Source organism: Saccharothrix syringae, assembly GCF_009498035.1.
GTDB lineage: Bacteria > Actinomycetota > Actinomycetes > Mycobacteriales > Pseudonocardiaceae > Actinosynnema > Actinosynnema syringae.
Genome location: NZ_CP034550.1, coordinates 10,258,875 through 10,316,545 on the forward strand (window position 1 = coordinate 10,258,875; position 57,671 = coordinate 10,316,545).

Annotated in this window: 45 protein-coding genes and 1 pseudogene (2 of these 46 cut by a window edge); 21 read left to right on the forward strand and 25 right to left on the reverse strand. The window is 74.0% G+C overall.

From position 1 onward, the window contains the following. A protein-coding gene (locus EKG83_RS43410) for an inositol monophosphatase family protein (RefSeq protein WP_033433918.1) crosses the window boundary here: on the reverse strand, positions 1 to 684 show its 5' portion. It extends 126 nt beyond the left edge of the window; the window shows 684 of its 810 coding nt (coding positions 1-684); its start codon is at positions 682 to 684; its stop codon lies off the left edge, out of view. Positions 685 to 740: 56 nt separating this feature from the next. Continuing rightward, positions 741 to 1,730, reverse strand: a complete 990-nt coding sequence (locus EKG83_RS43415; RefSeq protein ID WP_033433917.1) for a malate dehydrogenase — start codon at positions 1,728 to 1,730, stop codon at positions 741 to 743. A 156-nt stretch (positions 1,731 to 1,886) separates the two neighbouring features. On the opposite strand from EKG83_RS43415, the gene EKG83_RS43420 reads away from it, so the two are divergent. Next, positions 1,887 to 2,474: a pentapeptide repeat-containing protein gene (locus EKG83_RS43420; protein ID WP_033433916.1), complete on the forward strand. Its 588-nt coding sequence runs from the start codon at positions 1,887 to 1,889 to the stop codon at positions 2,472 to 2,474. A gap of 241 nt (positions 2,475 to 2,715) precedes the next feature. On the opposite strand, the gene EKG83_RS43425 is transcribed toward EKG83_RS43420, so the two are convergent. The 7 genes and pseudogenes from EKG83_RS43425 to EKG83_RS43455 all read right to left on the reverse strand — a co-directional run bounded on the left by EKG83_RS43425 (position 2,716) and on the right by EKG83_RS43455 (position 14,157). Beyond that, complete coding sequence (locus EKG83_RS43425) at positions 2,716 to 5,439, reverse strand: TNT domain-containing protein (RefSeq protein WP_033433915.1); 2,724 nt, start codon at positions 5,437 to 5,439, stop codon at positions 2,716 to 2,718. A 77-nt stretch (positions 5,440 to 5,516) separates the two neighbouring features. After that, the gene (locus EKG83_RS43430) at positions 5,517 to 7,058 is read right to left on the reverse strand and encodes a TNT domain-containing protein (RefSeq protein ID WP_033433914.1); all 1,542 of its coding nucleotides are present in this window, start codon (positions 7,056 to 7,058) and stop codon (positions 5,517 to 5,519) included. Continuing rightward, the gene (locus tag EKG83_RS43435; RefSeq protein ID WP_033433913.1) at positions 7,055 to 7,525 is read right to left on the reverse strand and encodes a hypothetical protein; all 471 of its coding nucleotides are present in this window, start codon (positions 7,523 to 7,525) and stop codon (positions 7,055 to 7,057) included. The genes EKG83_RS43430 and EKG83_RS43435 overlap by 4 nt, the downstream gene beginning before the upstream one ends. Beyond that, on the reverse strand, positions 7,488 to 10,742 hold the full coding sequence (locus tag EKG83_RS43440) for a TNT domain-containing protein (RefSeq protein ID WP_153278794.1): 3,255 nt from the start codon (positions 10,740 to 10,742) through the stop codon (positions 7,488 to 7,490). The genes EKG83_RS43435 and EKG83_RS43440 overlap by 38 nt, the downstream gene beginning before the upstream one ends. A 2,205-nt stretch (positions 10,743 to 12,947) precedes the next feature. After that, positions 12,948 to 13,337 (reverse strand): annotated as a pseudogene (locus tag EKG83_RS50080) (WXG100-like domain-containing protein); the annotation flags it as partial. An 11-nt stretch (positions 13,338 to 13,348) separates the two neighbouring features. After that, on the reverse strand, positions 13,349 to 13,660 hold the full coding sequence (locus EKG83_RS43450; RefSeq protein ID WP_051766600.1) for a WXG100 family type VII secretion target: 312 nt from the start codon (positions 13,658 to 13,660) through the stop codon (positions 13,349 to 13,351). Beyond that, positions 13,657 to 14,157, reverse strand: coding sequence for a YbaB/EbfC family nucleoid-associated protein (locus tag EKG83_RS43455; protein WP_153278795.1), 501 nt, complete (start codon positions 14,155 to 14,157; stop codon positions 13,657 to 13,659). Before EKG83_RS43455 ends, EKG83_RS43450 begins: the two co-directional genes overlap by 4 nt. Positions 14,158 to 14,267: 110 nt before the next feature. Between EKG83_RS43455 and EKG83_RS43460 the strand changes: the two genes are divergently transcribed. The 4 genes from EKG83_RS43460 to EKG83_RS43475 are packed head-to-tail and all read left to right on the forward strand — an operon-like array spanning position 14,268 to position 17,591. Then, positions 14,268 to 15,479 (forward strand): MFS transporter, encoded by a 1,212-nt coding sequence (locus EKG83_RS43460; protein ID WP_033433910.1) that lies wholly within the window; start codon positions 14,268 to 14,270, stop codon positions 15,477 to 15,479. Next, the gene (locus EKG83_RS43465) at positions 15,472 to 16,404 is read left to right on the forward strand and encodes a DMT family transporter (RefSeq protein ID WP_084716917.1); all 933 of its coding nucleotides are present in this window, start codon (positions 15,472 to 15,474) and stop codon (positions 16,402 to 16,404) included. Before EKG83_RS43460 ends, EKG83_RS43465 begins: the two co-directional genes overlap by 8 nt. Before the next feature lie 13 nt (positions 16,405 to 16,417). Next, entirely contained in the window at positions 16,418 to 17,275 is an 858-nt protein-coding gene (locus EKG83_RS43470; protein WP_033433908.1) for a bifunctional methylenetetrahydrofolate dehydrogenase/methenyltetrahydrofolate cyclohydrolase, read from the forward strand. A gap of 19 nt (positions 17,276 to 17,294) precedes the next feature. Further along, on the forward strand, positions 17,295 to 17,591 hold the full coding sequence (locus EKG83_RS43475; RefSeq protein ID WP_084716923.1) for a DUF3017 domain-containing protein: 297 nt from the start codon (positions 17,295 to 17,297) through the stop codon (positions 17,589 to 17,591). 221 nt (positions 17,592 to 17,812) lie between these two features. Here EKG83_RS43475 and EKG83_RS43480 read toward each other — a convergent pair whose 3' ends face one another. Next, a complete protein-coding gene (locus tag EKG83_RS43480; protein ID WP_033428659.1) occupies positions 17,813 to 18,415 on the reverse strand; it encodes a TetR/AcrR family transcriptional regulator in 603 nt (200 codons plus the stop codon). Between the two features lie 94 nt (positions 18,416 to 18,509). On the opposite strand from EKG83_RS43480, the gene EKG83_RS43485 reads away from it, so the two are divergent. After that, the gene (locus EKG83_RS43485; RefSeq protein ID WP_033428658.1) at positions 18,510 to 19,076 is read left to right on the forward strand and encodes a dihydrofolate reductase family protein; all 567 of its coding nucleotides are present in this window, start codon (positions 18,510 to 18,512) and stop codon (positions 19,074 to 19,076) included. A 270-nt stretch (positions 19,077 to 19,346) separates the two neighbouring features. Here EKG83_RS43485 and EKG83_RS43490 read toward each other — a convergent pair whose 3' ends face one another. Further along, positions 19,347 to 22,643: an error-prone DNA polymerase gene (locus EKG83_RS43490; RefSeq protein ID WP_033428657.1), complete on the reverse strand. Its 3,297-nt coding sequence runs from the start codon at positions 22,641 to 22,643 to the stop codon at positions 19,347 to 19,349. Between the two features lie 772 nt (positions 22,644 to 23,415). Next, positions 23,416 to 24,990, reverse strand: coding sequence for a DNA polymerase Y family protein (locus tag EKG83_RS43495; protein WP_153278796.1), 1,575 nt, complete (start codon positions 24,988 to 24,990; stop codon positions 23,416 to 23,418). A gap of 1,498 nt (positions 24,991 to 26,488) precedes the next feature. Between EKG83_RS43495 and EKG83_RS43500 the strand changes: the two genes are divergently transcribed. After that, positions 26,489 to 27,259 carry a hypothetical protein gene (locus EKG83_RS43500; RefSeq protein WP_153278797.1) on the forward strand — a complete coding sequence of 257 codons (771 nt, stop codon included), beginning with the start codon at positions 26,489 to 26,491 and terminating at the stop codon, positions 27,257 to 27,259. Between the two features lie 41 nt (positions 27,260 to 27,300). Here EKG83_RS43500 and purH read toward each other — a convergent pair whose 3' ends face one another. From purH to EKG83_RS43535, 7 genes are all read right to left on the reverse strand, one after another. Further along, on the reverse strand, positions 27,301 to 28,884 hold the full coding sequence (gene purH, locus EKG83_RS43505) for a bifunctional phosphoribosylaminoimidazolecarboxamide formyltransferase/IMP cyclohydrolase (protein ID WP_033428655.1): 1,584 nt from the start codon (positions 28,882 to 28,884) through the stop codon (positions 27,301 to 27,303). After that, positions 28,881 to 29,543 carry a phosphoribosylglycinamide formyltransferase gene (purN, locus tag EKG83_RS43510; RefSeq protein WP_228122423.1) on the reverse strand — a complete coding sequence of 221 codons (663 nt, stop codon included), beginning with the start codon at positions 29,541 to 29,543 and terminating at the stop codon, positions 28,881 to 28,883. The genes purH and purN overlap by 4 nt, the downstream gene beginning before the upstream one ends. 28 nt (positions 29,544 to 29,571) lie before the next feature. Continuing rightward, on the reverse strand, positions 29,572 to 31,110 hold the full coding sequence (locus EKG83_RS43515) for a cell division protein PerM (protein ID WP_033428654.1): 1,539 nt from the start codon (positions 31,108 to 31,110) through the stop codon (positions 29,572 to 29,574). Positions 31,111 to 31,259: 149 nt separating this feature from the next. Next, entirely contained in the window at positions 31,260 to 31,916 is a 657-nt protein-coding gene (locus EKG83_RS43520; RefSeq protein WP_033428653.1) for a DUF5336 domain-containing protein, read from the reverse strand. A gap of 228 nt (positions 31,917 to 32,144) precedes the next feature. After that, entirely contained in the window at positions 32,145 to 33,035 is an 891-nt protein-coding gene (gene sucD, locus EKG83_RS43525) for a succinate--CoA ligase subunit alpha (protein ID WP_033428652.1), read from the reverse strand. Between the two features lie 2 nt (positions 33,036 to 33,037). After that, positions 33,038 to 34,207, reverse strand: coding sequence for an ADP-forming succinate--CoA ligase subunit beta (sucC, locus tag EKG83_RS43530; protein WP_033428651.1), 1,170 nt, complete (start codon positions 34,205 to 34,207; stop codon positions 33,038 to 33,040). Between the two features lie 460 nt (positions 34,208 to 34,667). Continuing rightward, positions 34,668 to 36,326: a hypothetical protein gene (locus EKG83_RS43535; RefSeq protein ID WP_153278798.1), complete on the reverse strand. Its 1,659-nt coding sequence runs from the start codon at positions 36,324 to 36,326 to the stop codon at positions 34,668 to 34,670. 432 nt (positions 36,327 to 36,758) lie between these two features. Between EKG83_RS43535 and EKG83_RS43540 the strand changes: the two genes are divergently transcribed. Both EKG83_RS43540 and EKG83_RS43545 read left to right on the forward strand, forming a co-directional pair. Next, complete coding sequence (locus tag EKG83_RS43540; RefSeq protein WP_228122424.1) at positions 36,759 to 37,460, forward strand: esterase/lipase family protein; 702 nt, start codon at positions 36,759 to 36,761, stop codon at positions 37,458 to 37,460. Positions 37,461 to 37,649: 189 nt separating this feature from the next. Continuing rightward, positions 37,650 to 38,450 carry a M23 family metallopeptidase gene (locus EKG83_RS43545; protein WP_228122425.1) on the forward strand — a complete coding sequence of 267 codons (801 nt, stop codon included), beginning with the start codon at positions 37,650 to 37,652 and terminating at the stop codon, positions 38,448 to 38,450. On the opposite strand, the gene EKG83_RS43550 is transcribed toward EKG83_RS43545, so the two are convergent. Both EKG83_RS43550 and pcrA read right to left on the reverse strand, forming a co-directional pair. After that, positions 38,440 to 38,787 carry a hypothetical protein gene (locus EKG83_RS43550; protein WP_033428649.1) on the reverse strand — a complete coding sequence of 116 codons (348 nt, stop codon included), beginning with the start codon at positions 38,785 to 38,787 and terminating at the stop codon, positions 38,440 to 38,442. The genes EKG83_RS43545 and EKG83_RS43550 overlap by 11 nt on opposite strands. Before the next feature lie 406 nt (positions 38,788 to 39,193). Next, positions 39,194 to 41,503, reverse strand: a complete 2,310-nt coding sequence (gene pcrA / locus EKG83_RS43555; RefSeq protein WP_033428648.1) for a DNA helicase PcrA — start codon at positions 41,501 to 41,503, stop codon at positions 39,194 to 39,196. 217 nt (positions 41,504 to 41,720) lie between these two features. Here pcrA and EKG83_RS43560 point away from each other — a divergent pair, with 217 nt between their 5' ends. Then, entirely contained in the window at positions 41,721 to 41,981 is a 261-nt protein-coding gene (locus EKG83_RS43560) for a chorismate mutase (protein WP_033428647.1), read from the forward strand. Here the strand turns inward: EKG83_RS43560 and EKG83_RS43565 are convergent. Continuing rightward, positions 41,950 to 43,038 carry an arginase family protein gene (locus EKG83_RS43565; protein ID WP_033428646.1) on the reverse strand — a complete coding sequence of 363 codons (1,089 nt, stop codon included), beginning with the start codon at positions 43,036 to 43,038 and terminating at the stop codon, positions 41,950 to 41,952. The two genes, EKG83_RS43560 and EKG83_RS43565, sit on opposite strands and share 32 nt — an antisense overlap. A 64-nt stretch (positions 43,039 to 43,102) precedes the next feature. Between EKG83_RS43565 and EKG83_RS43570 the strand changes: the two genes are divergently transcribed. The 6 genes from EKG83_RS43570 to EKG83_RS43595 all read left to right on the forward strand — a co-directional run bounded on the left by EKG83_RS43570 (position 43,103) and on the right by EKG83_RS43595 (position 50,418). Further along, a complete protein-coding gene (locus EKG83_RS43570) occupies positions 43,103 to 43,417 on the forward strand; it encodes a hypothetical protein (protein ID WP_033428645.1) in 315 nt (104 codons plus the stop codon). Positions 43,418 to 43,600: 183 nt separating this feature from the next. Continuing rightward, a complete protein-coding gene (locus EKG83_RS43575) occupies positions 43,601 to 44,902 on the forward strand; it encodes a hypothetical protein (RefSeq protein ID WP_033428644.1) in 1,302 nt (433 codons plus the stop codon). 217 nt (positions 44,903 to 45,119) lie between these two features. Further along, positions 45,120 to 45,836: a hypothetical protein gene (locus tag EKG83_RS43580; protein ID WP_033428643.1), complete on the forward strand. Its 717-nt coding sequence runs from the start codon at positions 45,120 to 45,122 to the stop codon at positions 45,834 to 45,836. Positions 45,837 to 45,994: 158 nt separating this feature from the next. Continuing rightward, entirely contained in the window at positions 45,995 to 46,852 is an 858-nt protein-coding gene (locus EKG83_RS43585) for a hypothetical protein (RefSeq protein ID WP_033428642.1), read from the forward strand. A 475-nt stretch (positions 46,853 to 47,327) separates the two neighbouring features. Continuing rightward, on the forward strand, positions 47,328 to 48,701 hold the full coding sequence (locus EKG83_RS43590; RefSeq protein WP_033428641.1) for a serine/threonine-protein kinase: 1,374 nt from the start codon (positions 47,328 to 47,330) through the stop codon (positions 48,699 to 48,701). 106 nt (positions 48,702 to 48,807) lie between these two features. Then, complete coding sequence (locus EKG83_RS43595; RefSeq protein ID WP_033428640.1) at positions 48,808 to 50,418, forward strand: serine/threonine-protein kinase; 1,611 nt, start codon at positions 48,808 to 48,810, stop codon at positions 50,416 to 50,418. 1 nt (position 50,419) lies between these two features. Here the strand turns inward: EKG83_RS43595 and EKG83_RS43600 are convergent, their stop codons facing one another. Next, entirely contained in the window at positions 50,420 to 51,316 is an 897-nt protein-coding gene (locus EKG83_RS43600; protein WP_033428639.1) for a LysR family transcriptional regulator, read from the reverse strand. A gap of 109 nt (positions 51,317 to 51,425) precedes the next feature. Between EKG83_RS43600 and EKG83_RS43605 the strand changes: the two genes are divergently transcribed. From EKG83_RS43605 to EKG83_RS43615, 3 genes are all read left to right on the forward strand, one after another. Next, positions 51,426 to 52,316 (forward strand): DMT family transporter, encoded by an 891-nt coding sequence (locus EKG83_RS43605; protein ID WP_211268999.1) that lies wholly within the window; start codon positions 51,426 to 51,428, stop codon positions 52,314 to 52,316. Between the two features lie 183 nt (positions 52,317 to 52,499). Further along, the gene (locus EKG83_RS43610; RefSeq protein WP_033428637.1) at positions 52,500 to 52,910 is read left to right on the forward strand and encodes an SsgA family sporulation/cell division regulator; all 411 of its coding nucleotides are present in this window, start codon (positions 52,500 to 52,502) and stop codon (positions 52,908 to 52,910) included. Positions 52,911 to 52,933: 23 nt separating this feature from the next. Next, positions 52,934 to 54,241: a serine/threonine-protein kinase gene (locus EKG83_RS43615; RefSeq protein WP_033428636.1), complete on the forward strand. Its 1,308-nt coding sequence runs from the start codon at positions 52,934 to 52,936 to the stop codon at positions 54,239 to 54,241. Here EKG83_RS43615 and EKG83_RS43620 read toward each other — a convergent pair. Further along, positions 54,238 to 54,906 (reverse strand): response regulator, encoded by a 669-nt coding sequence (locus EKG83_RS43620; protein ID WP_033428635.1) that lies wholly within the window; start codon positions 54,904 to 54,906, stop codon positions 54,238 to 54,240. The genes EKG83_RS43615 and EKG83_RS43620 overlap by 4 nt on opposite strands. Beyond that, positions 54,906 to 56,135, reverse strand: coding sequence for an ATP-binding protein (locus tag EKG83_RS43625; protein ID WP_228122426.1), 1,230 nt, complete (start codon positions 56,133 to 56,135; stop codon positions 54,906 to 54,908). The genes EKG83_RS43620 and EKG83_RS43625 overlap by 1 nt, the downstream gene beginning before the upstream one ends. A 111-nt stretch (positions 56,136 to 56,246) precedes the next feature. On the opposite strand from EKG83_RS43625, the gene EKG83_RS43630 reads away from it, so the two are divergent. Next, complete coding sequence (locus EKG83_RS43630) at positions 56,247 to 57,497, forward strand: PspC domain-containing protein (RefSeq protein WP_033428634.1); 1,251 nt, start codon at positions 56,247 to 56,249, stop codon at positions 57,495 to 57,497. Continuing rightward, positions 57,490 to 57,671, forward strand: partial view of a hypothetical protein gene (locus EKG83_RS43635; protein ID WP_033428633.1) — the 5' portion only. Its footprint extends 25 nt past the window's final position; the window shows 182 of its 207 coding nt (coding positions 1-182); the start codon lies at positions 57,490 to 57,492; the stop codon falls past the right edge of the window. Before EKG83_RS43630 ends, EKG83_RS43635 begins: the two co-directional genes overlap by 8 nt.

The following is a 57,671-nucleotide window of genomic DNA, read 5'->3' on the forward strand; positions in this document are numbered from 1 at the left end:
GCCAGCCGCGGGCACCGTCACCAGGGCCGCGATCAGGTCCATCAGGCGGTGGGTGTCCGAACCGGGGTCGGCGAACGCGTCCACCGCACCCTCCGCGACCAGCATGGCCTCCAGGCACGTCGTGCACAGCACGCGCACCCGGTCGGCCTGGTTCGCCACCCGCAGCCACGCCTCCTCGGTGCCGCGCTTGGGGCGCAGCAGGCACACGTTCGCGCCCTTGAGCGCGGTGCGGCCGGTGGTGCGGAACGGCGTGGGCTCGCCCGCCCGGGCGTGCCAGCTGCGGCCGGTGTCGAACCAGGTGGTCAGCGCCTCGACCGGCCGGTCGTCCAGCACGAGCGCGCCCGCGAAGCACGACAGCGGCACGCCCGTGGCGGCGTTGGCGGACCCGTCCACCGGGTCGACCACCAGGGTGGCGGCGGAGCCGTGGTCGAGGAAGCCGGCCTCCTCCGACAGCAGGTTCACCCCCGCCGCCCGGGCCGCCTCGGCGACGGCCGCCTCCACGATCTCGTCCACGCGCATGGTCGGCGTGCCGTCCGCGCCGTCGGCGACCTCCTCGCGCAGCTGGGCGCGGGTGAAGCGCCCGCGGGCCTCGCCGTAGGCGCCGGCGGCGGCGCGGGCGGTCGCGGCGAGCGCCGGGTGGACGTCGGCGGGCAGGTCGGGCGCGGGCACGGGCCAGGGGTTCATGCGCCCAACATGCCACGGGAGGGCCACCCGCGGGCGGCCCTCCCGTGCGGTGTCGCTCAGATCAGGCCCAGGGCCTGCACCGCGTCGCGCTCCTCGACCAGCTCCGCCACGGAGGCGTCGATGCGGCCGCGGGAGAACTCGTCGATCTCCAGGCCCTGCACGATCGAGTACTTGCCGTCCTCCACGGTCACCGGGAAGGAGGAGATCAGGCCCTCGGGCACGCCGTAGGAGCCGTCGGACGGCACGGCCATGGAGACCCAGTCGCCCTCGGCGGTGCCGTTGACCCAGTCGTAGACGTGGTCGATCGCCGCGTTGGCCGCCGACGCCGCCGAGGACGCGCCGCGCGCCTCGATGATCGCCGCGCCGCGCTTGGCGACGGTCGGGATGAAGTCGTTCTCCAGCCACGCCTGGTCGTCGACCGCCTCGGCGGCGACCCGGCCGTTGACCTCGGCGTGGAACAGGTCGGGGTACTGGGTGGCCGAGTGGTTGCCCCAGATCGTCATCTTCTTGATGTCGGTGATGGACACGCCGAGCTTCTTGGCCAGCTGCGACAGGGCGCGGTTGTGGTCGAGGCGGGTCATCGCGGTGAACCGCTCGGCGGGCACGTCCGGCGCGTGGCGCTGGGCGATCAGGGCGTTGGTGTTGGCCGGGTTGCCGACCACCAGCACGCGCACGTCGTCCGCCGCGCCCGCGTTGATCGCCTCGCCCTGCGGCTTGAAGATGCCGCCGTTGGCCTCCAGCAGGTCGCCGCGCTCCATGCCCTTGGTGCGCGGGCGGGCGCCCACCAGCAGCGCCACGTTCACGCCGTCGAAGGCGGTCTTGGCGTCGTCGGTGATGTCGATGCCGGACAGCAGCGGGAACGCGCAGTCGTCCAGCTCCATCGCGGTGCCCTCGGCGGCCTTGACGGCCTGCGGGATCTCCAGCAGGCGCAGCCGGACCGGGACGTCGGCGCCCAGCAGCTGGCCGGAGGCGATGCGGAACAGCAGTGCGTAGCCGATCTGGCCGGCCGCACCGGTGACGGTGACATTCACGGGCGTGCGGGTCATGAGCCTTCCCGAATGTTGTGGCTTCAGTCCTCGGGCACGACCACTAGGCAGGCTGACGACCTGTCAGCGGCGGTCTCTACACCGGGACCGCGGCGCCGGGCGGGTTGCCCGGCAGGTCGGAGGTTACCAACTGGTGGACGATGACAAGGTGTGACAGTGAACATCATCGGCGAGGACTACTCGGACGCGGTCTTGAACGGGCAGCGGTGGGAGGGCCGGTCGTTCGTCCGGTGCGACTTCACCGAGGCCGACATGCGGGGGTTGGTGACGTCGGGCTGCACGTTCACCGAGTGCACGTTCGACCGCGCCGACCTGGGCGGGTCCGCGCACCGGGCGTCGGCGTTCCGGTCGTGCCGGTTCAAGGGCGCGGTGCTGGCTTCGGCCTCGTTCACCTCGTGCACGTGGCTGGGCTCGACGTTCGTCGACTGCGCGCTGCGGTCGATCACCCTGGAGGAGACCGATCTCACCCTCGCGAGCCTGACCGGGGCGCGCCTGCGCAAGGCCCCGCTGCGCGGCCTGCGCCTGCGCGAGGCCAACCTGGAGGACGCCGACCTGCGCGACGCGGACCTGCGCGACACCGACCTGACCGGCGCACGCCTGCGCGGCACCCTCCTGGAGGGCGCCGACCTGCGCGGCGCGCGCCTGGACCCCAACGGCCTGGTGCAGGCCACCCTGCGCGGCGCCCACGTCGACCTGGACACCGCCGTCGCCTTCGCCGCCGCCCACGGCCTGAAGATCACCTGACCACCCCTGAACGCAGAACTCGGGGGCCCTGAACGTTCGACACACCGGTCCTGGAGGTTCAACTCGCGAGTCCCCACCGCATGACACGCCGGACTTGAACGCATGACACGCCGGTCGAAAGCCCGGGAACCCGGGCGTGTCATGCGTTCAGGCTCGGCGTGTCATGCGGTCGGGGTGGGCGAGTCGAACGTTCAGGACCCCCGTGTCGAACGTTGGGGACCCCCGAGTTCTGCGTTCGCGGTCAGTGGGTGGGGGCTTCCTGGTTGGCGACCTCGACCAGGGCGCCGTCGGCGATCATGTCGTCGATCGACTTCGGCATCAGGTAGGCGGTGCCGCCGCCCGGCTGCTCGAACCACGGCACGGCCACGCCGGTCAGCACCTCGACCGGGCGGCGCAGGCGGTACACCCGGTAGGGGCGGTTGACCCACGACGGCACGAGCGAGCGCTGCGGGAACGGGGTGCCCGCGGCGTAGACCAGGTTGCCCGAGCCGTCGCCGAAGCGGTCGACCTCCATGCCCGGCGGCAGCTCGGTCATCTTCTTGTGCCGGAACAGGGTGAGCGGCGGTTCGCCGCTCATCGGGTTGATCGGCCACGTGCGCGACGACTTCGGCTCCGGCTGGCGGTCCTGGCGGTCGGCGGGCGGGACGGGGCCGGCGGGCGGTTCGACCGGCGGGCGCCGGTCCGGCGGCGCGGGGCGGCGCGGCGGCTGGGGCTCCTCGCGGAAGCCGTTGTTCACCGGCGGGCGCGGGCGCTGCTGGGGCGGCGGGGGCGGTGGCGGCAGCGGGTTCGGGCGCGGCGGGCGGCGGTGCGCGAGGACCAGCTTGCCGACGAGGTAGGCGGCGGCGTCCTCGACGCGGTCGAAGCGGACCGGGTTGGTGGGGCCGTGGTCGAACCACGACACCTCCCAGTCCTGGCCCTCGGTGCGCAGCAGCCACGTGCGGTCGGCCGGTTCGCCGCCGAACCGGTAGGCGGCGGGCGGCACGTCGAACTCGTCGAGCGCGCGCCGGACGTTGGCCAGCTCCCGCTCCTCCTCCGGGGTGACCTGGCGTGGCTCGACCACCTGCGGCGGCGGGGGCGGGGTGGGGGTCGCGTCGCGGAACGGTTGCGCGGCCTCGGCGAACCGGTCGGGCGCCTGGTCGGCGAAGGGCGGCGGCACCTGTTCGGCGAACTGGCCGGCGGGCGGCGCGTCCGTGAACCGGTCGGCCGGCGGCGCGTCCGCGAACCGGTCGGCCGGCGGGGCGTCGGCGAACCGGTCGGGCTGCGGTGCCTGGTCGGCGGGCTCCGGTCGCTGGTCGGTGAACTGGGCCGGGGCGTCGGTGAACTGCGTGGGGGGCTCGGCGTACTGGGTCGGGGTGTCGACGAACGGCGCGGGCTCCTGCTCCGCGTGCGACCCGGCCCCCTGCGCGGCCTCCTCGGCGAACGGCTGCTCCGCGAACTGCCGCTCAGCGAAGGGCTGCTCAGCGAAGGGCTGCTCGTCGAACGACCGCTCGGCGAACGGCTGCTCGGCCGCCTCCTCGAAGTCGTGCCGGTCGTGCTCGTGCCGGTCGTGCTCGTGCCGGTCGTGCTCGTCGAACCGGGCGTCCTCGCGCTCCCCGGCACCCTCGTCGTCCCCACCCACCGGGGGCGCGTCGAACGGCTCGTCCTCGCGCGCCTGGTAGAGCTGCTCCTGGTCGACCTCGAACTCGGCGGTCACCTCGTCCGGCGTCGGCTGCTCCACCACCGGCTCGGCGGGCGCCTCCTCGCGCGCCTGCGCGGCGGGCTCCTCCGGGGCCTCCCCGCCCCGCGCGGGCTCCGGCTCCTCGTCCGAGAACGGGTTCCACGCCTGCGTGTCGTTCAGCTCCCGCTGCTCGTACTGGGCGGGCGTGAACAGGTCCATGCCCTCCACGTAGGTCTCGCGCCGGTACCGGTCGTCGATGACCGGGCCGTCCTCCTCGAACCGCACCCGGTACGGCGGCCCGTCCTGCTCGTACTCGACGGCCTCCGGCTTGACGTCGCCCAGGTCGGCGGTCCGCTCGACGTCGGCCCGCCCGCCCGGCTCGTCGTCGCCCACCAGCTCCGGCAGCGGCGCCGCGACCGTCGCGCCCACCTCGGCCGGCGGCTCGGCGGACGCCTCGACCGGTTCGGCCACCGGCAGCGCGGTGCCCTGCGGCGCGGCCGGCGCGCCGAGGTTCGCCGCGGCGGCGACGCGCGCCTCCTCGGTCACCTCCGGCAGCACGAAGTCCTGCGCCTTGGCCCGCTCCACCAGCTCCGGCTCCGGCGGCACGCCGTAGGCCCGCAGGTAGTAGCCGACCGCCGCGGGCCAGATCCACAGCCCGTCGGTCTGGAACGCCACCGGCACCACCTGCGGCGCGTCCGGGTTCAGCACGTCCGCGTCGAACCCGCGCCCCACCACCGCGACCGGCGCGCGGTCGAGGTAGCTCAGCAGCAGGTCGCGGTCGGCCTCGGCCACGGGCGGTCGGTTCACCGACGGCCGGCCGCCGGGTCCCGCGCCGTCGAAGACGCGGGCCGTGCGGAACGCGCGGGGCGGCGGCGGTGCCTGCTGGAGCTTGCGGCGCAGCCAGTCCGGCACGTTCTCGTCCGTGCGCGGGAAGAACCGCATCTCGTCCAGGTACGCCTGCGGTGGCGGCGGGGTCTGCCAGGAGGGCTCGTTGCGGTCGAAGTCCAGGTTGTAGCTGGACGGGTGGTCGAGCTGGTAGCGGGCGTTGGACCAGCTGCCCCGGCCCTCCCGGTACATGCCCGCGCGCAGCCGCGCGAACAGCGCCGCCACCTCCTGGGGCGGCGACCAGGCGCGCAGGGCACCGTCGGCCGACCTGACCTCGGCGGACAGCTCGGAGTACCGACCCGTCGCGCGGTACTCCGCCGTCACGTGGCGCCACTCCTCGGGAGCGGCCCGCATCAGCGTGAGGCCGATCTGCTTGACCAGTGCATCCTGCTCGGTCGGGTTCAGCGGCTTCAGCTCGGACACGTGCAACATCTTCCCCCGCGACGCACCGTACCCGCACGGGACCCCGCTGGGCCGAACGGACTAATAACGCCCCGCGTTCACCCCTGGACCTTCGGTGGCGGCGGCTGCGTGGTCACCTCCGGCACCTCCACCAGGGTCCCGTCCGCCAGCAGGTCCTGCACCGACGTGGCGAGGAAGTAGCCCGTGCCGCCGCCGACCTGCCCGAACCACGGCACCGCGACGCCCTGGAGCGCGGGCACCGGCTTCTGCACCCGATACACGTGGTAGCGGCGGTTCAGCCAATCCGGTGGCAGCGAGCGGTTGCCGAACATCGTGCCCGCCGCGTAGACGAGGTTGCCGGCCTCGGTGCCGAACCGATCCAGTTCGGTGCCGACCGGCAGGACCACGGGCTCGCGGTCGCGGAACAGCGACAGCGGCGGCTCGTCGGGCAGCGGCTGGATGTCCGGCACGAGCCGCACCGCGTCGGGCCGGGCGGCGGCCTGGCCCGCCCGCACCCCGTCCAGGTCCGGGCGCCACAGCAGCTCGGCGAGCAGCGCCTTCGCCGCGTCCACGGCGTGCTCGTGCACGCGCGGCCTGCCGTGCGGGCCGCGGCTGCCGTCCCAGAACTGCACCTGCCAGCCGGACGGGCCGGGCGCGGGCTCGATCACCAGCGCGTCCGGCTTGGGCTCGACGATGCCGTACTCGTCCTCGCCCACCCCGAAGTGGTCCAGCCGCGCCTTGAGCTGCTCCAGCGCCCGCCGGTCGGCCTCGGTGATCACCCGCGGGTGGTACTCGGGCAGCTCGGCGCCCGGCGCGCGCCCGGTGGCCACGGCGGTCGCCGCGGCCTCGGCCTGCGGCGACACCTCGGGCACGGCGTAGCCGTTGTCGCGGATGTGCTGCACGAGCTGCGGGACCGGCGCGACGCGGTGCTTGCGCAGGTAGTAGGCCACCGCGCCGGGCCACACCCAGGTGCCGTCGGTGTGGAAGGACAGCGGGACGGCGGCCGTCGCGGACGGGTCGAGCACGTCCGGCCCGTAGGAGCGGGCGGCCAGCACGACCGGCGCGCCCTCCAGGTAGGCCAGGACGTCGTCGAGCTCCTGCGGGTGCACGGCCGGCCGGTCGCGCACCTGGCCGTCGGCCCCGTCGAACACCGGCGCCGCGTGGATCAGGCCCGGGTCGATCCGGGCGGCGCCGACCTGGGCCGGCGCGGCGAGCCCGGCGCGTTCCCGCAGCCACGCGGGCAGCGCGTCGTCGTCGCGCGGGTAGGTCTCCAGCTCTTCGAGGTAGTGCTCCCGCGCCGGCGGCCGGGTCCAGTCCGGCTCCTGGTCGCGGTTGAACTCCGCCGAGTAGGTGTCGGGGTGCACGAGGTGGAACTTCACCGACAGCCAGGTGCCCCGGCCCGGCCGCGCCATGCCGTCGCGCAGCTGCACGAAGAACGGCAGCGCGGCCTCGGGCAGCTCCCACTCGAACGACGAGCCGAACATGGTCAGCCCGGAGACCTGCGCCTCCAGGTGGCGGCCGACCATCCGGAAGTCGACCCACAGCTGCTCCCAGTCGCCCGGCAGGCGCTGCACCAGCAGCGTGGTGACCGAGCCGAGGACGGCGTTCTGGTCCTCGACGTCGAGCTGGGGGGCGGTCATGCGTTCTGCTCCTCGGTGCTCGCCTCGACGAGCTTGGCGCGCAGCCAGTCGGGGACGTAGGCGTCGTCACGGGGGAAGACCTGGAGGTCCCGGGCGAAGTCGGCGGCCGGGACCGGCGGCGTGAACAGCGGGTCGTGGTCGAAGTTGTAGGTGATGTCGATGCGGACCGGCGCGTTGACCACGCACCGCGCCGAGAACCACGTGCCGCGACCCGGCTGGTGCAGCACCTGCCGCATCTCCTGGAACGCCGCGGTCAGGCCCTCCGGCGGGAACACGTCGGGCGTGCTCCCGTCCGGCATGTAGACCGTCATCGCCACGTCCTGCACGGCCACCGTCATCCGCACCAGCACGTCGATCCGCCGGAAGCCCTCCGGAGCGACGTCCAGCAGCATGCCGCCGATCAGCTGGAGCAGCTCGTCGTGGCGCTGCTCAGAAGTCGGCCGGCCAGAGGGCTGCGTTGTGCTCATTCGGGTAGCTCCTGACGTAGATCTCGGTGGTGCCGTCGTCGAGCGTCACGCGCCAGCGCGTCTGGTACGTGTGCGGGTGCCGTTGCAGCGGGTCTCTCAGGGCGAACGTGTCGATCATCTCGACCGTACCGCCGGACCTCATGAACGCGGCGCGGTCCCGCTCCATGCGGTGCCAGGTCTCCTCGGTGACGAACGCCGGCCGCTCGTTGCCCTGGTTCTGGTCGCGCTGCTGGCTCGACTGGTTGGCCGCCTCGCCGGGACCACCGGTCTCGTTGCCCTGGTGGTGCCCGCCGTCGGAGAGCTTCCGGCCGTTCGAGTCCACCTCGCCGTGCGTGCCCACGTCGAGCTGCGCGGCGCTGTCGCGGCGGATCGCCCCGCCCGAGGACAGGTCGGGCCGGCCGGTCGTGGCGACCGTCTCGCCGTCGCCGTTGGTGCGGCCGCGCCACGTGTCGTTGTCCGCGACCAGCACGGCGTTGGGCAGCGGGTTGTTCAGGTCGGGGCTGAACGGGCGGAACGTGTGGACGTGCGAGGTGGTGCCGTCGCCGCCGGTCTGGAACGTGCCGTAGCCCTGGCCCTTGTGGTCGTCGAGCACGAACCGGGTGTTCGGCGGCAGGTCGGCGCGGGCCGAGAACGGGTCCCGGTTGTCGTACGGGCGCAGCACGGCGTCGCGCTGCTGCTGCGTCCAGCCGCTGGTGTCGCCGCCGACCACCTGGACCGAGTACTGCCACTCGCCGTCGACCTTGACGCGCTCGACGGCCAGCCGGACCTCGCCGTTGGCGGGCGTCGGCCAGTGCTGCGCGGGCTGCTCGGCCCGGCCGAGGCCGTAGAAGCCGTCGGAGGTGATCTGCGCGTGCGCCGGTGCCCGCGTGATCTCGTTGTTCACCCGGCTGCGCTGGCCCGAGAAGGTGTCCTCGAACACCACGTGGCCGTGCTCGTCGGTGAGGAACCGGCCGCGGTGCTGGCCGTGCTCGTCGGAGACGACGTACTCGGTGTTCGGGTCGTGCAGCTGGCCGGGCCGGCTGAACGGCTCGCCCTGCGCCAGGTCGGTGACCGGGGTCTGCCTGGTCGTGGTCGGCTCGGTGCGCGCCACGGCGTCCTGCGGGTGGCCGTCGGCGTTGGTGGTGAACTCCTGGTGCAGCGGCCCGCGGTCGATGTTGTAGTTCACGCCGCGCCCGGCGTGCGTGACCTCGGGGTTGCGGGTGTCGTTGGCCAGGTAGTCCGGTGCGGCCACCCACCTGGGCAGACCCGTGGCGTCGGTCTGCACCGTGCCCCGGTACGTGCCGTCGGTGTCGTAGACCTCCATGCGCGTGTCCGGCGGGAGGTCGGTGCGGGCGGTGAACGCCTCGCCCGGCCGGGGCGCGAGCGGGTGGTTCGCGTCGATCACCTGGCGGCCGTTGGCGGGCTCGGGGACCGGCTCGACCGGCACGGTGCGCTCGACCGGGACGACCCGGTCGCCGACCTTGATGGTGTCCTGCGTGGTCGCCCGCGTGCCGTCCGGGTTGGCCACGAACACGTCGTGCCGGTGACCGACCTCGACGCGGTAGTGGGCGTTCGGCGCGGGGTGCCTGACCTCCGGGTTGTCGCCGTGGCGGGTGTTCGGCGCGACGGCGTCGACGTAGACCCGGCCGTCGGCGTCGACGTGGATGGTGGTGCGGACGTTGCCGTCCTCGCCCAGCACGGTGATCCGCGTGTTGGGCGGCAGGTCCTCGCCGCTGCGGAAGTACGACTGGTCGTCGCGCAGGCTCACCCGGCGCTCGTGCTCGGTGTGCGGGGCCGACCACGGCTCCTGCACCTGCGGCTCGATGTCCTGGCGGCCGCGGTGGGCCTGGTCGTCGCCCGCCAGGTCGCCCTTCGGCTCGTGGCCGGGCGGCATGCCGTTCTCGCCGACCGGGGCGTGCGTGCCGTCGGGCTCGAACGCGTGCCAGCCGCCGTCCGGCGGGATCCGCGGGCCGCCGGCCTCGTTGGGCGAGCTGGCGTAGACGTTGCCGTGCTGGTCGGACCAGGCGAGGGTGTCCGGCGCGATGACCCGCTGGCCGGTCTCGCGGGCCACGTGCGCGGCGAGGCTGTTCTCCCCGCCCGCGCCCGCGTCGCAGCCGACCAGGACGATCGGCCGGCCCGCCAGGTCCGGGTGGTTGTTGATCAGCTCGACCAGCTCGGCGCGGGTGTAGTGCGTGTCGCCGATGCGGACGCCGTCGCCGTCGGTGTGGATGTCGAGGACGACGTGGTCGTCGCTGCGCGGGATGCGGGCGGACAGGTCGCGCAGCCGGTCCTCGGTGTGCAGGGCGACGCCCGAACCGGTGACCTGGCTGTTGCGGATGGCCTGGTCGACGCGCTGGGACACCTCGCCGAGCGGGATCGGGCCCCGGTGGGCGACCGCGCCGAGGTCCGGGTTCGGGACGGGGTTCGCGGGGCCGTCCGCCGGGGTGTAGTCGTCGAACGCGCCGTTCCGCGCGTCGGCGACCGACGCGGTGTCGGGCCTGAGCACGTTGCCGTCGCGGTCGAACGTGCCGAAGTCGGGCGCGAGCACCCGGCCGTCGGCGGGCGGCACGTCGACCTCGCGCATGATGCCGAGGTCGATCAGCCGCTGCACGCTCATCCGGCCCGTGGCGGGGTCGACGAGGTCCGGGCTCGCCACCGGCTGGAGCTGGCGGGCGCCGCCGTCCTGGTCGAACGCCGGGGCGACGGTGGACAGCTCGACGGTGAGCGGGGCGTCCAGGACGTAGACGTGGTAGCCCTTGCCGAGGCTGTCGGGCATGATCGCGCGCTCGCCGAAGCCGTACGGCTTGCCGTCCGGGCCCAGCGGGGAGAGGAAGTCGCCGCCCGGGGAACCGAACCGGTCGAGCACGGTGCCCGCCGGCAGCTCCACGACCACGCGCGGGCCGTCCGCGCCCTGGTTCGGCGGCCAGGCGATGCTGCCGTCCGGGTTGGAGTGGGCCTGCGTGAAGTCGGCGAAGTTCCCGTGAGGGCCGTAGGGCTGGTAGGTGGGCTCGACGATGGCGGCGGCGCGCTGGTCGTAGGTGCCGACGGACTGGTCCGCGGGGCCCGTGCTGTCGTGCACCGAGTGGTACGGGCCGTCGTGGGAGAAGCCGGGGACCACGCCGGCCGGTTGACCCCAGACGTTCTTGTTGGGGAACGGGTCGGTGGGGGTGGTGCCCGGGGTGGCCGGGGTGGGGTCCGCGGTCGGGGTGGTGTCGGCGGGCCACTCGTGGCTGGACACCGGGGAGTGCTCGTCGCCGGGGGTGCCGGTGAGGTCGGCGGGGGTGTCCGGGGTGGGGGGGGTGTCCGGGGTGGTGCCGTCCGGGGTGGTGCCGTCCGGGGTGGGACCACTGGTCGGCGCCGGGCCGTCGGTCGGCGGGGTCGACGGGTCGGTGCCGCGCGATGCGGGTGCGTCGGTGCCGCGCGATGCCGGGGCCGGGGCGTCCGAGCGGGGCGGTGCGATGGGACCGGCGTCGGCGCGCGGCGTGACCGGGCGCGGCGCGGGTTCCGGGGTGCGGGCGGGGGTGGCGCCGTCCGGACGAACCGGGGCGGCGGGACCACCGGGGTGCTGACCGGTCGGCCCGAACCCACCCGGCTGAGGACCGAAACCACCGGGCTGAGGACCAAAACCACCCGGTTGGGGCCCGAAACCACCCGGCTGCGACGCGGCCGGGGGCTGAGCGGCCGGCGGCTGGACCGGACCGCGCTGCTCCGGCATCGACACGGGCCCGACATCGCGGATCGGCTGGACCGGCGCACCGGTCAACGAACTGGCGCTGACCGCGTCGGTCCCGCGGACGTCGTGGTCCCCGCCGGAGGGAGCGTCGAAGTACCCGCCCGCGGACGGCGCGACGGGCCCACGCCCGCCACCACCGCCACCACCGGCGGGAGCCCCGCTGGGAGGCGGCATGAACCCCGCCCCACCGGCCATCGGAGCACCGGCGGCGGGGTTGCCCGAAGGCGTCGGACCACCGGCCGCCGGAACACCGTTGCCGGCGGGTGCGGCAGGAGCGGCGTGAGCGGGAGCCGCACCGGCGGTGGGCTGGACACCGGGCGTGGGGCCACCGGTCGGCAGCGGACCACCCGTCGGCACTCCCCCGGCAGGCATCCCGGCACCCGGAACTCCGCCCGGCGTCGAACCACCCGGAGTCGGAATACTCGGAGTCGAACCGGAAGGCGTCCCGCCAGGCGTGGGACCGCCGGGCGTCACCCCGCTGTTCGAAGGCCCGGCGTGCGAGGGTCCGGCAGGCGAAGCCGCGGCGTGCGAAGGCCCAGCAGAGGAAGGCCCAGCAGGCGAAGCACCAACGTGCGAGGGCCCGCCAAGCGAGGTCCCCCCAACAGCAGGCCCACCAGTCCGAACCCCGGGCGCAGCACCCCCGCCCTGACCAGGCGTGAAAGCCGACCCACCCGGCACCGGCCCACCAGCAGGCACCCCACCGGGCCCCCGACCGGCAGACCCACCAGGCGCAGACCCACCAGGCGCAGACCCACCAGGCGCAGACCCACCAGGCGCGGCCCCACCAACAGGAGCCCCACCCGCGGGCGCCCCACCACCGAGCCGACTGCCGATGGACGGAGCCGCCCCACCGGTACCGGCCGAGGTGGGCACCGAAGCACCACCGGTCCGCCCACCAGACGAACCACCAGACGAACCACCAGGCGAACCACCAGGAGCACCCCCGGGCGCCCCGGTGAACGCCGAGGGCCCGGCCGGAACCCCACCGGGCGAACCACCGTGCGACCCGGCGGAGTCACCGACCGAGGGCGGCGCGCTCACCGCGGGCCCGGGAGCGGGCGGCGCGGCCACCGCGGAAGTCGAGGTCGCACCGGGCAGCCGGTTCAACCCGTCCCGGTTCACCGCGGGCCCGTCGGGCACCCCGCTCGGCGAACCACCGGGCGAACCGGCCGGCGTCCGGTCGGGCCCGCCCACCACGGGCGGCGGCGGCACGACGTTCGGCGCACCGCCCTCCGGCCCGCCGACGTCGACCCGCGGCGGCTCGACCGACAGCCCGTCCTTCGCCCCGCCGATCCCGCCGGACACCGCACCGGCGGACGCGCCCATCAGCACGTCCTTCACCGAGATGTCCTGCCCCAGGGCCGCCGCCGTGCCGACCGTGGACACCATGCCCTCGACCGCGCCGCGGCCGGCGCCGACCGCGACCTGCCCGGCCAGCCCGCCACCCTGGAACTTCAGCCCGCCGGACACGCCGCCGACCAGGCCGGACACCACGCCGGAGACCGCGGCCTCGGTCGTCTTGCCCCAGTCCCACGACGTCCGGTCGCCGCGCACGACCTGCACCAGCTGGATGGCCGCGTCGATGCCCACCGAGATCGCGACCTCGCGCAGGATCGCGATGACGAGCTGCCGGAACGTGAACTGCACGATCAGCCGGGTCGCCTGCTGCGCGATGGGGATGCCCGCGGTGGTCGCGCCGAACGTGCCGAACGCCGCGGCGACCAGCGCGGCGATCTCGATCGCCAGCGCGATCAGCGACGCGATGATCGACAGCTTGGTGTACTCCACCTCCAGCGCGGTGTTGTCGCAGCTCTCGGCCAGCTGCTCGCAGACCTTCGCCAGCTTCGGCAGGTAGGAGTCGTCGCCGTCGGCGAACTTCTTCCAGTACTCCTCGAACCGCTGGACCGCCTCGCCGGTCTGGCTGGCGAACACCGTCGACGCGGCGCCGTTGCCCTCGTCGAGCACGGCCTTCACGCCCTCGGCGGCGGTCCGGTAGGCATCGGCCATGCGCCGCAGCGCCGTCTCGTCGCCCTCCGGCCAGCTCTGCCCGACCACGATCGGGAAGAGCCAGGTGACCTCGCTCGGGATCTCGATGCCCACCGCAGTCCCCCTCAGTACACCCGGGAGATCCCGGTCGCGTTGCCCTGGTCCGAGCCCTCGTACGCGTCGGCGGTCTGCTGCACCCCGGTGCCGATGTCGGCCAGGGCCTGCGCGAGCGTGCCGAACGCCTCCAGCGTCGCCTGCGAGTTGGGCACGTAGCTCTTCGCGAACGCCTGCCCGGACTCGTCACCGCCCCAGCACTGCCCCTCGGCCTGCAACGCCGAGGTCAACGCCTGGAGCACCCCGTCCAGCGAGTCGCCGGCCGCGGCGAACTGCCCGGCGCCCCGACGCAGGCCGGGGACACTGACCTCGTAACCGCTCACCAGCCACTCCTGTCCATGACGCTGTCGCCTTCGTCGTCGTCGGGCGGTGCGGGCCGCCGTGACGGCGCCCGGTCCTGCGGCACGACCGGCGGCTTGGGGATGAGGTCCGAGAGCGACGGGACGCCGGGCAGCATCTCGGACAGGTCGATGCCGGGGCCCTGCTGCGCCGGGGCCAGCACGTCGTTCAGCTCGGTCCGCGCCTTGGCGACGGCCTCCCGCACGGTCTCGGTGACGAGCCGGGCCAGGCGGTCGGGGGTGGTGCGGTCGAACGCGTTCGCGGTGAGCTCCAGCGACGTCAGCGCGCCCGCCGAGTCGACGGTGGCGCGCACCGTGCCGTCCTTGGACGCCGCGGTCGCCGTGATCGCCATGGCGCGCGCCTGCGTCTCCTGGAGCTGCTCGGTCTTCTTCCGCAACTCGCCCAGGAGGGAGTCGACGTGCTCGCGCATGGCGGCGTTGCGCGCCTCCAACTCGGCCCGCCGTCCTGTCGGATCGGTCACAGCAGTCCCCTCGTGAGCACCGGTGCAGAGGTGCTGACGCTAACCGAGGTCCCCCGGTTCCACGGATATTCCGAAGGGCTTGTCGGTCCGGGGAGGCAGAGTGTGTCACCGTGCTGCGCCCGTACCGAGAACTCGCCGCCGTGCCCCACCTGCCCCGGTTGCTGCTGTGGTCGATGGTCGGCCGCGTGCACCTGCCGGGGACGCCGCTGGCCGTGTCCTTCCTGATAGCGGGGTGGACGGGCTCGTACGCGGTGGCCGGCGTGGTCGGCGCGGCGCTGACCCTGGGCATGGGGGTGGCGGGGCCGCTGCGCGGACGTGCGGCAGACCGAAGTCCCGCCCGGCGCCTGCTGCTGGTGACGTCCTGCGGCTACGGCGTCGGCATCGCGGTGCTCGGCCTGCTGCCCGCGGTGCTGCCCGCCTCGGCGTGGGCGCCCGCCGTGGTGGTGGCGTTCCTGACCGGGCTGTCCACCCCGCCGGTGACGGCGATGAGCCGGGCGAGCTTCCCGCGCCTGGCCACCGGCGCCGCGCGGCAGGCGGTGTTCACCGTCGAGGCGTCCCTCCAGGAAGTCCTCTACATCGTGGGCCCGGCGCTGGCCGCGACCGTGGTGGCGGTGTGGCACCCGCGGGCGGCGCTGTGGCTGTGCGGCGCGCTGGCGGTGCTCGGCGCGATCGGGTTCGGCGCGGCCCTGCGCCGGGCGGGCCTGGACGAGCCGGTGGCCCGGGAGGCCGGGGCGGGCGAGCGGACGACGCTGATGGCGAACGCACCGCTGGTGCTGGCGCTGCTGTCGGCGCTGTGCATGGTGGCGTCGCTGGTGAGCATCGACATGGTGATCGTCGCCTGGGCCCGTGACCTGGGCACGCCCGCGCTGGCCGGGGTGCTCGCCGCGGTGTGGGGCGTCGGCTCGACGGTCGGCGGGCTGATCGCGGGCGGGCTGGCCGGGCGCGCCCACTACGCGCGGCGGGTGCTGCTGCTGGCGCTGGGCGTGGCGCCGCTGGTGCTCGTGCTGCCGCCGGTGCTGGAACCCTCGCCGGCGTGGCTGATCGGCCTGGTGCTGGGCATCGGCGGGATGGCGATCGCACCGGCCATCGCGGCGGGCAACCAGCGGATCAGCGAGCTGGCGCCGGACGAGCGCAAGGCCGAGGCGTTCGGCTGGATGAGCACGTTCACCACGGCGGGTTCCGCGCTGGCGCTGCCGCTGGCCGGGTCGCTGCTCGACCACGTCGGACCGGCCGCGGCCGCCGGGGCGAGCACGGCCGCGGCGCTGCTCGGCGCGCTGCTGGCGACCCGGGTCCGGGTGCGGAGCGCTGTTCCGGTTGGGTAGGTGGGTCCGGCCGTTCGGTGCGCTCATCGCGGTCGTGGGCGGCGCGTTCCTGGCCGTGCAGGGTCGGGTGAACGGCGAGCTGGGGCACGTGTTCGACGACGGGTTCGCGGCCGCGCTGGTGTCGTTCGGCGGCGGGCTGGTGCTGCTGCTGGCGGCGGTGCCGACGACGGCCGCCGGGCGGGCCGGGTTCGCGCGGCTGGGCGCCGCGCTGCGCGGCGGGCGCATCCGCTGGTGGCAGTGCCTCGGCGGGGCGTGCGGCGCGTTCTGGGTGTCCTCGCAGGGGCTGGCGGTCTCGGCGCTGGGCGTGGCGGTGTTCACCGTCGCCGGGGTCGCCGCGCAGGCGGTGAGCAGCCTGCTGGTGGACCGGGCGGGGTGGGGCCCGGCCGGTCGGGTGGCGCTGACCTGGCCGCGCGTGCTGGGCGCCGGGCTGGCCGTGGTGGCGGTCGCGGTGGCCGTGTCGGACGAGTTCGGCGACCCGTCGGCGCTGTGGCTCGCGCTGCTGCCCGCCCTGGCCGGGCTCGGGCTGGGCTGGCAGCAGGCGGCGAACGGGCTGGTCCGCGAGGCCGCGGGCAGCACCAGGGTGACCACCCTGGTCAACTTCGGCGTCGGCACGGTGGTGCTGCTGGCGGTGTGCGCGGTGGACGTGGCGGTGCGCGGGCTGCCCGACGCCGCGCCCGCCGAGCCGTGGTTCTACGCGGGCGGCGCGCTGGGCGTGGTCACCATCAGCACGGCCGTGCTCGCGGTGCGGTGGCTGGGCGTGCTGCTGGTGGGGCTGTGCCAGGTGGCCGGTCAGCTCCTCGGCGCGCTGGCGGTGGACGTGCTGGCTCCCGCCGCAGGTGGGCGGCTGTCCGCCTGGACCGTGGCCGGTACCGCGTTGACGCTGCTGGCGGTGGTGGTCGCCGCGCTGCCCGCGCGGCGGGAATGAGAGGATGAGGTCCGTGACTGCGACGATCCTCAACGGCAGGGCCACCAGGGACGCGATCTTCGAGGACCTGCGCGCGCGGGTCGCCGCGCTGCGCGAGCGCGGGGTGTCGGTGGGGCTGGCCACCGTGCTGGTCGGCGACGACCCGGGCTCGCACTCGTACGTGCGGGGCAAGCACAAGGCGTGCGAGAAGGTCGGCATCACCTCGATCCGCCGCGACCTGCCCGCGGACACCACGCAGGAACAGCTCGAACAGGTCATCGACGAGCTCAACGCCGACCCGGCGTGCACCGCGTACATCGTGCAGCTGCCGCTGCCCAAGCACCTGGACCCGAACCCGATCCTGGAGCGCATCGACCCGCGCAAGGACGGCGACGGCCTGCACCCGGTCAACCTGGGCAAGCTCGTGCTCGGCGACCAGGCCCCGCTGCCCGCGACGCCGCGCGGCGTGGTGGAGCTGCTGCGCCGCTACGACGTGCCGCTGGCGGGCGCGAACGTGACCGTGGTGGGTCGCGGCGTGACGGTCGGCCGCCCGATCGGGCTACTGCTGACCCGTCGTTCGGAGAACGCCACGGTGACGCTGTGCCACACCGGCACCAAGGACCTGGCCGCCGAGGTGCGGCGGGCGGACATCGTGGTGGCGGGCGCGGGCAGCCCCGGCCTGATCACCGCGGACATGGTCAAGCCCGGCGCGGCCGTGGTCGACGTCGGCATCACCCGCACGGAGGCCGGCCTGGTCGGCGACGTTCACCCGGACGTGGCCGAAGTGGCCGGGTTCCTCGCCCCGATCCCGGGCGGCGCGGGCCCGATGACCATCGCCATGCTGCTGACCAACACGGTCGAGGCGGCCGAGCGCGACCTCGCGACGGCCTAGGGCGGGAGCGGTGGAGCTGTTGCCGGAGCAGCGCTGGCGGTCGGCGGCGGGCAGGCACCTGCCGTTCGCGCTGGTGCTGGGCGTGGTCGCGTTGGGGCTCGTGCGGATCGTGCAGTACCACTGGCGGCAGGGCGCGGTGCTGATCGGCGTCGCGCTGCTGGTCGCCGCGCTGCTGCGGGTGCTGGTGACCGACGAGCAGGCGGGGTTGATCGCGATCCGGGGACGCGGCGTGGACGCGCTGCTGTACTCCGGGTTGGGCTTCGCGGTCATCGTGGTGGCGATGACGATCATCGGCGGGCCACTGGACCGCTACTGACCCGCGGGCTTCTGCCGCCGACCCGCGGGCTTCTGCTGCCGCCCCGCGGGGTTCTGCTGCCAACCCGGGGCGTTCTGCTGCCAACCCGCGGGGTTCTGCTGCTGACCCCGGGGCCACGGACGGCCGGATGACCGGACGGCCGTCCGGTCATCCGGCCGTCCGCCCCCGGCAGCCCGCCCCCGGCAGCCCGCCCCCGGCTGCCCGTCACCGGCCCCCGCCACTCATCCCCCTTCAGCCCCCGCGGCACCCCCCGCCGGCACGTCGGTGCGCTCGACCAGCGCGGTGATCAGCTCACCCACCTGCTCCTCCGGCAGCACGTCCGGCAGGGTCAGGTGCTCCACCATCAGCCCCGTCATCGCCAGGTAGAGCGACACCACCGTGGTGCGGTCACCGGGCAACCCCGCGTCCAGGTGGAACTTGACGTTCTGCTCCAGGGTCGTGCTGATCGTCCTGGTCAGCGCGGCCCGCAGCTCCGGCCGCCTGGTCGCCTCCAGCCGCAGCTCCAGCAGGGCCAGGTAGCCCGTCCGATCAGCCTGCAACCGCCCCAGCAGCTCCTGCAGCAGGCGCACCACCAGGCTCTTGTCCGGCGGGGCGTCCATGGTTTCCGCGAGCTTGACCGCGTTCGGGGTCAGCCGGACGTGGATGTGCTCGCCCACCTGCCTCAGCAGGTCGTCGCGGTTGGCGAAGTAGTTCGAGGCGGTGCCGTTCGGGACGCCCGCCTCGGCGTCCACCGCGCGGAAGGTCAACCCCCGCGCACCTTCGCGGGCCAGCACCTCGATGGCCGCGTTCACCAGCGCCGTTCGCCTGGTCGGGTTACTCGACATGTTCCTCCTTGACAACCACTACACCCAGAGTACTACAGTCGAAGCACTACATCCGGAGTGGTTGCTCCAACCACCCCACCCCAGGAGGAAGACCATGCGAAACCTGACCTACTTCATCGCCACCTCGCTCGACGGCTTCATCGCCGACCCGAAGGGCGGCTTCGGCGACTTCCTGTTCGAGGGCGACCACATGACGGCGCTCTTCGAGGAGTACCCCGACACGCTGCCCGCCCAGGGCCGCCAGGCACTGGGCATCGACGCACCCAACAAGCACTTCGACACGGTCCTGATGGGCCGCGCGACCTACCAGGTACCGGGCGGCCTGCCGAGCCCGTACCCGCACCTGCGGCAGTACGTGGTGTCGACCAGGCTCACCTCGACGCCACCCGACGTCGAGGTCGTCACCGACCCGCTCGCCACGGTCCGCGCCCTGAAGTCCGAACCGGGTCTGGGCATCTGGCTGTGCGGCGGCGGGAGGCTGGCCGCCGCCCTGCTGCCGGAGATAGACGAACTAGTGCTGAAAATCCACCCGATCGTGTTTGGCAAGGGCATCCCCCTGTTCGCCGGCGAGTTCCCGACGGCCCGCTTCACCAAGGCATCGACGAGAACTTTCGACACAGGCGTCGTGTTCACCACCTACGCCAAGGAGGAGAACGCCTGACCCCAACACCACGGCACTCCAACTCCCCGGCACCCCCGGGACCACAGCACCCCCGGGACCACAGCCGACCACCAGCCCCGAGGCACCGCCCGCCCAGGACTCCGCCCCTGCAGGATCCCGCCCGTGCAGGACTCCGCCCCTGCAGGCCCCTGCCCGTGCAGGTCTCACGGCGAATCCAGGCGACCCCCGGCACCCGCCCCGGCACTCGCCGTCCGCACAGCCGCCTCTAGACAGCCGACCACGACCAACCACCGGGATCACCAAAGCCGATCAGCGGAAATCGCGAGAGCGGGAGGGAATGCGCAAATCCAATCGCTGCAAGCGCTCGGCGCGGATGCTCACCACACCTTCCGCCGACTCCACCACACCCCGGACCAGCAACGCGGGGCTCGTCCGGGCGACGCGGCGGTAGCGGGCCCACAGGCCCGGCGTGCACACCACGTTGACCATGCCGGTCTCGTCCTCGATGTTGAGGAACGTGACCCCGCCGGCGGTGCCCGGGCGCTGCCGGTGCGTCACGGCGCCGCCGACCAGCACCCTGGTGCCGTTCGGCACCTCGGCCAGGGCGGCGGTCGTCAGGGCGCCCAGGCCGGTCAACCGGTCGCGCACGAACTCGGTCGGGAAGCTGTCCGGGGACAGGCCCATCGCCCAGACGTCGGCGACGGCCAGTTCCACCTCGTCCATGCCGGGCAGCGGCGGGGCCTCGGTGCCGACGGCGGTGCCGGGCAGCCGGTCGGGGCGGATCTTCGCCACGGCCCCCGCCGCCCACAGGGCCGCCCGCCGGTCGAGGCCGAAGCAGCCGAAGGCGCCTGCGGTGGCCAGGGCCTCGACCTGCGCGGTGGTCAGGTGGACCCGGGCGCCGAAGTCGGCCATGTCCCGGAACGGGCCCGCGTCCCGTTGCGCGACAACGGCTTCGGCGACCTTCCGGCCGATGGTCCGGACGCCGGCGAGGCCGAGGCGCACCGCCTGCGCGCCGTCCAGCGGTTCCAGGGTGGCGTGCGGGAGGCTCGCGTTGACGTCGGGGCCGAGCACCCGCACGCCGTGGCGGCGGGCGTCGGCCACCAGTGACTGAGGGGAGTAGAAGCCCATGGGCTGAGCACGGAGCAGGGCCGCGCAGAAGGCGGCCGGGTGGTAGAGCTTGAACCAGGAGCTGACGAACACGAGGTGCGCGAAGCTGAGCGCGTGGCTCTCCGGGAAGCCGAAGTTGGCGAACGCCAACAGCTTCGCGTAGATCCGCTCGGCCAGCTCCCCGTCGACGCCGTTGGCCCTGGCGCCGCGGTGGAAGCGCTCGCGGAGGCGTTCCATGCGGTACGTGGAGCGCTTGGCGCCCATGGCGCGCCGCAGTTCGTCGGCCTCGGCGGGGCTGAAGTCGGCCACGTCGACGGCGATCTGCATCAGCTGTTCCTGGAACAGCGGCACGCCGAGGGTCTTCCCGAGCGCGCCGGCCAGCAGCGGGTGGTCGTGGTCCCACTGCTCCTGGCCGTTGCGGCGGCGGATGTAGGGGTGCACCGACCCGCCCTGGATCGGCCCGGGGCGGATCAGGGCCACCTCGACCACCAGGTCGTAGAACTCCCTCGGCTTGAGCCGGGGCAGGGTGGCCATCTGGGCGCGGCTCTCCACCTGGAACACGCCGACCGAGTCGGCGCGCCGCAGCATCGCGTACACCGCCTCGTCCCGCAGGTCGAGGTTGCCGATGTCCACCTCCACGCCCTCGTGCTCGCGCACCAGGTCGATGGCGTGGTGGAGGGCCGAGAGCATGCCGAGGCCGAGCAGGTCGAACTTCACCAACCCGATGGAGGCGCAATCGTCCTTGTCCCACTGCAACACCGTGCGGTCGGCCATGCGCCCCCGCTCGACCGGGCACACCTCGCTGACCGGCCGGTCGCAGATGACCATGCCGCCGGAGTGGATGCCCAGGTGGCGGGGGAAGCCCTCCAGCTGCGCGGCGAGCTCCAGCACGGGGCGCGGGATGCCGCCCTCCTCCACCGTCGACCGCAGCGGTCCCCGGCGGTCGACCTGCTTGCTCCACGCGTCCTGCTGCCCGGCGGAGTGGCCCAGGGCCCGTGCCACGTCGCGGATCGCCGACCGGCCGCGGTAGGTGATGACGTTCGCGACCTGCGCGGCGTGCCGGCGTCCGTACTTGCGGTAGACGTACTGGATGACCTCCTCGCGGCGGCCGGACTCGATGTCGAGGTCGATGTCGGGCGGTCCGTCGCGCGCGGGGGCCAGGAAGCGCTCGAAGAGGAGGTCGAAGCGGACGGCGTCGACGTTGGTGATGCCCAGCGCGTAGCAGACCGCGGAGTTCGCGGCCGAACCCCGTCCCTGGCACAGGATGCCGTTGCGGCGGCAGAAGTCGACGATGTCGTGCACGACGAGGAAGTAGCCGGGGAAGCCCAGCTCCCCGATGGTCCTCAGCTCGTGCTCGACCTGCTGGTACGCCCTGGGGTTCTCGCCGATCGACCGGTAGCGGCGGGCGGCGCCCGCGTAGGTCAGCTCGCGCAGGTAGCTGTTCTCGTCGTGACCGGCGGGCACGTCGAACGGCGGCAACCGCGGCGCGACGAGCCGCAGGTCGAACTGGCACCGCATGCCGAGCACGGCCGCGCGGTGCACCGCGCCGGGGAACCGGGCGAACCGGCGTGCCATCTCCTCCCCCGAGCGCAGGCACGCGGTGCGGCCGGGCGGCAGCAGGCCGGTCATCTCGTCCAGGCTCCGCCGCGCCCGCACCGCCGCGACCGTCGCGGCCAGCCGACCGCGCGCGGGCACGGAGTAGTGCACGGCGTTCGTCGCCACGGTCGGCAGGCCCAGGTCGTGCGCCATCGCCGACAGCAGGTCGTTGCGCGGCCCGTCCTCGGGGTAGCCGTGGTCGGTCAGCTCGACGAACACCCGGTCCGCCCCGTAGAGGTCGACCAGCTCCCGCAACCGCGCGAACGCCGCATCCGCGCCCTCCCGCGCCAACGCCCGGCGCACCGCCCCCTTGCGGCACCCGGTGAGCACGACGCAGTCGTCCCGGGTGTCGGCGACGACCTGCTCCAGCTCGTAGACCGGCCGCCCCTTCTCACCGCCGTCCGCGAGCTGACCGGTGGTGACCGTGCGACACAACGCGTGGTAACCGTCGCGGTTGGCGGCCAGCAGGAGCAGGTGCTCGCCCTCCGGGTCGGGCCGCCCGTTCCGCGGCGTGGCCGCCCCGAGGCCCAGCTCGGTCCCGAACACCGTGCGCACACCGAGTTCCCCGGCCGCCTCGGCGAACCTCACCACGCCGTACATGCCGTCGTGGTCGGTCAGCGCCAGGCCGTCGAGGCCGAGCTGGTGCGCCGTCTCCACCAGCTCCTCCGGGTGGCCGGCGCCGTCGAGGAAGCTGAAGTTGGAGTGGCAGTGCAGCTCGACGTACGGCACGCGGGCCCGGGTCGCCCCCAGCTCGTCCACCTTGACCGCCAGGTCGGGCGGTGCCTCGTAACGCTCGCGCCGACGCGTCCACGCGGGGCCGTCACCACCGTCGGGCGGCTGCGCCTCCCCCGCCAAGGCGCGCTCCAACCCCGACCACCGCACCGGCGGGTTGTGCCACCCCATCAGCGCAGGTCGTCGGGCGCCCACCGGGGCAGGGGGATCGGTGGGCGCCACGCTTCTCCCGGCTGCCGCACCGGCAAGGGCGGCACCAGGCGCGGCGGGACGCGCGGCGGCGTCCAGCCGAAGTTCGTCGAGTAGGCCGACCCGCCACCGCGCTGCTCGGGCAGGTCGAACCCCGCCAGCCAGTCGGCGAAACCCCCATCAGCCGTCCCCCGGGCTCGCGAATCAGCCGGATCCCGATCCGACCCGGCCCGATCCGACCCGGCCCGATCCGACCCGGCCCGATCCGGCCCACCCCGATCCGGCCCGGCCCAATCCGACCCAGACCGATCCGACCCAGACCGATCCGGCCCAGCCCAATCCGGCCCAGCCCAATCCGGCCCAGCCCAATCCGGCCCAGCCCAATCCGGCCCAGCCCAATCCGGCCCAGCCCAATCCGGCCCAGCCCAATCCGGCCCAGCCCAATCCGGCCCAGCCCAATCCGGCCCAGCCCAATCCGGCCCAGCCCAATCCGGCCCAGCCCAATCCGGCCCAGACTGATCCGTCCCGGAGCGGGCCGGCCGGTCGCCGAGACCGCGATCCGCCGCGCTGCCTGCCGCCGGGTCGCCAGGCCCCGAGCCAGCCGCGCCGCCTGCATGCGAATCGGCGATGCGCCGATCCGCCCTGCTCCGGACCGGCCGGCAGGCGGCACCCGGGTCCGCCTCCTCCCGCCCGTCCACCGGTTCCCGGCCGCCCGACCCGGCGAAGTCGGCACAATCGGCGAAGTCAGCGCCCATCAGTCGTACACCCCTTCCACCGCCCACTTCCCACCCGTGCGGATCAGCAGGAACGCCAGTTCCCCGCCGTCCGGCGCGGTGCCGAGGACCTGGAGCCGCGCGGCGCGCAGCGCGGTCGCCTCGTCCCACCAGCGCTCGTCCACCGGCCACGGCCCCGACCACGCCACGACCTGCCGCGCCCGGCCCGCGTGCACGATCCGGTGCGGCTGCGCGACCAGCTCGGCGTAGCCGGTGACCACCACGTCCGCGCCCGAGGAGTCCAGCAGCGCGACGGGTTCGGGTTCGGTGAACACCGTCGCCGGCGACGGCGCGGGCAACCGCCCCGGCCACGGCTGGTCCGGGTCGGCGGCGGGGACGCGTTCGTCGCCCCACGGCACCAGCCGCACCCGTTCGGCCGGGCCGCGCCCACCGCCGAGCACCGGCGTCAGCACGGCGTCCGGTCCGAGCAGGCCCTGGACGTGCACCATCGCGCGGGCCGCGCGTTCGGCCGCCTCGCCCTGGTCCCGTCCCGCGCCCGGCCACAGGCCCGGTTGCAGCGCGGAGGCGTTGACGACCTCCTCCGGGTCGAGCCGGAGCAGCCGGATGCCGGAGGCGGGGCGGTTGCGGGTGAGCCAGCCGTCGAGCTGCCAGCGGACCCGGTCGGCGATGCCCTGCGGGGTGAGCGGGTCGGCGCAGCGCCACACCCGCCGCAGCTCCCCGCCGTCCTCGGTGGTCGCCCGGACGGCCAGGCGCGTGCAGGCCAGGCCGCGGTCGGCGAGGTGGGCGTGCAGGCGTTCGGCCAGGCCCTTGGCCGCGAAGGCCGCCGCGTCGACCCGGTCGACGGGCGGGTCGAGTTCCCGGGCGACCGACAGCTCGGGCGGTGGCCGGCGCCGCGACGGCGGCCGCTCCACCCGTCCCGCGGCCAGCCGGTGGGCCAGCACGGCGTGGCGGCCGAAGCGGGTGGCGATGTCCCGCTCGGGCACGGCGGCGAACGCACCGAGCGTGCGCAGCCCCAGCCGGCGCAGCAGGTCGACCAGCCCGGCGCGGTCCTCGCGGTGCTCGGCGGGCTGGTCCAGTTCGTGGATGCCCAGCGGCGCCAGGAACTCCCGGCTCCGACCGGGCGGGACGACCAGCCCGCGGTGCGCCGCGAGGGTCGCCGCGAACAGCCCGTCGGCGACTCCGACCTGCGCCTCGACCCCGGCGCGCACGGCGACGTGGTCGACGATGCGCTCGGCGGCCGACTCGGCCGACCCGTGGTACCCCGCGGGTCCCCGCGCCGCGACGACCACCAGCCCCGGCCGCACCACCTCGATGCCGGGCGCCAACTCCTCCACCGCCGCCGCGACCGGTTCGAAGAGGCGGGCGTCGCGCGCCTCGTCGTGGTCGAAGACGACCAGCTCGGGGCACCGCCCCTGCGCCGCGCGCTTGCGCTGGCCGCGCCGCACTCCCCCGGCCCGGGCGACCGCGGAACAGGCGACGACCTCACCCGACCGCACGACGGCGGCGGGCACGTGCGGCGGCAGAGCAGCCTCGGCCGCGGCCGCCACCACCGGCCAGTCAGGACACCAGACAGCGAGCGTGTACAGCGGGTTCACCCCTGACGGTTGTTCGGCTGCGAGGGAGGCGGAGGGGACGGTTCAGCGGGGAGTGGGGCGAGGAGAGGGGGAGGCGGGAGGGGAGGGAGAGGAAGGAAGGGGCTGCTGTCGAGGAGGCAGCGGCAGGCAGGAAGCGCCATAAGACCGAAGTGGAGGGTGATGGGGCGGGTTTTGGCCGGGGGGCAGGGCTGAGTGGCTGGGTGGAGCTGCGCGGTGGGGCTGGGCCAACCGGCGCGGCAGGGCTGAGTGGCCGGGCGGAGCTGCGCGATGGAGCTGGACCAACCGGCGCGGCAGGGCTGAGCGGCCGGGCGGAGCTGCGCGATGGAGCTGGACCAACCGGCGCGGCAGGGCTGAGCGGCCGGGCGGAGCTGCGCGATGGAGCTGGACCAACCGGCGCGGGAGGGCTGAGCGGCGCGGGAGGGCTGAGCGGTAAGGCGGAGTTTGGCCGTCCGGCAGGGCTGAGCGGTGTGGCAGAGCCGACCGGAGCTGTGGAGCCGACCCGAGCGGTGGGGTTGGGCGCGGGGCCGGAGAGGAGGAGGCGGGTTTGTCTTGGGCGGGCTGCCGGGCCTCGGCCTGTTGCGCGCACGGTCGCGGTTCGGCTGGTCAGCACGCCGTGGCCTCGGCCCAGGCCGGTCCACGGGTCCGGGGTGGCGCTGAGCTCCACGTCGGCACCCGGCCACGGGGTGGCGAACGGCAGCAGGACCGCTTTGCGGTGCCTGGCCCTCGCCGAGAGCTTGCGGGCCGTTGCCCCGGTGACCGGGGTGGCCACCGACACCAGGTCGAAGCCGTCCAGGAGGGCGGCCACCGTCTTCTCGACCTCGCTCCGGTCCCCACCGGGGTGGGGGACCAGAGCGAGGCGGTGAACGGCCACCCCCAACTCGGCCGCCGCGAGCACCCCGCATCGCGGCAGGCCGACAACGGCCGCCCAGCACCCTTCTGCCGTCGCCGTTGCCACCAGCGTGAGCAGCAACGATGTCGACCCGCGCACCGACACCGTGCTGCCCCGCCGCAGGCCGCCCCACGGAAGGAGCTCTGCCAGTTCCCCGCGAACCGGCAGAGCTTGGGCTGGTGTCGCGGTCAGCTCGCTCGCCGCGCCTACCCCGAGCGCGATCAGCGTCGCCGTTGCCGACCTGGACACCCGCCCCTCCTCCCACTGATCCGCGCGCACCCCTGTGCGCGGATCGCCGTGGGAAGTTCGGCGACCTGTCTGTCGAACACCTGTTCGAACGACGTCGTGATCATATCGCCAGGGGGGCACCCGGTGTCAATGCCCACGAAAGGGTGGCCGGCAGACTGCCTTGACGCACCGATCGCCGTTCAGGGGGGAACCGTGAACGCACCGCAGGACTGGCCCAACGGGCCCCGGCAGACACCCGGGCCGACGGGAGCACCGGGCGCGCCCGGGTACCCCGCTCGACCGCACCCCAACCAAGCGCCCCAACCCAATGCGCCCCAACCCCAAGCGCCCCAACCCCAAGCGCCCCAGCCCACCGGGCCCTTGAGCGGGCAACCCGGCTACCCGCCGGCCGGTTACGGGCAGCAGCCCGGGGCCGGGTACGGCGCGCCTCCCGGTCAACCACACCCCGGGCAGTTCCCCGGGCAGCCGGGGTACGGGCCGGCGCAGCCGGTGGGGCCCGGTTCGCGCCCGCCCGCGAAGGGCAGGACGGGGCTGGTCGTCGGCATCGTCGCCGGCGTCGTCGTGCTGGCGCTCGCCGGGGTCGCGGGCGTGGTCGCGCTGGACTACTTCGAGGAACCGGGCGGCGACCCCGGCGAGCAGCCGATCGCCGAGTGCGACCTGAGCGCCGACCTGAAGTCGCAGGCCCACGTCAGCAGCTTCCGCCTGGTGGAGAAGCCCTCCGAGGAGCAGGGCTCGCTCAGGCGCGCCAACTGCGCGTGGGGCCAGACCAGGGGCAAGGACGGCCGCGACCCGCGCAACCTGCAGTTCCTCATCTACGACTACAGCGACTTCTCCGCGAAGCCCGAGCAGAACACCGAGCAGGCGGAGAGCTCCTACGACGACCTGAGCGCGTTCGCCAACGGCCTGCCGACCAAGCCGGCGGAGGGCCTGGGCGACGAGGCGCTGCTCGTCATCGAGCCGACCGCCCGCGACACGGTGGACGTGAAGCTCATCGCCCGCAAGGGCACGACCGTCTGGAGCATCACGTACTCCGGTCGGGACAAGGGGATCTTCAGCGACTCGCCCATGCCGCAGGGGGAAGCCGAGGCCGTGGTCCGCAAGGCGGCGGAGGAACTGCTCGCCAAGAGCTGAGGCCCCGAGGGGGTTCCCGCGCGGGAACCCCCTCGGGTCGCTCAGTGCGCGAAGTGCCGCGTGCCGGTCAGGTACACCGTCGCGCCGGCCGCCTCGGCCGCCGCGATGACCTCGGCGTCGCGGACCGAACCGCCGGGCTGCACGACGGCGCGCACGCCCGCCTCCAGCAGCACCTCCAGGCCGTCCGGGAACGGGAAGAACGCGTCGGACGCGGCCACCGAACCCCGGGCCCGGTCACCCGCCCGGGCGACCGCCAACCGGGCGGCGTCGACCCGGTTGACCTGGCCCATGCCCGCGCCGACGGTCGCGCCGCCGGACGCCAGCAGGATCGCGTTGGACTTGACCGCCCGGCACGCCCGCCACGCGAACGCGAGGTCGGCCAGGCCCTCCTCGTCCAGCGGCGTGCCGCAGGCGAGGGTCCACTTGGCCGGGTCGTCGCCCTCTGCCTCGATGGTGTCCGAGCTCTGCAGCAGCAGCCCGCCGGACACCGCGCGCATCTCCACGCCGCCGCGCACCGGCTCCGGCGCGACCAGGACGCGGATGTTCTTCTTGCGGGTCAGCACGTCCACCGCGCCGTCGGCGTAGGAGGGCGCGATGATCACCTCGGTGAAGATCTCCGCGACCTGCTCGGCCATCTCCACGGTGACCTCGCGGTTGGCCGCGATCACGCCGCCGAACGCGCTGACCGGGTCGCACGCGTGCGCGTTGCGGTGCGCCTCGGCGATCGCGCCCGCACCGTCCACCTTGGACACCGCGATGCCGCACGGGTTGGCGTGCTTGATGATCGCCACGCACGGCAGTTCGTGGTCCCACGCCGCCCGCCACGCGGCGTCCGCGTCGACGAAGTTGTTGTAGGACATCTCCTTGCCGTGCAGCTGCTCGGCGGTGGCCAGGCCGCCCCGCCCGTCGCCGCCGGTGTAGAGCGCGGCGCGCTGGTGCGGGTTCTCGCCGTAGCGCAGCACCTGCCTGCGCTGCCACGTCGCGCCGACCCAGCCGGGGAAGCCCGAGCCCTCGTCGTCGGGCGCGACCGCGCTGCCCAGGTACGACGCGACGGCCACGTCGTAGGACGCGGTGTGCCGGAACGCGGCCACGGCCAGCCGCTGCCGGTCGGCGAGCGTGAAGCCGCCCGCCCGGACCTCCTCCAGCACCCACCCGTACCGGGCCGGGTCGACCACGACGGCCACGCTGGCGTGGTTCTTCGCCGAGGCGCGCACCATGGCGGGCCCACCGATGTCGATCTGCTCGACGCACTCGTCCGGTGACGCGCCGGAGGCGACGGTCTGCGCGAACGGGTAGAGGTTCACCACGAGCAGGTCGAACGGCGCGATGCCCAGCTCACGGAGGGTTTCCAGGTGCGCCTCGCGCCGGGTGTCGGCGAGCAGGCCCGCGTGCACGCCCGGGTGCAGCGTCTTGACCCGGCCGTCGAGCACCTCGGGGAACCCGGTCACGCTCTCCACCGGCGTCACCGGGATGCCCGCGTCGGCGAGCGCGCGCGCCGTGCCGCCGGTGGAGACCAGCTCGACCCCGGCCTCGTGCAGGCCGGTGGCCAGTTCCAGCAGCCCCGACTTGTCGGACACCCCGATCAGGGCCCGACGAACCGGTCGCCTCTCGGCAGGAGTGGTCACGGGATGCTCACCTTTCGTCCGTTCACGGTGCAGCCCTCGCGGGCCAGTCGGGCGACCACGTCGACGAGCAGTCGCCGCTCCACCACCTTGATGCGCTCGTGCAGGCTCTCGACGTCGTCGTCACCGGCGACGGCCACCGCCTCCTGGGCCAGGATCGGCCCGGTGTCCACCCCGCCGTCCACCAGGTGCACGGTCGCGCCGGTCACCTTCACGCCGTAGTCCAGGGCGTCGCGGACGCCGTGCGCGCCCGGGAACGCGGGCAGCAGGGCGGGGTGGGTGTTGACCATCCGGCCGCCGAAGCGGGCCAGGAAGGCGGGTCCGAGGATCTTCATGAAACCGGCTGAGACGACCAGGTCGGGCTCGTGCGCGCCGACCGCCTCGGCCAGCGCGGCGTCCCAGGCGGCGCGGTCGGGGTGGTCGCGCAGCTTCACCGAGAAGACGGGGACGCCGGCGCGCTCGGCGCGGTGCAGGCCCTCGATGTTCTCGCGGTCCGCGCCCACGGCGACCACCTCGACCGGGTACCCGGGGGCGGCTGCCTCGTCCAGCAACGCCTGCAACAGGGTGCCGGAACCGGAGACCAGGACGACGACCCTGGCGGGGACTGGAAGCCGGAGTGTGGTCGCGGCGCTCAGCGTGCTCTCCTTGCTGGGGACTGTCACAGCAGCTCAAGAGCAGCCTAGGCGGTGCTCACCGAGGCTTGTCGGCCAGGTCCGGGTCGGGGGTGGGGTCGTCGTCCGGGGTGTCGTCCGGGGTGTCGTCCTGGGGGTCTTCCGGGTCGGGCTCGTCGTCTTGGTCGTCGGGCTCGTCGTCCTCGTAGTCCTGGTCGTCGTCCTCGTAGTCCAGGTCGTCGTCCAGGTCGAGGTCGTCGTCCAGGTCGTCGTCCGATTCGGGCTCGTCGTAGTCGTCCTGGTAGTCATCCTCGTAGTCGTCGTCGTAGTCGTCGTCCTCCGAGTCGTCCGAGTCACCCCCTTCGTCCGAGTGGTCCTCGGCCTCGACCGGTTCCTCCTCGACCACGGGCTCCGGCTCCGGGACGGGCGCCGCCACGCGCGGCGGCCGCGGTCCGGAGAACCAGGCGACGACCCCGCCCGGCACGGCGATCCAGCCCACCGTCAGCACGGCCAGCAACCCGGCCGGGATGGTCACCGGGTGGAACACCCCGGCACCCAGCGCCCCACCGGCGACCGCGGCCAGCACCAGCGCGCCCACCCCGGCGGTGACCGCCGCGACCAGCACCGCGCGCACCCGCGACCGGGGCGCCTCGGACGCGTCGCGCAGCACGACCCCGACCAGCACGCCGATCGCGCCGGGCAGCACGAGCACCAGCGGCAGGTAGGCCGAGTGCTGCTCGGGCAGCGCGGCCAGCAGCGGCACGGCGGGCACCGGGCCGCCGGTGAACTCCAGCGGGCCCACCACGACCTGGCCGATCGAGAACCCGGAGCCCACCACGTACGACAGGGCGCCGATCACCGCGTTCGGCAGGTAGGCCAGGCACAGCAGCCAGATGCCCAGGCCGGTGCCGAGGGTGCCGCCGGTCTGGTCGAACAGCGACGCCGTGGTCGACCACGAGAGCAGCAGGCCGAGCGCCAGCACCAGCGCACCGGCCGCGGCCAGCGCGAACAGCGCCAGCGCACCGGCGCGCAGGCCCCGCCTGGCCACCGGGTCGATGCGCTCGAACACGACCTCCACCAGGCCGCAGCGCTGGGCGACGCCCGCCACCGCGGCCACCCCGGACACCACCGCGCAGCCGAAGAACGCGACCGCGGGCGTGGCGCGCACGGGCCCCTCGTCGCCCATCAGGAACGCGATCACCCCGCCGACCACGGCGTGCGTGCCGGCGATGCCGAACACGACCGACCGCGCCTGGAGGGGCTCGAACAGGCCCAACCGGTCGGCCGCGCCCGCCGCCGCCCGGTACACCAGGAGCATCACCAGCGCCGTCGGCAGCAGCGGCAGCAGGCCGAGCTGGCCCGCGTCGAACCGCAGCGGCACGTGGTGGGCGACCAGCCAGCCCGGCGCGGCCGCGGTGAGCACGCCGGTGGTGGAGAACGACGCGTGCGCGGCGGTCGAGGAGACCAGCGCGAGCAGCGCGGCGACCGCGGCGTAGCCGAGGACCACGGAACCCGCGGCCGTCGTGGCGAGCACCCGCACCCGTTCGGCGCGGGAGAACTCGGGCGGGCGCACGGAGTCGGTCACCGCGCCGTGGGAAGTCGTCTGCAGCACCGGCACCTGTCCACTGTCTCAGTCGCGATGGGCCGTTCGGGCGAGGCACGCCGGGTACGCGCCGGGGGCGTGGGGGCTCGCTGGGTGGAGGCGAGGTACGCCGGATACGCGAAAAGGGTGGCACCGGAACACCGGTACCACCCCTCCCGCGCTGGTCAGCCCTGCTGCTGGGGACCGCCGAACCCGCCGGGCGGGGTGCCCTGGCCGGGCTGCGGCTGGTTGAACTGGCCGGGCTGCGGCATGTACGAGGTCGGCTGCGGCTGGCCGGGCTGCTGGCCCTGCTGCTGCGGCGGCACCGGCTGGTTGAACTGGCCGGACGGCGGGCCGAACTGCTGCTGCGGGTGCTGGCCCTGCTGGGGGAACGCGCCGGACTGCGGGTTCCAGCCACCGGGCGGGCCGTAGGGGTTCGCCGGCTTGGGCTGGAGCTTCACCACGCCCGCGTCCAGCAGGACGGCGAGCACGACGGCGGCGGTCTGGAGCAGCGCCACGATCAGCAGGACGATCTGCATGCCCTCGACGTCGGCCTCGGTCTTCACGATGTCCTGGAGGAGGAGCAGCGTGGTGACCGCGGCGAGCACGGCGGCGGCGGGCAGCAGCCGCGGCGCCTTGGGCAGGACCGACAGGCCCGCCAGGACGGCCGCGGCCAGCAGGAACTGGATCTGCACCGACGAGACGTCGTCGGCGAACGCCAGCAGGTAGGCGATCAGCCCCAGGCCCGCGGCGACCAGCGGGAGGATGAGGTTCAGGTTGACGCCAACCGCCGGCTGCGCCGGTCCCGGCTGCTGCTGAGGGGCGCCGTACGGCTGGGACATGGTGCGGTCTCCTCCAACTGCTGGACTGATCCGGGTCGTCGACAGAACGCTAGCCGATGCGCACTCTCCGACGACGACCGGACTCCTGTGGTTCCCCCGGACGCGCCCTTGAACGCGCCGGAGGCCACCCCCCGGGTGGGGGATGGCCTCCAGTGTCTGCCACTAACGGTGATATGTCAGCCGATCGACTGGATGCGTGCACGTCGGCCGGTCGACCGCGACGGCACGTCAGCCGATCGACTGCATGATCTCCCGCATCAGGGCCGCGGTCTCGGACGGCGTCTTGCCGACCTTCACGCCGGCGGCCTCCAGGGCCTCCTTCTTGGCCTGCGCGGTGCCGGCCGAGCCGGACACGATCGCGCCCGCGTGGCCCATGGTCTTGCCCTCGGGGGCGGTGAAGCCCGCCACGTAGCCGACGACCGGCTTGGTGACGTTCTCCTTGATGTAGGCCGCGGCCCGCTCCTCGGCGTCGCCGCCGATCTCGCCGATCATCACGATCGCCGCGGTCTCCGGGTCGGCCTCGAAGGCCGCCAGCGCGTCGATGTGGGTGGTGCCGATGATCGGGTCGCCGCCGATGCCGATGGCGGTGGAGAAGCCGAAGTCGCGCAGCTCGTACATCATCTGGTAGGTCAGCGTGCCGGACTTCGACACCAGGCCGATCCGGCCGGGGCCGGAGATGTTGGCCGGGATGATGCCCGCGTTGGACTGGCCGGGGCTGATCAGGCCCGGGCAGTTCGGGCCGATGATCCGGGTCTTGTTGCCGGTGGCGACGGCGTGCGCCCAGAACGCGGCGGTGTCGTGCACCGGGATGCCCTCGGTGATGACGACGGCCAGCTCGATGCCCGAGTCGATCGCCTCGATCACGGCGGCCTTGGCGAACGCCGGCGGCACGAAGATCACGGTGACGTTGGCGCCGGTGGCCTCGATGGCCTCCGACACGGTGCCGAACACCGGCAGCACGTTGCCGTCGAAGTCGACCTTCTCGCCGGCCTTGCGCGGGTTCACGCCGCCGACGATGTTGGTGCCCGAGGCCAGCATGCGCTTGGTGTGCTTGGTGCCCTCGGCGCCGGTCATGCCCTGGACGATGACCTTGCTGTCCTTGTTGATGAAGATAGCCATCGTCAGACCCCCGCAGCCGCGAGCTCGGCGGCCTTGTCGGCCGCGTTGTCCATAGTGTCCACCACGGTCACCAGCGGGTGGTTGGCCTCGGCGAGGATCCGGCGACCCTCCTCCACGTTGTTGCCGTCGAGGCGGACCACGAGCGGCTTGGCGGCCTCGTCGCCCAGGATCTCCAGGGCCTTGACGATGCCGGTGGCGACCGCGTCGCACGCGGTGATGCCGCCGAAGACGTTGACGAACACGGACTTGACGTCCGGGTCGTTGAGGATGATGTCCAGGCCGTTGGCCATCACCTCGGCGGAGGCGCCGCCACCGATGTCGAGGAAGTTGGCGGGCTTGACGTTGGCGTGCTTCTCACCCGCGTAGGCGACGACGTCGAGGGTGGACATCACGAGGCCGGCGCCGTTGCCGATGATGCCGACCTGGCCGTCGAGCTTGACGTAGTTGAGGCCCTTCTCCTTGGCCTTGGCCTCCAGCGGGTCCTCGGCCTGCTTGTCCACCAGCGCCTCGTGGGCCGGGTGGCGGAAGGAGGCGTTCTCGTCGAGGGTGACCTTGCCGTCGAGCGCGACGATCCTGCCCTCGGGGTCGCGGACCAGCGGGTTCACCTCGACCAGGGTGGCGTCCTCCCCGACGAAGGTGTCCCACAGCTTCACGATCACGTCGGCGACCTGGTCGGCCACCTCGGCGGGGAAGTTGGCGGCCTTGACGATCTCGTCGGCCTTCGCGCGGTCGACGCCCTTGATGGCGTCGACGGGGACCTTGGCCAGGGCCTCGGGCTTGGTCGCGGCGACCTCTTCGATGTCCATGCCGCCCTCGACGGAGGCCATCGCGAGGAAGGTGCGGTTCGCGCGGTCGAGCAGGAAGGAGAAGTAGTACTCCTCGGCGATGTCGGACGCGGGGGTCACCAGCACGCGGTGCACGGTGTGGCCCTTGATGTCCAGGCCGAGGATCGCGTCGGCCTTGGTCTCGGTCTCGTCCGGGGTCTCGGCGAGCTTGACGCCGCCCGCCTTGCCACGGCCACCCGTCTTGACCTGGGCCTTGACCACGACGGTCTGGCCGAAGCGCTCGGCGATGGCCTTGGCTTCGGCGGGGGTGCTCGCCACGTCGCCCGGAAGTACCGGGACGTCGTGGGCGGCGAAGAGGTCCTTCGCCTGGTACTCGTACAGGTCCACTCGGGTCTCCTGCGACGTCGGTGTCGGACACCGCGTCATTGCTGGTGCGGTCCTCGATGGTCCGGCGCTCCAGGTTGGGGCCTGGTGCTCACCTACGTACCAGGCATCACCTGGAACGCCGGCATAGCCGTGGGGGGACCGGCTCGACGCGGCTGCGGAAGACACTATCGACCTGCTGGGACCTCGCCGCACGCCACACCCGTGAAGTCCGTCATAGAGGTGGTGAGGTCGATCACCACACCGATTCAGGCGGGTGTGGGGGTGGCGGGTTCGCGAGGGACGCTCGTGGTTTCGCCGGGAGCTGTTTCACGGGGGGCTGGTGGTTCACGGGCGGCGCTCGCCGCTGGGCAGGCCGCCAAGAGAGGGGACAAGCGGGCGAGGGGGCGGGTTGTGCGCGGTGGCGCGGCAGCCGTGGGCTGTGGCTGTGGCGTGCCGGAGGCGGTGGTGGTGGGGTGCCGGGTCAGCGGGTGGTGCGGACGGCTGCGGCGATGAGGAAGGCGGCCGTTGCGGTGGCGGCCAGCCAGAGACCCGGGCCCGGGGTGGCTTCGGTGGCTCGGGCGGCGGTCAGGGGGTACTCCAGGGCTCGGACGGCGGTCACCAGGGCCGCGCCCAGCAGGAGGGCGGCGCCCTGGTTGACGCGGGACCTGAGGGCGATCGCGGCGGCGGTGACGAGTGCCGCGAGTGCGATCAGCAGGCCCCAGGAGCCCGCTTGGAGGCTGAAGGCGCCTACCGGGGTGTAGTCCGGGGCCTTGAGCACCGGCATGCCGAATGCGCCCAGGGACAGCAGGACGGCGATCAGCACCACGGTCATCAGGGGTAGTGGGGGTTCGGTGGTGGTCGTGCCCGCCTCGTCGCGTTCGACGGCGCCGGCCAGGGCTGCGGCCAGGGCTGCCGCTCCGGCCAGGAGGACGGCCAGGGCGGTGAACCAGACGCCGGGGCCCGGTTCGACCGCGTCCACCCGGGTGGCGGCGAAGACGGCGTCCAGCGCGCCGGCGGCGGCCAGGGGGACGGTGGCGCTCGCGACGGTGAAGGCGGGGCGGACCGGGGCCTTGGCCAGCAGGGCCAGGGACAGGGCGCCGGTGACGATGGCGGCCGGCCACAGGAGGCGAACGGCGTAGTCGGTGGGTGCGGGCAGGCCCTCGGGGAGGACGAGGTGGGCGGTCGTGGCGCCTGCCGCGGCGGCCAGGGCGGTGGCCAGGCCGAGGGTGCCGGTGATGACGTGCAGGCGGCGGAGGCCGGGGAGTTCCGGGGTGTGCTGGTCCTCGGTGGTCTGCCGGGTGGTCCTGGTGCGTTGGGGCCAGGCCAGGGCCGCGGCGGCGGCCAGGACCAGGAACGGGCCGGCGGCGAAGCCGACGCGGTCCACGGCCAGGGCCGTGGCGAGGGGTGGGAGTGCCGCGGCGAGCAGGGCGGTGGCCAGGCCGAGCAGGCCGCCGCGGCGGACTTCGCGGGTGGTGGCGCTGGCGGTGAGGACGGCCAGGACCGGGGCGGCGATGGTGAGCAGGAGGCCGCCGACCATGGGCAGGGGTGGGGACTCGAACGGGCCGCGGGCCGGGATGAAGGCGTCGGTCGAGGTGAAGGGGGCGGTGAACAGGCCCACCGCGGCGATCGCGCCCGCCGTGGCGGGGAGGACGAAGCCGGAGCGCTCGGTGCGCGCGTCCGGTTCGGCGAGGGTGGCGACGGCCAGGGCGCCGGCTGCGATGAGCAGGACGTGCCCGGTGATGAGCAGCCACGTGCCGGTGGTCGGGGTGAGTTCGCCCAGGGTGGTCGGGCGGAAGAGTTCCGGGCGCGAGGTGTCGACGGCGTCCACCGCGAGCTGGAGGTCGTCGAGCAGGCGGCCGATCGCGAAGGTGGCGGGGGCGATGAGGACCGCCGCCGAGGTCGACTCCCGGCCGCGGAGGAGGAAGAGGGCGGACAGGGCCGCGGGGAGCAGGGCCAGGGCGGCCAGCAGTGGCCAGGCGGTGAAGGCGGGGGGTGCGGGCGGCGCGGAACCGTCGCCCGCGCTCGCGACCACGCCCACCACCGGGGCCACCGCCGTCAGCACCGAGCCCAGTGCGGCGGAGCCGACCGCCACCCGCAGCCTCGTGGGCGCCGGGGAGACCGTTTCAGCGGTTCGGATCATCGGTTGGACGCTAGCAAAGGAGGCGGGCGGGGAGGAGGGGACGGGAGGCGGCGTCCGGGTCCTCGGGCCAGGTGGAACGGGGCGGGAATAGATCTCGGGGGGCGGTAGTTGAGCGCGGTATCACATACCTTCACCGGTATGGGTGGTTTGGCTCGGCGGCTGGTGGGGACGGTGGCGGGCTGGGCCGGGGACGGGGTGGTGGCCGCGCGGGGAGCGGCCGGGGAAGTGCTCGGGGTTGCGGGGGGTGTTGTTCGGGCTGCTGTTTCGCCTGGTGGGGTATGGGGAGTTGCGGTCGAGGCCGCTTGGTTGGCGGCGCACACCGTCCTCTACCCGTGGGGGGTTGTCGAGGAGCGGTTGCGGCCTGAGGGGCACTTGAGGGCCTATCGAACAGACGGTCTACCCCCTCGGCAGCGGGGGCTGCTCGTTTCGGCCATGGAGGCGGCGGGCACCCCGATCGTGCTGGTGCACGGCATCGGGGACAACCGGTCCGCCTTCGCAGTGCTGTCGGGGGCGCTGCGGAGGCGCGGCTTCGGGGTGGTGCACGCGGTGAACTACAGCGTGCTGACCGCGTTGACGGGGGACGTCCGGCGGTCGGCGGCGCTGCTCGGGGAGCACGTCGAGCGCGTCTGCGAGCAGACGGGCGCGGACCGGGTGCACGTGGTCGGGCACTCGCTGGGCGGGCTGATCGCCCGTTACTACGTGCAGCGCCTGCACGGGGACGCGCGGGTGCGCACGCTGGTCACCCTGGGCACCCCGCACGGCGGCACGCTCACCGCCTACCTCTTCCCCACGCCGCTGACCCGCCAGCTCCGGCCCGGTTCCGACCTGCTGTCCGAGTTGGCCGAACCGTCCCCCCGCCCCTGCCGCACCCGCTTCGCGGTGGTGTGGAGCGAGATGGACCAGGTGGTCGTCCCCCAGCGCAACGCCCGGTTGGAGCACCCCTCGCTGGTCGTCGAGGAGTACCGGATACGTGATTCAGGTCACCTTTCGCTATCGGTTGACGGACGCGCTCTGCACGCGGTTGTGAGCGCCATCACTCGATCGGACGACATCCAGGATCACCCCATCGTGCCTGGCCGTCCGGGGTTTAGTAGCGCTGATATGACCCAGAGTCATCGGCCTTCGGGGCTTTAGTCCACCTGACTGCTCATCGGCCGACATCGACGTCGGGGATTGCCCTTAAGGGCTCCGCCCCGTTACTGTCCCCCGGTCCGTTGTCACGGTCTGGTCACAACCAGGACAACGAGTCGGTACCCCGACCGGCTCAACCGGGATCCCCCGCCCGGTGTCCGACCGGACTCCCCGAAGACGGAAGGTCAGGTTTTGTCTCGACACCGCTCCCCCGGCGGCCATACGAGCTCGACCGCGCTCGACGAGGCGGTCGACCGCGCCTCGACGCGCGCCGTGGCCACCCACCGGCTCCCGCCGCCCCCGTCGGCGCTGCGCGGCCGGATCATGGTCGCCGCCGTCGCCGTCGGCGCCTTCGCGGCCGCCGGCGCCGGGCAGACGTTGCACGCGCTGGGCTCCGACTCGCCGGGCAGCTCGGACGAGGTGACCCCCCTCGCGAACGCCGCCGAGGGCGCCGCCGCGTTCGGCGTCGGCGGCACCGGTCCCGCCTCGCCGCAGGTCCTGCCCGTCGCCAAGACGATCGACGCGGCCGCCGAGGCCCAGAAGATCGTCAAGAGCCAGCAGATCACCCAGGACCGCGAGGCCGCCGAGGCCGAGGCCGCGCGCCCCAAGTTCGTCCGCCCCGCCGCCGGCGAGTTCAGCTCCGGCTACGGCGGTCGCTGGGGCACGATGCACTACGGCATCGACATCGCGGGCCCGATCGGCACGCCGATCCTCGCCGCCGCAGATGGTGTCGTGATCGAGGCCGGCACGGCAAGCGGTTTTGGCCTCTGGGTCAGGGTCCAGCACGCGGACGGCACGATCACCGTCTACGGCCACGTGGACACCTACTCGGTGGAAGCGGGCCAGCGGGTCAAGGCCGGCGAGCAGATCGCCCGGATGGGCAACCGCGGCTTCTCCACCGGGCCGCACCTGCACTTCGAGGTGTGGGAGCCCGGTGACGGCCGCAAGATCAACCCGCTGACCTGGCTGAACTCCAAGGGCGTCAGCGTCTGACCGCACCCCGACCGGACGGCACCCCACCCCGGTCGGGTGGCACCCCACCCCGGTCGGGCCCGAGGCGGTCGGGCGGCCCGCGGTCGAGCGGGAGCCGGTGCACGAAGTGGGCGCAGGCCACCCGCCACACCGCGCACACCCGCCCGCGCCCGGCGCACCGCCGGCAGCGCCCGGTGCCGGTGCGCCGGTGCACGCCCAGCAGCGCCCGCCACGCCGCGGCCAACCGCCGGGCCTCCACGCCCACCTGGCGGCCGCCCTCCCGCGCGGCCAGGCGATCCACCGCGTCCAGGTAGCCCGTGACGCGCTCGTCCAAGAGCCGGGCCGGCACCTCGTCCACACCGCACACCCCCGTGTCCTCCCCGGTGGTGCGGATCAAACACCCGGGCACCGACAATTTTTCGCCGCACGCCCTGTGAGCTGGGAGAACAGGTCCGGGAACGCGAAGAGGGCCGGGTCGTCGGAACGACCCGGCCCATCCCCCTCGGAACCGCCCCCCTCGAAGGTGATCCCCGCGGCGGTCACCGCCCCGACGCGGCTCCCGCCCAACCCCCCTCGTGCCGACCAGCGGCTCCCCGAATCCCGGTTCGCCCCGAACGCCCCGGTCATCCCGCTGGTGACACCCCTTAAGACGCACCGGGGCCGGCGGGGTTGCACGGCGATTCCAAATGGCCACGAACGAGTGAAGAACGACAACGCCCCGGGCGGATTCACCACCCGGGGCGCGAAGGGGCCTGGAGCCGCCCTCAGAGCTTCACGAGGGGCACCCCGCCGATGAGCATCAGCCGGACCGTCCCGGAGCCGCCGAAGTCGATCGTGGCGGTCGCGCGGGGCCCGGAGCCGTCCACGGCCACCACGCGCCCGAGCCCGTACTTGTCGTGGTTCACCCGGTCGCCCACGTCGAGCTTGAGCGCGGGCGTGTCCTTCCACTGGGTGTTCGCCGGCGCGGGCCGGGACGACGAGCCGCGGCCCCACGTCGTGGGCGCGGACGGCGCCGAGCGCCGGGGCTCGACCCGCCGCCACTCGACCAGGTCCGCCGGGATCTCGTCCAGGAACCGCGACGCCGGGTTCGCCGCGGGCTGGCCCCACGCCGAGCGCACCAGCGACCGCGACAGGTACAGCCGCCGCTGGGCGCGGGTGATGCCCACGTAGGCCAGCCGGCGCTCCTCGGCCAGCTCCGCCGGGTCGCCCAGCGCCCGCAGGTGCGGGAAGACGCCGTCCTCCCAGCCCGTGCAGAACACCACCGGGTACTCCAGGCCCTTGGCGGTGTGCAGGGTCATCAGCGTGACCACGCCGTCGGACTCCGCGTCCGGCACCGAGTCCGCGTCCGCGACCAGCGACACCCGCTCCAGGAACGCCGCCAGCGAGCCCTCCGCGGGCAGCCCCTCGTCCTCGTCGGGCACCGGGACCGCCGTGCCCAGGTCGGTGAACTCGCGGGCCACCGTGACCAGCTCGTTCAGGTTCTCCACCCGGGTGTGGTCCTGCGGGTCCTCGCTGGCCTCCAGCTCGGCCCGGTAGGCGGTCCGCTCCAGCACCGCCTCCAGCACGTCGGCCACGTCGTCGCCGCGCTCGACCGCCTGCCCCAGCTCGTCCATCAGCTCGACGAACCCGGCGATCGCGTTGCGCGAGCGCGGGTTCAGCAGCGGCACCCGGCCCTCCACGGCGTGGCGCAGGGCCGTCGCGAAGTTGATCCGCTCGCGCTCGGCGTAGGTGGCCACGCACGCCTCGGCGCGGTCGCCGATGCCCCGCTTGGGCACGTTCAGGATGCGCCGCAGCGACACCGTGTCGTCCGGGTTGGCCAGCGCCCTCAGGTACGCCAGCGCGTCGCGCACCTCGCGCCGCTCGTAGAACCGCACGCCGCCGACGACCCGGTAGGGCAGGCCGAGGCGGATGAAGATCTCCTCGAACACGCGCGACTGGTTGTTGGTGCGGTAGAACACGGCGATCTCGCCGTTGTTCGCCTCGCCGGAGTCGACCAGCCGGTCGATCTCGTTGGCGACGAACTGCGCCTCGTCGTGCTCGTTGTCCGCGACGTAGCCGACGATCTTCTCGCCGTCGCCCAGGTCGCTCCACAGCCGCTTGTCCCGCCGGCCGGAGTTGCGCGAGATGACCGCGTTCGCGGCGCCGAGGATGGTCTGCGTGGACCGGTAGTTCTGCTCCAGCAGGATCGTGGTGGCCTGCGGGTAGTCCCGCTCGAACTCCACGATGTTGCGGATCGTCGCGCCGCGGAAGGCGTAGATCGACTGGTCCGCGTCGCCCACCACGCACAGCTCGCCGGGCGGCACGCCGTCCGCGCCGGTGCCGACCAGCTCGCGGACCAGCGTGTACTGCGCGTGGTTGGTGTCCTGGTACTCGTCGACCAGCACGTGGCGGAACCGGCGGTGGTAGTGCTCGGCCACGTCCGGGTGGTCCTGGAGCAGCTCGACGGTCCTCATGATCAGGTCGTCGAAGTCCAGCGAGTTCGACTCGGTGAGCCTGCGCTGGTAGCTCGCGTAGACCTCGGCGACGCGGCGCTCCAGGTCGTTGCCCGCCCGCTCCGCCGCGGTCGCGGCGTCCACCAGCTCGTTCTTGAGGTTCGAGATGTGGATGGCCAGCGTGCGGGCCGGGTAGCGCTTGGGGTCCAGGTCGAGGTCGCGCGCCACGAGGGTGATGAGCCGGCGGGTGTCGTCGGAGTCGTAGATCGAGAAGTTCGACGACATGCCGAGCGTCTTGGCCTCGCGGCGCATGAGCCGCACGCACATCGAGTGGAACGTGGACACCCACATCGAGCGGGCGCGCGGGCCCACCAGGTCGGCCACGCGCTCCTTCATCTCGGCGGCGGCCTTGTTGGTGAACGTGATCGCCATGACCTCGCCGGGGTGCACCCCCCGCTCGGCGAGCAGGTGGGCGATGCGGCGGGTGAGCACGCGGGTCTTGCCGGACCCCGCACCCGCCACGACCAGCAGCGGCGAGCCGGCGTGCTCGACCGCGCGGCGCTGGGACGGGTTCAGGTCGTCGAGCAGCCGCGCGGACCGGGGGGCGGGGGGACTTGAGGGCAAGTCGAACAAGGCGCTCATCGCCTGTCCACGTTACCCGCTACCCCCGACGCGCCGGTGGCTGTGGCATGATGTGGCTGTGCTCGCGGCCAACTTCTACTTTTTTTACGGGAACCGGACTCCGGCTCCCGTGGACCGCTAGCGCGCCAGGCCACCCACGAAGCCCCGGAGTCCTCGGACCCGGGGCTTCGCTGCTGCCGGGGCCGGCACTCCCTCGACAAGTCGAGAGGTCGTCACGATGAACAGCACCGAAACCGCCCACGACATCGACGCGCTGCGCCAGGAGATCGACCACCTGGACGCCGAGCTGCTGCGGCTGGTCAAGCGGCGCGTCGAGGTCTCCAAGATCATCGGCGCGGCGCGGATGGCCGCCGGCGGCACGCGGATCGTGCACAACCGGGAGATCGACGTCATCAACCGCTACAAGGAGCTCGGCCCCGAGGGCCGGGACCTGGCGATGATCCTGCTCAAGCTCGGCCGCGGCCCGCTGGGGCGCTAGCGGCGAACGCCCAGCCGGTGAGCGCGGACCTGGCGCGGGCCAGGTCCGCGTCCACCAGTTGGGCGTCGTCGGGCACGTAGGCCAGCGGGTCCTCCAGCAGCTCCAGGCCGAGCAGGCCCTCCACCAGGGCGTGCAGGCACAGGGCCGCGTACCCGCGCAGGTAGCCGCCCTCCTGGGTGAGCACGGTCGGCAGGCCGAGCCCGGCGACCGCGCCGCCGATCCACCGGTAGCCGGCCGCGGTGAGGTTGTGCCTGCCGTTGGGGTCGAACGCCGAGCCGTCGAAGCCCGAGGCGCACACCAGGCAGTCCGCGCCGAACTCGGCCAGCGCCGGGAGCGCGACCTCCTCGAACGCCCGCCGGTAGGCGAGGTCGCCCGCGCCCAGGGACAGCTCGACGTTGACGTTGGCCGGGCCGCTCTCCTCGGGCCCGCCGGTCTGCGCGTGGTTGGCGCCCCACGGGCCGTGGCGCATGTGCACGGAGACGGTGAGCACGTCCGGGGCGTCGCGGAAGACCTCCTGGGTGCCGTTGCCGTGGTGCACGTCCCAGTCCAGGACGGCGACCCGCCGACCCGCGCGCCGGGCGGTCTCGGCGACCAGGGCGGCGTTGTTGACCAGGCAGTACCCGTCCGGCAGGTCCGGCTGGGCGTGGTGGCCGGGCGGGCGGACCAGGGCGTAGGCCAGGCGGGTGCGGCCGGCGGCGACGGCCTCCCACGCGGCCAGCGCGGTGCCCGCGGCGGCCCGGATCGCGTCCCACGAACCGGGGCCCACGACCGTGTTGACCTCGACGCTGGTGGGCCGGGCGCACGCCGCGCGCAGCCGGTCCAGGTAGGCGCGGGTGTGGACGCGGGCCAGCTCCTCGTCCGTGGCGAACCGGCCGGTCGACCAGGTCAGGTGCGGCGCCACCGGGCCGTGCCGCAGGGCGTGCCGGAACGTGCGCAGCCGGGCGGCGTTCTCCGGGTGCGGTTCGGCGACGTCGAGCCAGTCCCACCGGCCGGGCAGCTCCCACAGGCCCGCGCCGGTGTCGTGCCCCAGGCAGGCGTCGTGCCAGAAGACCTCCACCCGGGGTGGATATCAGGGCGATCACCGATGGTCCAGCGGGTTTGGGCGTGGGCACACTGGTGTCATGGTCATCGGTCTCATCACGGGCCTCATCGCGGTCCTCGGCGTGCTGGCCGCGCTGGCGCACGACGGCTACCTCGCGATGCTCGGCTCGGTAGCCAAGTCCAAGCGCGCCGTGGGCGCGCCCGTCGCGGCGTACGTGCGCAGCCGGTGGACCCTCGCCGGGGTGACGACGATCATCGCGCTCGTCGGCCTGCTGATCACCGCGGGCAACAGCGTGTCCGGCGACGTCATCGGTGCTCTGGTGGCCGGCGGTGCCGGGCTGGCCGCGGGCAACGCGCTCCAGGGCACTCGCAAGCGGTTGAACAGCGGCGGCTGAAGATTCACTCTTACGAGTGTTGATCGCCGTCACAAGGCTGATTCAACCGGTCTCACGTGGACCCTGCGCCTACTCTGAGGTAGCCGCGGGGTCCTCGACACCCCACCCCCTGCCCCGCGCCACTTGAGCACAACAGGTGAAGGTCGCGAGGATCGGCAAGCGGGGGTGGAGGGATCCACACGCATGGAGATCGGGGAACCGGAACGGCCGGGCACGCACCGGCTGGAGGACGGGGCGGCGATCTGGCTGCCGATGGGCGGCGAGCTGGACCACCTGCCCGCCGTGCGGGAACCGGACCACCGCGGGGCGGTGCGGGAGGCCGACCGGCCGCGGGCGGTGCGCGAGCCCGACCACCTGCCCGCGATGCGGGAGGGCGGCCGGCGACCGGCGGTCCGGGGGGCGGAGCGGCCACCTGCGGAGCAGCCACCCGCAGCGCAGCCACCCACAGCACAACTACCCACAGCGCAACTACCCACGGCAGCGCCACCCAAGGCACAGCCCCCCACGGCACAACCACCCGAGGCAGCGCCACCCAAGGCGCAGGACTCCGACCGGACAGCCGCAGAGCGGACAGCCGGCGAAACAGCCGCGGCACACCGGGCAACCGCGGCGCGGGCAGCCGACCGACCACCGGCACCCCCCGCGACCGACCGGCGAGCGGTCCGCGAACGGCCCGGGTTCGACCACCCGCCCCCGCTGCCGCCGCAGCGCACCCGCGACCCCCTCACCGACAGCGACGCCGTCGGGTTGCGCAAGTTCAACATCGGCCTGGTGCCCGCCTCGGTGACACCGCCGCGGACGTGGAAGCGGGCCGCCTGGTTCGCGGTCCTGTCCTCGGCGGGCGTGCTGGTCGGCCTGGCGCTGGCCGCGTCGAAGCTGGTCGGCTCGAACAACCCGGTGGAGCGGGTCGGCATGCCCGGCTACCCCGCCGACGTGCCGCTGCTGACCGGGTTCGCCACCACGCCACCGCCGCCGACCACCGCGGCGCCGACCCCCTCCCGGCCGGACCACCCCGGCGGGCCTGCGGGCCTGCGGGCACCGACCGCCGAACAGCCGGCCGCGGGCGGCGCCACGTCCACCGCCCGCACGACCACCGGCGCCACCGCACCCGCCGAACCGGCGCTGTCACCGCCCGAGGTGGTCACCGTGCCGCACGCCCCGGAGCGGCCGGCGTTCGACGGCGTGGCGATCGCCTCGCGCACGGAGCGGTTCTTCGAGGAGGCGGTGCGCAACGCCGACACCGCGATGGCCCTGGTGTCCGACTCCTTCCGGTCCAGCGCCGAGGCGCTGCTGGAGCGGGACTTCGCGGGCGTGTCGCTGGTCGAGGTGAGCGCCATCGAGGTGGACCCGGGCCGGGGCGTCACGATCAGCACCCTCCAGCTGGTCCGGCGGGACGGCACCAGGGTCACCGAGCGGCGCGAGCTGGGGTTCACCGCGGCGGGCGTCCCGCTGATCAACGCCGAACGGCTCGCGGGAGGCGTTTAGCGGTCGTTCGCGGACGTGAAGGGGTACGCCGTTCCGTAATCCCCGCCCCCGAACGAGGGACGCGGCCGACCACTGACCGCCACGAACGGGTGAAGTACTGCGTGGAGCTGGATTCGCGCTGGTCGGGCACGGTACGAGTGCTGGCGACGACACAGCGAGGGAGTCACCAGTGCAGCGCCCTACGACGAGCGGTCGCAGGCACAGCCGTGCGGGCTCGGTGAGCGTGGCCGAACTGATCAGGAAGCAACCGACCCCGTTGCGCCTCCGGCCCCGGGAGCCGGCCGCCGCGCACGCGCTCGTGCTCGACCTGCCGGTCGAACCCGAGCCGCCGCGGCCGGTCGGCCGGGGGACCAAGCTCGCGGGCGTGGTCACCGGCGTGGTCGTGCTGCTGGCGACCGTGGCGGCGGCCTCCGCCCTGGCCGGCCACCGCGACGCCGGTCCCGAACCGGCGCGCGTCGAGGCGCCGCCCGGGATCGACGGGCCGGCCGCGCTGCGCCCGGACCTGCTGTCGGCGGAGCTGGGCGGCGGCCCGGTCGCGCCGCCCGCGGCCGGCGGGGTCGACCCGGTGGTGGTGGACGTGCCGCCCGCCGGCGCCGTGCTGATGCCGCCGCCGGACCTCACGCCCGGCCCGCGGCCGCAGGTGGAGGTCGTGCGGCGGTTCTACGAGCTGCTGCCCGCCAAGCCGGCGGAGGCCGCGCGCCTGCTCGCCCCGGAACTGCTCGGCGGCGACGCGCGCGGGTTCACCTCGGCGTGGGCGCGGGTGCAGGCGATCACCATCGAGTCGACCGCACCGCGGCCGGGCGGCGTGCTCGCGGTGGTCTCGATGCAGGAGCGCACCGGTCGGTGGCTGCGGGTCGAGCAGCTGTTCCGGCTGAGCGACACGACCGTGCCGCGCATCGTCGGCGTCGACGTCCTCTCCGCCCAGCAGCACTGACTCTCCGTGACAGACGACCCGGATGAGGTCACGGAGAGTCGAAGTCAACTGTGTTAATGCCCCAAACTTCCCCCGAAGGGGTTACAAACTCGGTCACGATTCGGTATCCATGGTCCCGGTCAGTAGCGCAACGCACTCCCCGGGAAAGGTGTCCAGCGGTGTCGAACGACGACAAACGCCGTCGACGGGATGGCTCGACGGCCCAGCTGTCGGTCGCCGACCTGATCGCCAGGCGCGAGGCGGAGACGCAGCCGATCCCGAGGATCACCGACGTCGAACCGGAGACCGTGGTCGAGCCGGAGACCGTGCGCTTCAAGGCGGCGACCAACCTGTCCGGCCGCGAGCTGCACATCACCGAGCTGCTGCGCCGCGAGGGGCGCGCGGGCGAGGAGGAGCGCGGCGGCGGGCTGTCCGTGCCGAAGATCGTCGCGATGGCCGGCGGTGGCGTGGTGCTCGCCGGCACAGTCGCGTTCACCGCGTCGAACCTGGTGTCCTCCCCGGACGAGCGGCCGCTGGCCGAGGTGCGCTTCGACGCCCGCCAGGCCGCCCGGGCCACCAACACGCTGACCAAGGACCTCGCCGCCGCCGCCCAGCAGCAGCAGGAGGTCCGGCAGGCCGAGGCGACGACCACGACGCCCGAACAGCAGGCGCCGACCACCCAGCAGCGGCAGCAGCGCCAGCAGCAGCAGCGGCAGGCCCCGGTCACCCAGGCGCCGACGACCACCTCGACGCAGGCGCCGGCCACCACCGAGCCGACCGCGACGACCACGACGAGCCCGAGCAGCAGCACCACGCCGCCGCCGAGCAGCACCACGCCCGCGCCGCCGCCCTCCGCGACCCCGTCCACCGCGACGCCGCCGTCGACCTCCACCCCCTCCTCGTCGACCCAGACCCCGAGCGCGAACCCCGGCACGACGCCCTCCGAGCCGTCCGGCCCGGGCCTCGGCCTCGGCCTGGACCTCGGCGGCATCCTGGAGCCGATCGGCGGGTTCGACTTCTTCTCCTCGTCGAACTGACCCCGACCACCGCCCCGACGGGCCCGGTGCCGCGGCGCCGGGCCGCGCACCGCGGTGCCCTCGCGAACGTGGAACTCGGGGGTCCTGGACGTGGAACTCGGGGGTCCCGGGGGTTCGACACGCCGGGCACGGCGGTTCGACACGCCGGGGGCGGGTGTTGGACCGGCGGGGCGCGGGTGCTTGACTCCGGGTGTGAGCGCGCGACCTGGCGGGCACTAGGCCGTTCGGCCCCAAAATCCCGTGATCTTCGCGTGAACGGGTGCCGTTCCCGGTCGGTATCGGGTATCCCTTCCCGGTCACCCCTCGGCTCACGTGACCTGCACAACGGTGCGAAAGCGGTAGTCAGGGCCGGGGTAGGCTCTGCGGGCGAGCGGTGGCCTAGCCTGTTCCGCGCACCGACCCGCACGACGAGGAGCCCGAGCGTGAGACCTGCTGCCCTTGCCGCGGTCACGCAGCGCCCCAGCGAGGTGGTCCGGTGAGCAACGACGGTCGCGTCATCGCCGAGCGCTACCGGTTCCTGGACCGGATCGGCAGCGGTGCGATGGGTGTCGTGTGGCGCGCCCAGGACGAGCGCCTGGGCCGCATCGTGGCCATCAAGCAGCTGCTGCTCCAGCCCAGCCTGGACGAGCGCGAGCAGGACGAGGCGATCCAGCGCGCCATGCGCGAGGGTCGCATCGCCGCCAAGCTGCACCACCCCAACGCCATCGCCGTCTACGACGTGGTGGAGGAGAACGGCGCTCCGTGCCTGGTCATGGAGTACCTGCCGTCCTACAGCCTGGCCGACACGATGGCCGAGCACGGCCCCCTGGAGCCGGTGGAGGTGGCGCGGATCGGCGCGCAGGCCGCCGCCGCGCTGGCCGCCGCCCACGCGGCCGGGATCGTGCACCGCGACGTCAAGCCCGGCAACGTGCTGCTCGCCGACAACGGCCTGGTCAAGATCACCGACTTCGGCATCTCGCGGGCCAGCGACGACGTCACGGTCACCAAGACCGGCCTGATCGCGGGCACGCCCGCCTACCTGGCCCCGGAGATCGCCCGCGGCCAGGACCCGACGCCCGCCTCGGACGTGTTCTCGCTCGGCTCGACGCTGTACGCGGCGGTCGAGGGCGAGCCGCCGTTCGGGCTCTCGGAGAACACCCTGGGCGTGCTGCACGCGGTCGCCGCGGGCCGGATCAACCCGCCGACGGTCGACCACCCGCTGACCGACGTGCTGCTGCGGTTCCTCAACTACGACCCGGCCGACCGGCCGACCATGGCCCAGGCCCGGGACCTGCTCAACGCGGTGGCGCAGGGCAGGCACCCGAGCCTGACCGGCCTGCCCGCGGCCACGGCGACCGCCATCGCCCCGGTGGGCGGCGCGGGCGCCACGACCGTGGTGGACCCCGACCGCACCCGCGTGGTGCGCCCCGGGCCGCGCACGGTCGGGCCGCGCACGGGTGCCGTCCCGCCCGTCGGGCCGGCGCCGGGGCGGAGCAACACCAGGCCGCTGGCCATCACCGCCGCGGTGCTGGGCGCCATCGTGCTGCTGGGCGTCCTGCTGATCGCCCTGGACGTGTTCGGCTCGAACAACCCGTCGACGCCGCCCGCGGGCGGCAGCAGCTCGACCCAGCCGCCGGCGACCACCACGTCGAGCACCACCAGCCAGGTGACCACCACCGTGCAGACGGAGACGGTCACGGTCGAGGTGACGACCACCGACGCGCCGGAGCCGGAACCGACGACCACGACCGCACCGCGGCCGACCACCACCACGCCGCGGCCGACCACCACGACCGCCCAGCCCACGACCGCCCAGCCCACGACGTCGGTTTCGGTGCCTACGCCATCCACCACACAAGAACAGCAGTGAACCTCGTAAGGTGGGCGCTGAACCCGATCGGGTGACGCACCGTCTTTAGTCATGGTGGCGTTGTCCTGCGCCACCGAAGATCCCTAGCAGCTACTGGGAGCACGCCGTGACCGACGATGGCCGCCTGGTCGCCGGCCGCTACCGCCTCGGCCAGCGGATCGGCAGCGGAGCGATGGGCGTCGTCTGGCAGGCGCACGACGAGCGCCTGCACCGGACCGTGGCGGTGAAGCAGCTGCTGCTCCAGCCCGGTCTGGCCGAAGCCGACACCGACGAGGCCAAGCGCCGGGCCATGCGCGAGGGCCGGATCGCCGCGCGCCTCCAGCACCCGCACGCGATCGCCGTGTACGACGTGGCGGAGGACGACGGCCAGCCCTGGCTGGTGATGGAGTACCTGCCGTCCAAGAGCCTGTCCACGGCCCTGTCGGAGCGCGGCACGCTGCCGCCCCGGGACGTGGCCTCGATCGGCCAGCAGGTGGCCTCGGCGCTGGCCGCCGCCCACAACGCCGGCATCGTGCACCGCGACATCAAGCCCGGCAACATCCTGCTCGGCCACGACGGCACGGTGAAGATCACCGACTTCGGCATCTCCCGGGCCACCGGCGACGTCACGGTCACCGCGACCGGGATGCTCGCGGGCACGCCCGCCTACCTGGCGCCCGAGGTGGCCAAGGGCTACGACCCGGGCCCGCCGTCGGACGTGTTCTCGCTGGGCTCGACGCTGTACGCGGCGGTCGAGGGCGCGCCGCCGTTCGGCCTGAACGAGAACACCATCGCGCTGCTGCACCAGGTCGCGTCGGGCAAGGTGGTGCCGCCGAAGCAGGCGGGCCCGCTGACCGCGCTGCTGATGCGCCTGCTGCGCGCCGAGCCGGAGGACCGGCCGACCATGGCGGAGGCGCGCGAGGCGCTGGCCGCGGTGGCCGCGGGCCGGGCCGCGCCGGAGTTCCCGGTGCCGCTGCCGCAGACGCACCCGCCGTCGTGGCAGGGCGCGCCCGTCCAGGTGCCCGCGGCGGCGACCCGGGCGATGCCCCCGGACCGGCACACCCCGCCGGGCGGCAACCCCGCCGTGAACAACCCCGCCGCGACGCGCGTCGCCCCGGTCCCGGCTCCCCCGCCGCAGCAGCGCCCGGCCGCCGCGCCGCCGCGCCGCCCGGCCGGGCAGGCCCGGCCCGCCGGGTCCGGCCCGCTCCGGAGCAGACGCTCGACCGTGGTGACGGCGCTGGCGATCGCGGGCGCGGCCGTGGTGGGCATCCTGCTGGCGAGCCTGATGTCCGGTGGGGGCGACGGGGACAACCAGGCCGGCCAGACCACGACCACCACCACGGCGCAGGCCGCGGGTGCCGCGCCCTCGACGACGCAGACGCAGAAGGTGGCCACCCCGCCCGGCCCCTACACCAGCGCGCCGACGCGCGACCAGCAGGAGAAGGCCGTCCGGGACTACTACGAGCTGCTGCCGGGCAACCTGGACGGCAGCTGGGCCTGGCTGGCGCCCTCGATGCAGAACTCCAAGGGCGGGTTCGCCGGCTACAAGGGCTGGTGGGACCGGGTCGAGTCGGTCGACCTGCACGAGGTGAAGTACAACTCGGAGTACGCCTACGAGATCGACGTCACCTTCCACATGAAGGACGGCTCGGACAGCCGCGAGCGCAAGCTGATCGTGCTCCAGTGGTCGGACCAGAGCCTGTTCATCTCCAACGAGCAGAACCTGGGCAGCGCCTAGCTCACCGGCCGGCCGCCTCGCGGAAGGCGGCCAGCAGGCCGGTCACGGTGGGCGCGTCCGCGTTCTCCTCGCGGACCGCCGCACCGATGGTCCTGGTCGGCTCGGGGTGGCGCAGCCTGCGCACGACCACGCCGGGGTGCACCACGCCCAGGCTGAGCTTGGGCACGATGGTGACGCCCAGCCCGGCGGCGACGAACCCCTGCGCGGTCGGGTAGTCGTCGGCCTCGACCACGACGTTGGGCGCGAACCCGGCGGCGGCGCAGGCGTCGAGCACGGTGTCGCGGCACGCGCCGGGCGCGACCACGGCGTCCACCCACGGCTGGCCGGCCAGGTCGGCGAGGTCGAGCACGCGCTTGCGGGCCAGCTCGTGGCCGCGCGGCAGCACCGCCAGGTACGGGTCGTCGAGCAGGTGCACCACGCGCACGCCGCGCGGCGGCTCGGCGTCCCGCCCGCGGACCACGACGGCCACGTCGGCGCGGCCCGCCCGCAGCTCCACCATCGGGTCGTCGGGCTCGGTGAGCCTGAGGTCGAGCCGCACGTCGGGGTGCCGCTCGCGGAACGCGGCCACGGCGGGCGGCACGAGCGCCGCGCCCGCGGTGGCGAAGTAGCCCACGCGCAGCCGCCCGGTGCGGCCCGCGCGCAGGTCGGCCAGCGCCGCCTCGGCCTCGGCCAGCCGGTCGGTGATGCGGGCGGCGTGCTCGGTGAGCAGCCGGCCCGCCTGGGTGGGCCGCACGCCGCGCCCGACGCGGTCGAGCAGCGGCAGGCCCGCCTGCTTCTCCAGGGCCGCGACCTGCTGGCTGACCGCCGAGGGCGTGTACCCGAGGTTGACCGCCGCGGCGGTGATGGAGCCGGTGGTCACCACGGCCCGGAGCACTTGCATGCGTCGCACGTCCAGCATGCCCGAACCTTACAGTTCTACTTAAAGGTCGTGCAGTTCTATTCAATTGTGCTGATGCTTCGCATGGCTCATGGTATGTGCCGTGAACAGTTCAGGCACCTTGGTGAGGATGGGTGTGCTCGCCCTGCTGTGGGGTTCGAGCTTCCTCTGGATCAAGATCGCGCTCACCGGCCTGTCGCCGGTGCAGATCGCCTTCACGCGGAGCCTGCTGGGCGCGCTGGTGCTCGTGGTGTTCCTCCGGGTCACCCGGCAGCGGCTGCCGCGCGACCGCCGCTCCTGGGCCCACCTGCTGGTGGCCTCCCTGTTCGGCACCACCCTGCCGTTCGTGCTGTTCGCGCTCGGCGAGCAGACCGTGGACTCCGGCGTCGCCGGCGTGCTCAACGCCACCACGCCGCTGTGGGCGCTGGTCATCGGCCTGGCGCTGGGCACCGAGCGGCAGCGCAACCCGGCCCGGGTGGCCGGCCTGGCGCTCGGCTTCGCCGGGGTGCTGGTCATCTTCGCGCCGTGGGAGCACGCGGGGCTGGCGAGCTGGGGCGCGCTGGCGTGCCTGGCCGCCGCCGCGTCCTACGCGGTCTGCTACGCCTACATCGGCCGCACCGTCTCCGGGCGCGGCCTGACGCCCGTCCAGATCACCGCGACGCAGCTGATCGGCGCGTCCGGCCTGGGCGCCCTCGCCGTCCCGGTGGGCGGCCTGCAGCCGGTGCACCCGTCCTGGCCGCCGCTGGTGGCCGTGGCGATCCTGGGCGTCCTGGGCACGGGCGTCGCGCTGGTGCTCAACTACCGGATCGTCGAGGACGAGGGCCCGACCAACGCCACGACCGTCGGCTACCTGCTGCCCGTGGTGTCCGTGCTGCTCGGCGCGCTGTTCCTCGGCGAGGAGCTGGGCGTGCGGGTGGTGATCGGCATGGTGGTGGTGCTCGTGGGCGTCGCGCTGACCCGCCGGCAGCCCGCGGCGGTCGTCGCGCCGGTACCCGCCGAGCCCCTCGCTACGCTGAAGTGACCTGCGATAACCCTCGGTTACCCGGCGGTACGGCCAGTTGAGACATCGCTCCTGGGCAAACGGGTGGTATTGCGCGGCAGGTCTCCCCCGATCGCGTGGTGTTCAGGCGAACCGCGTCCTGGAAAGCCCTCTCGGACGTCTCCTCACATGAAAGGACTCGCACCGGAAGGGAACCCCAGAGCCATGAGCAACGAGAGCATCACCACGACGACGACGTTCCACCTCCTCGTCCCCGGGGTGGCTCCGGCACCGGTGGAGGCCGAGCTGCACTACGAACCGGAGGACCCGTACGCGGTAGCCGTGCTCTTCCACACGGGCCAGGGCAAGGTCGAGTGGATCTTCGCCCGCGACCTGCTGGCGGACGGGCTGCTCACGCCGTCCGGCGAGGGCGACATCCTGGTCCGGCCGGCGGCCGACGACCCGGAGCGGGTCCTGGTGGAGCTCAACGCGCCGACGGGCTTCGCCATCCTGTCCGCCGAGGCCGAGGACGTCGCCGAGTTCCTGGACCTGACCTACGACGTGGTCCAGCCCGGCGAGGAGGACCTGTGGATCGACTTCGACCGCGAGCTGGCCAAGCTGGTCTCGACCAACTGAGCGCGTCGCCTACCCTCTGATCCGTGACGGGGTCCGGGGGGACGGTGGGCGGTCGGTACGCGCTGGTCGAGCGGATCGGCAGCGGCGCCATGGGCGTCGTCTGGCGGGCCCGCGACGAGCTGCTGGACCGCGAGGTGGCCGTGAAGCAGCTGCGCCTGCCCGACCTCGGGCCCGACGAGGGCCGGGTCGCCAGGGCGCGGGCCATGCGCGAGGCGCGCAACGCCGCCCGGCTCCACCACCCCGGTGCGATCGCGGTCTTCGACGTGGTGGTCGAGGACGACCGGCCGTGGCTGGTCATGGAGTACCTGCCCGCGCGGAGCCTGGCCGGCCTGCTGGCCGAGCGGGGACGGCTCGAACCGGCCGAGGCGGCCGGGATCGGTGCCCAGGTCGCCGCCGCGCTCGCCGCGGCGCACGCGGCGGGCATCGTGCACCGCGACGTGAAACCGTCCAACGTGCTCATCGGCCACGACGGCACGGTGAAGCTCACCGACTTCGGCATCTCCCGGGCGGCGGGCGACGGCACCCTCACCGACAGCGGCATGATCACCGGCACCCCGGCGTACCTGGCACCCGAGGTCGCGCGCGGCGAGCAGCCGGACACCGCGTCGGACGTGTTCTCCCTCGGCGCGACCCTGTACGCGGCGACCGAGGGCCGGTCGCCGTACGGCACCTCGGACAACAGCTTCGGCCTGCTCTACCGGGCCGCCGCGGGCAGGGTCGAGCCGCCCGCGCGCGCCGGCGAGCTGACCGGCCTGCTCACCCGCATGCTCGCCACCGACCGCGACGCCCGCCCGACGGCCGACCAGGCCGCGGCGCTGCTGGCCGACCCGGCGGACCCTCGGGCGGAGGCACCCCCGGCCGGGTCCCCCGCCCGGCCGCGGCGCAGGTGGCTCGCACCGCTGGTCGCGGCGGTCGTGGCGGTGCTGGGCGCGGGTGCGGTCGCGGCGGCCTCGCTGCTGCTGCCGCTCGACGGGTCGTCCGGCGGGCAGGCGTCCACCGTGACCACCTCGCCCCCGCCGCCGGTGCCCACCGCCGAGGCGGGCGAACTCGTCCTCCGGCACTACGACCTGCTGCCGGAGGACCCCCGGGCCGCCTACGACAACCTCACCGCGTCCTACCGCCAGTCGTTCGAGGACTACGCCGCGTTCTGGGGGCAGTACGACGACGTGCGGGCGAGCCTGGCCGAGACGTGGCAGGACGGCACCCACACCTGGGTGCAGGTCGTGGTCACGTTCGTCCGCGGCGGGGTCGAGAGCAGCGGGAGGTACCTGCTGCGGGTCGAGCCCGACCAGGGGCGGCTGCGGATCGCGGCGGCCGAGGAGCGGCCCTAGACCAGCCTGCGGTCCGACGCCCAGCGCGACAGCTCGTAGCGGTTGGACAGCTGCGTCTTGCGCAGCACGCTCGACACGTGCGTCTCGACCGTCTTCACCGAGATGAACAGCTCCGACGCGATCTCCTTGTACGCGTAGCCGCGGGCCAGCAGCCGCAGCACGTCGCGCTCGCGCGGGGTCAGCAGGTCCAGCTCGGGGTCGCTGATCGGGGCCGCGCCCGGCCGGTCGGCGAACGCGTCGAGCACGAACCCGGCCAGCCTGGGGCTGAACACCGCGTCGCCCTCCGCGACCCGCACGACCGCCTTCACCAGCTCCTGGCTGGAGATGGTCTTGGTCACGTACCCGCGGGCGCCCGCGCGGATGACCGCGATGACGTCCTCGGCCGCGTCGGACACCGACAGCGCCAGGAACACCACCTCGGGCAGCGTGGTGCGGACCTGGCGCAGCACCTCGGCGCCGCCGCCGTCGGGCATGTGCACGTCCAGCAGCACCACGTCCGGGCGGTGGTGCGCGATGCCCGCGACGGCCTCGCCGACCGACCCCGCCTCGCCCACCACCTCCACCTGGTCGGTGATCGAGTCCAGCTCGGCCCGCACCCCCGCGCGGAACAGCGCGTGGTCGTCCACCAGGAACACCCGTACCGCCACGGTCCGGCCCCCGTCCATCACTTGTCCGCTGTCTTCCTCGGCATCATCAGCTGCACCTCCGTGCCCTCACCCAACGCGGTGCGGACGCGGACCTCGCCGCCGTGCCGGTCCATCCTCCCCCGGATGGAGTCCGCGAGGCCATGCCGGTCCTCCGGCACGGTGCCCGGGTCGAACCCCTTGCCCCGGTCGCGCACGAACACCGTCACCCGGTCGGGCTCCACCTCGCCGTAGACGCTGATCTCGCCGACGCCCGCGTGCTTGGCCGCGTTGACCATCGCCTCGCGGGCCGCCTGCACCAGCGCGTGCAGGTTGGGGTCCAGCTCGCAGTCGCCGACCACGACCTGCTGCACGGTCAGCGCGAACGCGTCCTCCACCTCGCCCGCCGCCTTGGCGATCGCCGCGGACATGGCGGTGGGCAGGCTGTTCTCCTCCACGACCCGGCCGTACAGCCACTCGCGCAGCTGCCGCTCCTGGCCGCGCGCCAGGCGCTTGACCTCGCGCGGCCGCTCGGCCTGCTTCTGGATCAGCGCAAGCGTTTGCAGCACCGAGTCGTGCAGGTGGGCGGCGATCTCGGCGCGTTCCTCGGTGCGGATGCGGGCCCGCCGCTCCTCGCCCAGGTCGTTGATCAGCTTCACCCACAGCGGCACGGTCAGCACCGCGACGCCGCCCAGCGTGGCGACCACGGCCAGCAGCGCGAACCGGAGCTGGTCGATGCCGTAGCTGTTGATCAGCAGCACGCCGATGCCGATCGCGACCAGCGCCACGCCCGCGAGCACGCGCACCACGGCGGTGCGGCCGCTGCCGAGGAACCCGGACCTCGCGCCGTCCCGCCAGCGGCGGCGCTGCGCCTCGTCCGCCTCCCGCCACACCACGGCCGCGCCGACCAGGGCCACCGCGAGCGGCCCGGCGATCCACCCGCTCACCGGCCCGGAGAACAGGCCCGTGAGCACCGCCGCGGCGATGCCCAGGGCGACCAGGCCCAGCGCCTGCTGCCGCTCCCGGGGGTTCGGCGGCTCCTCCGGCTCGCCCGCGGCGCGCTGCGGCACGAACATCCACAGCAGGCCGTAGGCGACCACGCCCACGCCGTTGAGCGCGGTCAGCGCGGCGAACACCGCCCGCACCCAGAACACCTCGACGCCGAGGTGGTCGGCGACCCCGCCGGCCACGCCCGCGACCACCCGGCCGGTCCGCCTGCGGCGCACCGGCTCGGCGCCCACCCTGTCGAGGGCCTTCGTCTCCACGCTCACCCCCCAAGGGTCACACGCGCACGGGGGGCGGTCATCAGGGTTCCACCCCATGTCGGGTTCAGGGTGGGTCCCGGATGTGCGCGGGCCGGGTGCCGGGGCAAGCTCGTCACCGTGAGCGGGAACATCAGCGCGGCCAACGTCGAGGAGACGTTGAAGGACTTCTGGGCCTACCGGCCCAGGCGGCCCCACGACGGTCGCAAGATCGCCGGTGTCGCCGCCGGTATCGCGCAGCGGTACCAGATCGACCCGGTGGTCGTCCGGGTCGCGTTCGTGGCCATGGCGCTGTGCAACGGCGCCGGCATCCTCGTCTACCTGCTGGGCTGGCTGTGCTTCGCCCAGGCCGACGACGAGGTGTCGCCCGCGGAGGCGCTGCTGGGGCGGGGGCGCAGCTCGACGCCGACCGCGCTGACCGTGCTGCTGGGCCTGGCGGTGATCCCGGCGACCGGCGTGTTCGTCGACGGCGGGTTCACCATGGTCGGCGGGGTGCTGCTCTCCGTCGGGGGGATCTACCTGCTGCACCGCGGCCGCGGGCAGCTCAACCGGCCGGCCGCGACCCGGGAGCCGACCTCGGTCTTCCCGGCTCCGGACCCGGCCTTCGACGTGGTGGGGGTGCCGGTGCAGCACCAGGAGCAGACGACCGGGCGGACCACGCCGCCCGCGTGGGACCCGCTGGGCGCGGCGCCGTTCGCGTGGGACCTGCCGGACCCGGCGGCGGCCGCGCCCGCGCCGGTGCCCGTGGCACCGCGGCCCCCGCGGCGGCGGTCGCGGGTGGGCGTGGTGACGTTCGGGCTGGCGATGATCGTGCTGGCGGTCGCCGCGGCGCTGTCGCGGGAGGTGGCGTGGCTGACCCCCACGCACACCATCGGGTTGCTGGTGGGCGTGCTGGGCGCGGGCATGGTGGTCGGCGCGCTGCGCGGCGGCGGTGGCCGCGGGCTGACCTGGCTGGTGGTGCCGCTGGCGCTGGTCGGCGTGGTGGGCACCGCGGTCGACTTCGACGGCATCAGGTCGGGCCGGATGGGCAGCATCCGGGACCGGCCGACGACGGTCGAGCAGGTGGACCAGCGGTACGAGGCGGGCATCGGCGAGGTCGACCTCGACCTGACCGGGCTGCCCGGCAGCGGCACCGTGAGCACCGCGGTCGACCTCGGCCTGGGCAGCGCCAAGGTGCGGGTGCCGAAGGACGCGGACGTGACCGTGACCTGCGGGGTCGAACTGGGGTCGGTGAACTGCCTCGGCAAGACCTCCGACGGCAAGGACGTCGTCGAGCGGGCCTCGGACGACGGCCCCGACGGGCCGGGCGGGCTGAAGGTCGTGCTGGACGTGCGCAGCGAGATCGGGGACGTGGAGGTGAGTCGTGGCTGACCGGGACCGATCGGTGGAGCGGCGGGACGTGGACGTGGTCGGGCTGGTGCTGGGCGTCGCGGCCCTGGTCGCCTCGGCCTACGTGCTCTCCGACGGGACCGCGTGGCCGGCGTTCCTCGACCTGAGGTGGGCGCTGGCGGGCGGGGCGATGGTGATCGGGATCGGGTTGCTGGC

Bases quoted from the DNA above. Each gene is read 5' to 3' on its own strand.
- EKG83_RS43415 (WP_033433917.1), bottom strand. From the start codon at position 1,730: ATGACCCGCACGCCCGTGAATGTCACCGTCACCGGTGCGGCCGGCCAG.
- EKG83_RS43430 (WP_033433914.1), bottom strand. From the start codon at position 7,058: ATGACCGCCCCCCAGCTCGACGTCGAGGACCAGAACGCCGTCCTCGGC.
- EKG83_RS43435 (WP_033433913.1), bottom strand. From the start codon at position 7,525: ATGAGCACAACGCAGCCCTCTGGCCGGCCGACTTCTGAGCAGCGCCAC.
- EKG83_RS43480 (WP_033428659.1), bottom strand. From the start codon at position 18,415: ATGTCGAGTAACCCGACCAGGCGAACGGCGCTGGTGAACGCGGCCATC.
- EKG83_RS43485 (WP_033428658.1), top strand. From the start codon at position 18,510: ATGCGAAACCTGACCTACTTCATCGCCACCTCGCTCGACGGCTTCATC.
- EKG83_RS43490 (WP_033428657.1), bottom strand. From the start codon at position 22,643: ATGGGGTGGCACAACCCGCCGGTGCGGTGGTCGGGGTTGGAGCGCGCC.
- EKG83_RS43520 (WP_033428653.1), bottom strand. From the start codon at position 31,916: ATGTCCCAGCCGTACGGCGCCCCTCAGCAGCAGCCGGGACCGGCGCAG.
- sucD (WP_033428652.1), bottom strand. From the start codon at position 33,035: ATGGCTATCTTCATCAACAAGGACAGCAAGGTCATCGTCCAGGGCATG.
- EKG83_RS43535 (WP_153278798.1), bottom strand. From the start codon at position 36,326: ATGATCCGAACCGCTGAAACGGTCTCCCCGGCGCCCACGAGGCTGCGG.
- EKG83_RS43540 (WP_228122424.1), top strand. From the start codon at position 36,759: ATGGAGGCGGCGGGCACCCCGATCGTGCTGGTGCACGGCATCGGGGAC.
- pcrA (WP_033428648.1), bottom strand. From the start codon at position 41,503: ATGAGCGCCTTGTTCGACTTGCCCTCAAGTCCCCCCGCCCCCCGGTCC.
- EKG83_RS43560 (WP_033428647.1), top strand. From the start codon at position 41,721: ATGAACAGCACCGAAACCGCCCACGACATCGACGCGCTGCGCCAGGAG.
- EKG83_RS43570 (WP_033428645.1), top strand. From the start codon at position 43,103: ATGGTCATCGGTCTCATCACGGGCCTCATCGCGGTCCTCGGCGTGCTG.
- EKG83_RS43575 (WP_033428644.1), top strand. From the start codon at position 43,601: ATGGAGATCGGGGAACCGGAACGGCCGGGCACGCACCGGCTGGAGGAC.
- EKG83_RS43600 (WP_033428639.1), bottom strand. From the start codon at position 51,316: ATGCTGGACGTGCGACGCATGCAAGTGCTCCGGGCCGTGGTGACCACC.
- EKG83_RS43605 (WP_211268999.1), top strand. From the start codon at position 51,426: ATGGGTGTGCTCGCCCTGCTGTGGGGTTCGAGCTTCCTCTGGATCAAG.
- EKG83_RS43610 (WP_033428637.1), top strand. From the start codon at position 52,500: ATGAGCAACGAGAGCATCACCACGACGACGACGTTCCACCTCCTCGTC.
- EKG83_RS43620 (WP_033428635.1), bottom strand. From the start codon at position 54,906: ATGGACGGGGGCCGGACCGTGGCGGTACGGGTGTTCCTGGTGGACGAC.